General features: G+C 66.7%; 55 protein-coding genes, 2 tRNA genes and 1 pseudogene (1 of these 58 only partly in view). 29 read left to right on the forward strand and 29 right to left on the reverse strand.

Features of this window, described 5'->3' with window-relative positions; all coding sequences use genetic code 11:
• Window positions 1-12: 12 nt before the first annotated feature.
• From hxlB to H276_RS0118305, 5 genes are all read right to left on the reverse strand, one after another.
• Entirely contained in the window at window positions 13-606 is a 594-nt protein-coding gene (hxlB, locus tag H276_RS0118285; protein WP_019972735.1) for a 6-phospho-3-hexuloisomerase, read from the reverse strand.
• 205 nt (window positions 607-811) lie between these two features.
• Window positions 812-1,804, reverse strand: a complete 993-nt coding sequence (locus H276_RS0118290) for a Gfo/Idh/MocA family protein (RefSeq protein WP_019972736.1) — start codon at window positions 1,802-1,804, stop codon at window positions 812-814.
• A 164-nt stretch (window positions 1,805-1,968) separates the two neighbouring features.
• Window positions 1,969-3,504, reverse strand: a complete 1,536-nt coding sequence (gene lfrA, locus H276_RS0118295; RefSeq protein ID WP_019972737.1) for an efflux MFS transporter LfrA — start codon at window positions 3,502-3,504, stop codon at window positions 1,969-1,971.
• Window positions 3,505-3,555: 51 nt separating this feature from the next.
• Entirely contained in the window at window positions 3,556-4,131 is a 576-nt protein-coding gene (locus tag H276_RS0118300) for a TetR/AcrR family transcriptional regulator (protein ID WP_019972738.1), read from the reverse strand.
• Window positions 4,132-4,193: 62 nt separating this feature from the next.
• Entirely contained in the window at window positions 4,194-5,060 is an 867-nt protein-coding gene (locus H276_RS0118305) for an RDD family protein (protein WP_019972739.1), read from the reverse strand.
• 32 nt (window positions 5,061-5,092) lie between these two features.
• Here H276_RS0118305 and H276_RS0118310 point away from each other — a divergent pair, with 32 nt between their 5' ends.
• Window positions 5,093-6,085, forward strand: coding sequence for a stage II sporulation protein M (locus H276_RS0118310; RefSeq protein ID WP_019972740.1), 993 nt, complete (start codon window positions 5,093-5,095; stop codon window positions 6,083-6,085).
• Between the two features lie 79 nt (window positions 6,086-6,164).
• Here the strand turns inward: H276_RS0118310 and H276_RS0118315 are convergent, their stop codons facing one another.
• The 5 genes from H276_RS0118315 to H276_RS0118335 are packed head-to-tail and all read right to left on the reverse strand — an operon-like array spanning window position 6,165 to window position 11,340.
• Entirely contained in the window at window positions 6,165-7,487 is a 1,323-nt protein-coding gene (locus H276_RS0118315) for a DUF58 domain-containing protein (protein WP_019972741.1), read from the reverse strand.
• A complete protein-coding gene (locus tag H276_RS0118320) occupies window positions 7,487-8,452 on the reverse strand; it encodes a MoxR family ATPase (protein ID WP_019972742.1) in 966 nt (321 codons plus the stop codon). The genes H276_RS0118315 and H276_RS0118320 overlap by 1 nt, the downstream gene beginning before the upstream one ends.
• A complete protein-coding gene (locus tag H276_RS0118325; protein ID WP_019972743.1) occupies window positions 8,449-9,561 on the reverse strand; it encodes a DUF4350 domain-containing protein in 1,113 nt (370 codons plus the stop codon). Before H276_RS0118325 ends, H276_RS0118320 begins: the two co-directional genes overlap by 4 nt.
• The gene (locus tag H276_RS0118330) at window positions 9,558-10,211 is read right to left on the reverse strand and encodes a DUF4129 domain-containing protein (RefSeq protein WP_019972744.1); all 654 of its coding nucleotides are present in this window, start codon (window positions 10,209-10,211) and stop codon (window positions 9,558-9,560) included. Before H276_RS0118330 ends, H276_RS0118325 begins: the two co-directional genes overlap by 4 nt.
• Window position 10,212: 1 nt before the next feature.
• Window positions 10,213-11,340, reverse strand: coding sequence for a glycerophosphoryl diester phosphodiesterase membrane domain-containing protein (locus H276_RS0118335; protein WP_026357162.1), 1,128 nt, complete (start codon window positions 11,338-11,340; stop codon window positions 10,213-10,215).
• 69 nt (window positions 11,341-11,409) lie between these two features.
• Between H276_RS0118335 and H276_RS0118340 the strand changes: the two genes are divergently transcribed.
• A complete protein-coding gene (locus tag H276_RS0118340; RefSeq protein ID WP_026357163.1) occupies window positions 11,410-11,874 on the forward strand; it encodes a GatB/YqeY domain-containing protein in 465 nt (154 codons plus the stop codon).
• An 11-nt stretch (window positions 11,875-11,885) separates the two neighbouring features.
• Here H276_RS0118340 and H276_RS0118345 read toward each other — a convergent pair whose 3' ends face one another.
• The 3 genes from H276_RS0118345 to H276_RS25720 form a co-directional block, all read right to left on the reverse strand.
• Entirely contained in the window at window positions 11,886-12,383 is a 498-nt protein-coding gene (locus H276_RS0118345) for an SRPBCC family protein (RefSeq protein WP_019972747.1), read from the reverse strand.
• A gap of 93 nt (window positions 12,384-12,476) precedes the next feature.
• Window positions 12,477-13,787, reverse strand: a complete 1,311-nt coding sequence (locus tag H276_RS0118350; protein WP_019972748.1) for a hypothetical protein — start codon at window positions 13,785-13,787, stop codon at window positions 12,477-12,479.
• A gap of 284 nt (window positions 13,788-14,071) precedes the next feature.
• On the reverse strand, window positions 14,072-14,359 hold the full coding sequence (locus tag H276_RS25720) for a hypothetical protein (RefSeq protein WP_019972749.1): 288 nt from the start codon (window positions 14,357-14,359) through the stop codon (window positions 14,072-14,074).
• A 271-nt stretch (window positions 14,360-14,630) separates the two neighbouring features.
• Between H276_RS25720 and H276_RS24850 the strand changes: the two genes are divergently transcribed.
• On the forward strand, window positions 14,631-14,789 hold the full coding sequence (locus tag H276_RS24850; protein ID WP_019972750.1) for a hypothetical protein: 159 nt from the start codon (window positions 14,631-14,633) through the stop codon (window positions 14,787-14,789).
• 64 nt (window positions 14,790-14,853) lie between these two features.
• Here H276_RS24850 and H276_RS0118365 read toward each other — a convergent pair.
• The 4 genes from H276_RS0118365 to ponA2 all read right to left on the reverse strand — a co-directional run bounded on the left by H276_RS0118365 (window position 14,854) and on the right by ponA2 (window position 19,818).
• Window positions 14,854-14,927, reverse strand: a tRNA-Pro gene (locus tag H276_RS0118365).
• Between the two features lie 307 nt (window positions 14,928-15,234).
• Entirely contained in the window at window positions 15,235-16,326 is a 1,092-nt protein-coding gene (locus tag H276_RS0118370) for a PLP-dependent cysteine synthase family protein (RefSeq protein ID WP_019972751.1), read from the reverse strand.
• Window positions 16,323-17,279, reverse strand: a complete 957-nt coding sequence (locus H276_RS0118375) for a metallophosphoesterase (protein WP_019972752.1) — start codon at window positions 17,277-17,279, stop codon at window positions 16,323-16,325. Before H276_RS0118375 ends, H276_RS0118370 begins: the two co-directional genes overlap by 4 nt.
• A gap of 82 nt (window positions 17,280-17,361) precedes the next feature.
• Window positions 17,362-19,818: a transglycosylase/D,D-transpeptidase PonA2 gene (gene ponA2 / locus H276_RS0118380; protein WP_019972753.1), complete on the reverse strand. Its 2,457-nt coding sequence runs from the start codon at window positions 19,816-19,818 to the stop codon at window positions 17,362-17,364.
• Window positions 19,819-20,177: 359 nt separating this feature from the next.
• Here ponA2 and H276_RS0118385 point away from each other — a divergent pair, with 359 nt between their 5' ends.
• Window positions 20,178-20,477: a WhiB family transcriptional regulator gene (locus tag H276_RS0118385; RefSeq protein WP_165606267.1), complete on the forward strand. Its 300-nt coding sequence runs from the start codon at window positions 20,178-20,180 to the stop codon at window positions 20,475-20,477.
• 9 nt (window positions 20,478-20,486) lie between these two features.
• Here the strand turns inward: H276_RS0118385 and H276_RS0118390 are convergent, their stop codons facing one another.
• Both H276_RS0118390 and H276_RS0118395 read right to left on the reverse strand, forming a co-directional pair.
• Window positions 20,487-21,617 (reverse strand): ArsA family ATPase, encoded by a 1,131-nt coding sequence (locus tag H276_RS0118390; protein WP_019972754.1) that lies wholly within the window; start codon window positions 21,615-21,617, stop codon window positions 20,487-20,489.
• Between the two features lie 2 nt (window positions 21,618-21,619).
• Window positions 21,620-22,651: an ArsA family ATPase gene (locus tag H276_RS0118395; protein ID WP_196807952.1), complete on the reverse strand. Its 1,032-nt coding sequence runs from the start codon at window positions 22,649-22,651 to the stop codon at window positions 21,620-21,622.
• 142 nt (window positions 22,652-22,793) lie between these two features.
• On the opposite strand from H276_RS0118395, the gene H276_RS24855 reads away from it, so the two are divergent.
• The 3 genes from H276_RS24855 to H276_RS0118410 are packed head-to-tail and all read left to right on the forward strand — an operon-like array spanning window position 22,794 to window position 24,177.
• Window positions 22,794-22,955 carry a DUF4177 domain-containing protein gene (locus H276_RS24855; RefSeq protein ID WP_019972756.1) on the forward strand — a complete coding sequence of 54 codons (162 nt, stop codon included), beginning with the start codon at window positions 22,794-22,796 and terminating at the stop codon, window positions 22,953-22,955.
• Window positions 22,952-23,407 carry a RidA family protein gene (locus H276_RS0118405; protein ID WP_019972757.1) on the forward strand — a complete coding sequence of 152 codons (456 nt, stop codon included), beginning with the start codon at window positions 22,952-22,954 and terminating at the stop codon, window positions 23,405-23,407. Before H276_RS24855 ends, H276_RS0118405 begins: the two co-directional genes overlap by 4 nt.
• Entirely contained in the window at window positions 23,404-24,177 is a 774-nt protein-coding gene (locus tag H276_RS0118410) for an MBL fold metallo-hydrolase (protein ID WP_019972758.1), read from the forward strand. The genes H276_RS0118405 and H276_RS0118410 overlap by 4 nt, the downstream gene beginning before the upstream one ends.
• 26 nt (window positions 24,178-24,203) lie before the next feature.
• On the opposite strand, the gene crp is transcribed toward H276_RS0118410, so the two are convergent.
• Window positions 24,204-24,878 carry a cAMP-activated global transcriptional regulator CRP gene (gene crp, locus H276_RS0118415; protein WP_003883807.1) on the reverse strand — a complete coding sequence of 225 codons (675 nt, stop codon included), beginning with the start codon at window positions 24,876-24,878 and terminating at the stop codon, window positions 24,204-24,206.
• Between the two features lie 90 nt (window positions 24,879-24,968).
• Window positions 24,969-25,235, reverse strand: coding sequence for a hypothetical protein (locus tag H276_RS0118420; RefSeq protein ID WP_019972759.1), 267 nt, complete (start codon window positions 25,233-25,235; stop codon window positions 24,969-24,971).
• Window positions 25,236-25,425: 190 nt separating this feature from the next.
• Between H276_RS0118420 and nth the strand changes: the two genes are divergently transcribed.
• From nth to marP, 4 genes are read left to right on the forward strand one after another with little or no spacing between them, the layout of a single operon-like run.
• The gene (gene nth / locus H276_RS0118425) at window positions 25,426-26,106 is read left to right on the forward strand and encodes an endonuclease III (protein WP_019972760.1); all 681 of its coding nucleotides are present in this window, start codon (window positions 25,426-25,428) and stop codon (window positions 26,104-26,106) included.
• 8 nt (window positions 26,107-26,114) lie between these two features.
• Window positions 26,115-26,756 (forward strand): TlpA disulfide reductase family protein, encoded by a 642-nt coding sequence (locus H276_RS0118430; RefSeq protein WP_019972761.1) that lies wholly within the window; start codon window positions 26,115-26,117, stop codon window positions 26,754-26,756.
• 36 nt (window positions 26,757-26,792) lie between these two features.
• On the forward strand, window positions 26,793-27,569 hold the full coding sequence (locus H276_RS0118435) for a CoA pyrophosphatase (RefSeq protein ID WP_019972762.1): 777 nt from the start codon (window positions 26,793-26,795) through the stop codon (window positions 27,567-27,569).
• Window positions 27,570-27,580: 11 nt separating this feature from the next.
• Window positions 27,581-28,768 (forward strand): acid resistance serine protease MarP, encoded by a 1,188-nt coding sequence (gene marP, locus H276_RS0118440; protein WP_019972763.1) that lies wholly within the window; start codon window positions 27,581-27,583, stop codon window positions 28,766-28,768.
• Here marP and H276_RS0118445 read toward each other — a convergent pair whose 3' ends face one another.
• Window positions 28,769-29,776 carry an alpha/beta fold hydrolase gene (locus H276_RS0118445; RefSeq protein ID WP_019972764.1) on the reverse strand — a complete coding sequence of 336 codons (1,008 nt, stop codon included), beginning with the start codon at window positions 29,774-29,776 and terminating at the stop codon, window positions 28,769-28,771.
• The gene (locus H276_RS0118450) at window positions 29,776-30,297 is read right to left on the reverse strand and encodes a phage holin family protein (RefSeq protein ID WP_019972765.1); all 522 of its coding nucleotides are present in this window, start codon (window positions 30,295-30,297) and stop codon (window positions 29,776-29,778) included. Before H276_RS0118450 ends, H276_RS0118445 begins: the two co-directional genes overlap by 1 nt.
• Before the next feature lie 170 nt (window positions 30,298-30,467).
• On the opposite strand from H276_RS0118450, the gene H276_RS0118455 reads away from it, so the two are divergent.
• Complete coding sequence (locus H276_RS0118455; protein WP_026357164.1) at window positions 30,468-31,160, forward strand: S1 family peptidase; 693 nt, start codon at window positions 30,468-30,470, stop codon at window positions 31,158-31,160.
• A gap of 14 nt (window positions 31,161-31,174) precedes the next feature.
• Here the strand turns inward: H276_RS0118455 and acs are convergent, their stop codons facing one another.
• Window positions 31,175-33,136 (reverse strand): acetate--CoA ligase, encoded by a 1,962-nt coding sequence (gene acs / locus H276_RS0118460; RefSeq protein ID WP_019972767.1) that lies wholly within the window; start codon window positions 33,134-33,136, stop codon window positions 31,175-31,177.
• A gap of 118 nt (window positions 33,137-33,254) precedes the next feature.
• Between acs and H276_RS0118465 the strand changes: the two genes are divergently transcribed.
• The gene (locus H276_RS0118465) at window positions 33,255-34,019 is read left to right on the forward strand and encodes a hypothetical protein (RefSeq protein ID WP_019972768.1); all 765 of its coding nucleotides are present in this window, start codon (window positions 33,255-33,257) and stop codon (window positions 34,017-34,019) included.
• A gap of 424 nt (window positions 34,020-34,443) precedes the next feature.
• Here H276_RS0118465 and H276_RS0118470 read toward each other — a convergent pair whose 3' ends face one another.
• Window positions 34,444-35,313 carry an HAD-IB family hydrolase gene (locus tag H276_RS0118470; RefSeq protein ID WP_019972769.1) on the reverse strand — a complete coding sequence of 290 codons (870 nt, stop codon included), beginning with the start codon at window positions 35,311-35,313 and terminating at the stop codon, window positions 34,444-34,446.
• Between the two features lie 358 nt (window positions 35,314-35,671).
• Between H276_RS0118470 and ssd the strand changes: the two genes are divergently transcribed.
• The 10 genes and pseudogenes from ssd to H276_RS0118520 all read left to right on the forward strand — a co-directional run bounded on the left by ssd (window position 35,672) and on the right by H276_RS0118520 (window position 43,975).
• Complete coding sequence (ssd, locus tag H276_RS0118475) at window positions 35,672-36,742, forward strand: septum site-determining protein Ssd (protein ID WP_019972770.1); 1,071 nt, start codon at window positions 35,672-35,674, stop codon at window positions 36,740-36,742.
• Window positions 36,739-37,899 (forward strand): TadA family conjugal transfer-associated ATPase, encoded by a 1,161-nt coding sequence (locus H276_RS0118480; protein WP_019972771.1) that lies wholly within the window; start codon window positions 36,739-36,741, stop codon window positions 37,897-37,899. Before ssd ends, H276_RS0118480 begins: the two co-directional genes overlap by 4 nt.
• A complete protein-coding gene (locus tag H276_RS0118485) occupies window positions 37,896-38,666 on the forward strand; it encodes a type II secretion system F family protein (RefSeq protein WP_019972772.1) in 771 nt (256 codons plus the stop codon). Before H276_RS0118480 ends, H276_RS0118485 begins: the two co-directional genes overlap by 4 nt.
• Complete coding sequence (locus H276_RS0118490) at window positions 38,663-39,238, forward strand: type II secretion system F family protein (RefSeq protein WP_019972773.1); 576 nt, start codon at window positions 38,663-38,665, stop codon at window positions 39,236-39,238. Before H276_RS0118485 ends, H276_RS0118490 begins: the two co-directional genes overlap by 4 nt.
• 27 nt (window positions 39,239-39,265) lie before the next feature.
• Window positions 39,266-39,469, forward strand: coding sequence for a DUF4244 domain-containing protein (locus H276_RS0118495; RefSeq protein ID WP_018603563.1), 204 nt, complete (start codon window positions 39,266-39,268; stop codon window positions 39,467-39,469).
• Window positions 39,470-39,519: 50 nt separating this feature from the next.
• Window positions 39,520-39,792 (forward strand): TadE family type IV pilus minor pilin, encoded by a 273-nt coding sequence (locus H276_RS0118500; protein ID WP_019972774.1) that lies wholly within the window; start codon window positions 39,520-39,522, stop codon window positions 39,790-39,792.
• Window positions 39,793-39,802: 10 nt separating this feature from the next.
• Window positions 39,803-40,147, forward strand: a pseudogene (locus H276_RS0118505) (Rv3654c family TadE-like protein); the annotation flags it as partial.
• A gap of 5 nt (window positions 40,148-40,152) precedes the next feature.
• Window positions 40,153-41,229 carry an ABC transporter ATP-binding protein gene (locus H276_RS0118510; protein WP_036461338.1) on the forward strand — a complete coding sequence of 359 codons (1,077 nt, stop codon included), beginning with the start codon at window positions 40,153-40,155 and terminating at the stop codon, window positions 41,227-41,229.
• 89 nt (window positions 41,230-41,318) lie between these two features.
• Window positions 41,319-42,371, forward strand: coding sequence for an extracellular solute-binding protein (locus H276_RS0118515; RefSeq protein ID WP_019972777.1), 1,053 nt, complete (start codon window positions 41,319-41,321; stop codon window positions 42,369-42,371).
• Complete coding sequence (locus H276_RS0118520) at window positions 42,368-43,975, forward strand: iron ABC transporter permease (protein ID WP_019972778.1); 1,608 nt, start codon at window positions 42,368-42,370, stop codon at window positions 43,973-43,975. Before H276_RS0118515 ends, H276_RS0118520 begins: the two co-directional genes overlap by 4 nt.
• On the opposite strand, the gene H276_RS0118525 is transcribed toward H276_RS0118520, so the two are convergent.
• Both H276_RS0118525 and H276_RS23275 read right to left on the reverse strand, forming a co-directional pair.
• The gene (locus tag H276_RS0118525) at window positions 43,972-44,997 is read right to left on the reverse strand and encodes a PAS domain-containing protein (protein ID WP_026357166.1); all 1,026 of its coding nucleotides are present in this window, start codon (window positions 44,995-44,997) and stop codon (window positions 43,972-43,974) included. The two genes, H276_RS0118520 and H276_RS0118525, sit on opposite strands and share 4 nt — an antisense overlap.
• Window positions 44,998-45,296: 299 nt before the next feature.
• The gene (locus tag H276_RS23275) at window positions 45,297-47,690 is read right to left on the reverse strand and encodes a DEAD/DEAH box helicase (protein WP_051111477.1); all 2,394 of its coding nucleotides are present in this window, start codon (window positions 47,688-47,690) and stop codon (window positions 45,297-45,299) included.
• Window positions 47,691-47,989: 299 nt separating this feature from the next.
• On the opposite strand from H276_RS23275, the gene H276_RS0118535 reads away from it, so the two are divergent.
• From H276_RS0118535 to topA, 3 genes are all read left to right on the forward strand, one after another.
• Entirely contained in the window at window positions 47,990-48,193 is a 204-nt protein-coding gene (locus H276_RS0118535; RefSeq protein ID WP_006243848.1) for a cold-shock protein, read from the forward strand.
• 99 nt (window positions 48,194-48,292) lie between these two features.
• Window positions 48,293-48,886 carry a hypothetical protein gene (locus tag H276_RS0118540; protein WP_019972781.1) on the forward strand — a complete coding sequence of 198 codons (594 nt, stop codon included), beginning with the start codon at window positions 48,293-48,295 and terminating at the stop codon, window positions 48,884-48,886.
• Window positions 48,887-48,990: 104 nt separating this feature from the next.
• Window positions 48,991-51,828 (forward strand): type I DNA topoisomerase, encoded by a 2,838-nt coding sequence (gene topA / locus H276_RS0118545; protein WP_019972782.1) that lies wholly within the window; start codon window positions 48,991-48,993, stop codon window positions 51,826-51,828.
• 15 nt (window positions 51,829-51,843) lie between these two features.
• Here the strand turns inward: topA and H276_RS0118550 are convergent, their stop codons facing one another.
• Entirely contained in the window at window positions 51,844-53,499 is a 1,656-nt protein-coding gene (locus H276_RS0118550; protein WP_369758517.1) for an adenylate/guanylate cyclase domain-containing protein, read from the reverse strand.
• 48 nt (window positions 53,500-53,547) lie between these two features.
• Here H276_RS0118550 and H276_RS0118555 point away from each other — a divergent pair, with 48 nt between their 5' ends.
• Window positions 53,548-54,768 carry a DNA polymerase III subunit delta' gene (locus H276_RS0118555; RefSeq protein ID WP_019972784.1) on the forward strand — a complete coding sequence of 407 codons (1,221 nt, stop codon included), beginning with the start codon at window positions 53,548-53,550 and terminating at the stop codon, window positions 54,766-54,768.
• 86 nt (window positions 54,769-54,854) lie between these two features.
• A tRNA-Thr gene (locus tag H276_RS0118560) sits at window positions 54,855-54,930 on the forward strand.
• A gap of 98 nt (window positions 54,931-55,028) precedes the next feature.
• Here the strand turns inward: H276_RS0118560 and H276_RS0118565 are convergent.
• Window positions 55,029-56,780, reverse strand: coding sequence for a hypothetical protein (locus H276_RS0118565; protein ID WP_019972785.1), 1,752 nt, complete (start codon window positions 56,778-56,780; stop codon window positions 55,029-55,031).
• Window positions 56,781-56,804: 24 nt separating this feature from the next.
• On the opposite strand from H276_RS0118565, the gene H276_RS0118570 reads away from it, so the two are divergent.
• A protein-coding gene (locus H276_RS0118570) for an NAD-dependent epimerase/dehydratase family protein (protein WP_026357167.1) crosses the window boundary here: on the forward strand, window positions 56,805-57,180 show its 5' portion. Its footprint extends 584 nt past the window's final position; the window shows 376 of its 960 coding nt (coding positions 1-376); it begins with the start codon at window positions 56,805-56,807; the stop codon falls past the right edge of the window.

Raw genomic sequence — 57,180 nt, forward strand, 5'->3', positions numbered from 1 at the left:
GTCAGGGTTGGGTCATTCGAGGTTGGCGTGGCGCGTCCAGAGTTCCTCGGCCTCGATATCGGTGTGGTCCCACAGCGACTGGAACACGGCCTCGGTAACGACGAACAGCGCCTGCTCGAACAGCGACCCCGCGTACTGACGCGAAATGTGCGAGCCGTGATCGGTCTTCTGCGCGGCGGGAATGATCACCAACGCATCAGCGAGCTTACCCAGCGGCGAATCCGCATTGGTGGTCAGCGCGGCGACACGGGCCCCGGTCTTCTTGGCGGTCTCGGCCGACTTGACCACACCCGAGGTCGTTCCCGACCCGGAAGCCACGATAAGCAGGTCACCGGAACCGATCGCGGGGGTGGTGGTGTCGCCCGCAACGTGCACGTGCAGACCGAGGTGCATCAGCCGCATGGCGGCCATGCGCAGGACCAGCCCGCTACGACCCGCTCCAGCGAAGAACACCCGACCCGGCTGGGCGATATGGCGAGCCAGGATAGCCAGCTGCTCTGCATTGACTTTGGCCGTGGTATTCGTGATCTCGTCCACGACAAGGGACAGATTGTTCGCGATACTGTCCCGGTTTACTTCCGAGGCGACATGCGTGGTGCCGGACATGATGTTCTTCTCCTCCTCCAGAGGTGGGGCCTGACGTTCAATCGTCCTGTCATTTGCGGGTTGGAGGAACGCCAATTTGGGATGGTTTGATCTACCCGTTTGAGTAGGCTGCTACGTGGATCGTTCCGCACTTTACTGGAGGAACGAGCCCGGAGCGTTCGTTCTCCCCGCAAAAGTGACCACCGCTACGAGCGTGACTCCGCGGTCACACGAAAGCCGCGGGATCCTCGTCAAATCGAACGCCGAGTTGCGTCAGCGCATCTTCCAGTACCCGTTGCACAGTCAGCGTGTCATCGAGTGGCATGACCGCGCTCTCGGTGCGCCCAGCTTTGATCGCCTCGGTGACTTCGATGAGTTCGTGTGAAAACCCGTCTCCCAGCGCAGGAAGGTCGAACTGTTCCGATTCGTGGCCTTGTCGGTGCAGCACAAAAGAATTCGGGTGGTGAAAACGCGGCAGGATATCGATCCACCCCGTGGTACCGAATATCCGGGCGTGCCCGGGCATCGGGCTGTGCAACGAGCACATGAGTGTCGCGGTCCTACCCTCGTCGAAACCGAGCAGCATGGTCGCGTCGGCATCCACGCCCGACGGTTCGAGCGAACCCAATGCCGAAACGGACGTCGGGTTTCCGAGCACCATCTGAGCAAACGACACTACGTAGACACCCAGGTCAAGGAGGGCGCCACCGCCGAGTTCGTGGGCGAAGACCCGATCGGTGGGATCGAAGGATCGCGTCACGCCGAGATCGGCCTGCACCGACCGAACCGTGCCGATCGCACCGTCGGCAAGCAATTTGCGTGCGGCCACGACCGCAGGCTGGAAGCGGGTCCACATTGCCTCCATCGCGAACACATCATGCTTGCGCACCGCGTCCACCAATGATTCGGCCCCGGCGAGAGTGGCGGTGAAGGCCTTTTCCACCAGCAAGGCCTTGCCGGCGGATGCAGCAGCAAGCCCGATGGCGCGGTGGTGCGTATGCGGAGTCGCGATATACAGCACATCGACATCGGGGTCGGCGATCATGTCCCGGTACGAACCGTAGCTGCGTTCGATGCCGTGTTTGGTAGCAAATGCCTTTGCGCGATCAGCGGATCGAGATGCGACTGCGAGGACCGTCGCGTCCGGCACGTGGGCAAAGTCGCCCACCATCTTCTCCGCGATCCGACCCGGCCCGACAATTCCCCAACGTATCGACATTTGATATCCGTTCTGTGTCAAAGAGCTTGCCAAGGATTATGCGCGATGGTCGGGTACGCCGCGGAACGGCATGGGTCGCGCAGCCATGCGCGGCCTGGACCGTGACAGGTCTGCGATGTACGCCGGCGGGGTCGCACTGTTCCGGCTGAACCGGGCGGCCTACGTTATCGCTGATCCGTGGCCGTACTGCGGAACGACCACGCCACGATCGCCGCGGCGGCCAGTGACAGTGCCATCGCGATCAGCGCCGTCGGTGCGATGCCGGAGTCGAATGCCGTACGGGCCGAATCCAACAGGCGCGCCCCGGTTTCCGCTGGGAGTTCCGTGGCGACCGACACGGCGCCGCCGATGCTCTCGCCGGCTGCACCGGCCTGCTCCGGCGTCAGCCCGGTCGGAATCTCGACGTTGGTGCGGTAGAACGCACTGAAGATGGTCCCGAGCGTCGCGGTGCCGACCACGGCACCGAGCTCATAGGCGGTCTCCGAGACCGCCGACGCGGCACCGGCTTTCGCGGCGGGAACCGAGGCGACGATGGTGTCGTTGGACACCGTCTGCGAGACACCGACGCCGAGTTCCAGCACGACGAACGACACGATGACCGCGACCTCCGTCAGATCGTGGCGGAACAGCATGATCATTGCGAATCCGGCCGCGACGAACGCCAAACCGCTCACCATCAGCGTCTGGGTGGAAAAGCGTTTGGCCGCCTTGACCACGGCGATGCCGGCGATCATCGACACCAGAGCACCCGGCAGGGTGACCAGACCGGCCGCCAGCGGCGACAGACCGAGCACCAGCTGCAGATGCTGAGAGACGAAGAACACGAATCCGATCAAGCCCACGATAGACAGGAAGTTCGCCAGTATCGACGAGCTGAACGGGCCGTAGGAGAACAGGCTCATATCGAGCATCGGTGTGGCGCTGCGGTTCTGCCGGCGCACGAACAACACGCCCGAGGCGATGCCGACGGCGAAGGCAATCCCGACCATCACCGACAAGCCGTCGTGTGCAACGGTTTTGACGGCCCAGACGAACGGCAGCATCGCGGTGAACGACAGCGTCACGCTCAGCAGGTCGACGGGCCCCGGACGCGGGTCACGGGATTCGGGCACCAGGCGCGGGCCGAGCACCAGCAGCGGCAGCAGGAGCGGCACGGCCACCAGGAACACCGAACCCCAGTGGAAGTGCTGCAGCAGAGCGCCACCGACGATCGGACCCAGCGTGGTGCCGGCCGTGAAGCAGGACGCCCAGATGGCGATGGCGAGCCGGCGGGGACCGGCCTCGGTGAAGATGTTTCGGATCAGCGACAGCGTCGCGGGCATCAGCATCGCGCCGAACACGCCGAGCCCGGCGCGGGCGGCGACGAGGTACGCCGCACTCGGAGCAAATGCGGCCGCGACCGACATGACGGTGAAGCCGCTGGCGCCGATCAGCAGGATGCGGCGCCGGCCGATCCGGTCACCGAAGCTGCCCATGGCGACCAGCAGCGCGGCGAGCACCAGTGAATAGACGTCCACGATCCACAGCTGCACCGATGCCGCGGGCCGGAAATCCTCGGCGATCATCGGCAGCGCGAAAGCCAGCACGGTGTTGTCGATGGCAATGAGCAGCACCGGCAGCATCAGGACGGCCAGCGCGAGCCAGGCGCGTCTGGGGGTGGTAGCTGTCTGCGACGGCGTGGCGTCGAGGCAGGCGGACATGGGGAACTCCTGTGGCCGAGAAAGAGGGAAAGCGTTGTGGTGTAGTGATATTCAGCTGCGCGGCAGGTGAACGGTGCCGGCGGTGAGGCTGTTCATGATGGCGTCGACGATCTGGTGGCGCGGGGTGCTGTCCTGCTTGATGGCCTCGTAGCCGGCCAGCAGCAGCGCCCAGAACACCCGTCGGGCCCATCCAGGGGGATATTCGGGCCGCTGCGCCGACGCTCGCTCGAGCACCTCGGTGATCGCTTCGTCGCCGGTGTCCAGGTGGGCCGCCAGTTCGCGATCGGCCTGAATGGTCGGTTCGCTGTAGATGTAGAGCACGATGGGGCCGAGGTCGAGCTGGCTCTCCACCACCCGGCGCAGTGCCGCTTCGGGCGGTCCGTTGGTGGGCTCGGCGAGCTCGATCGCGGCGCTGCTGAGTGCGTGCACGTGATAGGCGACCGCGCGAAGCAGGTCAGAGCGTTCCGGGTAGTAGCGGTGCAACGTGCTGCGCCCGACGTTCGCGGCCGCGGCGATTTCGGCCATGCTGGCGGCCGGGTGGTCGGCCAGCATGGCCATCGCGGCATCCAGGATCGCCCTGCGGGTGCGCTCACGCACTCCGCTGTGGGTGGCCACCTGGGTGTTCATGCATCAAAATGTAGCATAATTGATCCAAAATGAGACATGTGTGTCCCATCACCCGCTGAGCCTCAGTTCGGCGGGGCGAATCCACCGGACTGGGGCGGCGGTGGCGGTGTTGCCGGTGGCGGCGCGTACTGCGGCGGCTGCGGGGGTGGATATGAGGCCAGCATGGGGGGAACGAGGCGAACGACCTCGCGGCGGTGCCGTTCGGCGAGGACCGCGGCCAGCACGTACTGCGGCGGTACGCCGGGCGGCGGGGGCGGCGAGATCCGGGTCGCGATCTCGTGTAGCACCCGGTGCGCCATCTCCTCGCGGATACGCGGATCCAGTTGATGCGCCCGCGACAGGAATTGCCGGGCCAGCTCGATCTGCTCGGTGCCGAGCCCGGACAACTGCAGTGACGACGCCCACCATGCCAGCATCGGCGGCATGGCCGGGGGCGGTGTCAGCTTGGGACCGCGCTCGCTGATCACCAGCGTGCCCGCGAAGATGTCGCCGATCCGCTTACCTTTGGGGGAGAGCAGGCTGCAGATCACCGCCGGACCGCCGGTGAACATGAAGATTTCGATGACGCCGGACAGCCCGCGAAACAGGGCTTGGCGGAAGCGTTCCGGGCTGCCGTCCTCGGAGACCACCCGCAGACCCATTGCCATTTTGCCCAGCGAGCGGCCGCGCGTCGTGGTCTCCATGATCACCGGATAGCCGACCAGTGCCAGCACCGTGAAGATGATCAGGATCGCCGCCGACAGCGCGTCGTCGAGTTGGCTGAGGGTAATCGCCCACAGCATCACGCCCACGAGGTAGCCGGCAAGGATCACCAGAATGTCGATGACCGAGGCCAGGGCGCGCACCGGCAGCTGTGCGATCTGGATATCGAGGATCACCGCATCCCCGGTCACCACCGGTCCGCGCTGGAGGGCCGGTTGGTAGGACATAGCGTCCCAACCTACCGATTACCATCGGCCGGGTGGATGTCGATGCGTTCGTGCTGGCCCATCGCGCCACGTGGGACCGCCTCGAGCAGTTGGTCAAACGGCGCAGGCGGCTGACCGGCGCAGAGGTCGACGAGCTGGTGGATCTGTACCAGCGGGTGTCCACTCACCTGTCGATGGTCCGATCGGCGTCGAGTGACTCGGTTTTGGTCGGCAGGCTGTCTGGGCTGGTGGCCCAGGCCCGCTCCGTGGTGACCGGTGCGCACGCTCCGCTGTGGCGGGAGTTCGTGCGGTTCTGGACGGTGTCGTTTCCGGTGGTGGCCTACCGCGCCTGGCGCTGGTGGCTCGGCACGGCGGTGGCGTTCATGCTGGTGGTGTTCGGCCTGGCCTTCTGGGTCGGCGGCAATCCCGAGGTGTACACGGCCATCGGAACCCCAAGCGACATCGACCAATTGATCAATCACGATTTCGCGTCGTACTACAGCGACAATCCGGCCGGCTCGTTCGCCTTGCAGGTGTGGGTGAACAACTCCTGGGTGGCCGCGCAGTGCATCGGGTTCGCGATCCTGCTCGGGCTGCCCATCCCGTACCTGTTGTTCCAGAACGCCGCGAACCTGGGCGTGATCGCCGGGCTGATGTTCGCCGCCGGCAAGAGCAATCTGTTCTTGGGTCTGATCCTGCCGCACGGGCTGCTCGAGCTCACCGCGGTGTTTCTGGCGGGTGCGGTGGGAATGCGGTTGGGCTGGACGGTGATCGCACCCGGCGATCGGCCGCGCGGACAGGTGCTTGCCGAGCAGGGTCGGGCTGTGGTGGCCGTCGCAGTAGGGTTGGCGGCGGTGCTACTGGTCTCCGGCCTGGTCGAAGCGATGGTGACGCCCTCGCCGCTACCGACCGCGGTGCGTATCGGGATCGGTGTCGCCGTGGAGATCGCGTTCTTGACCTATGTCATCTACTTCGGCCGCAAGGCTGTGCGGGCCGGCGAGACCGGCGATATCGACGACGCCCCCGACGTGGTGCCGGTCGGCTGACTTTCCTCCCGCGAGCAGACACGGAGGTCCCCGACACGCCGCGTATGCGGGACCCACATGTCTGCTCGCGCAATGAAAACTAGAGCTTTCCCGCCGCCTTCATCGCCAGATAGTGGTCGGCCAGCGTCGGCGCGAGCTCTTCGGGCGCGGCATCGACCACGTCAACTCCATTGCGCCGCAACCAGGTTGCGATGGTCTGACGATCGTTGCGGGCCCGCTCGGCCGCTGCGGCGTCGTACACCTGCGCGGCGTCGTCACGACCGGCGGCCAACCGCTCGACCCGAGGATCGGCCACCGCGGCCAGCAGCACCTGATGCTTCGTGGAGAGCTGCGGCAGTACCGTCATGAGCCCCTCGTCGAGCGCCGAGGCGTTGAGGTCGGTCAGCAGCACCACCAGCGCGCGCTGACGCACCCGCCGGGTCACCGCGGCCACCATGGCCGAGGCGTCGGACTCGACCAGTGCCGGTTGCAGCGGAGCCATCGCCTCCACCAATTGGGCCAGCAGCCCCGTGCGCGACGCGTTGAACACTCCGGCGCGGGTAACCCGGTCGAAGGCAAGGAAATCCACGTGATCGCCGGCCCGCGAGGCCAGTGCGGCCAGCAGCAGCGCGGCATCCATCGACCAGTCGAGCCGGGGCCAGCCGCTCGGATCACCCGCAGTGGGATCCACCCCGACACGGCCCGCCGACGTGCGCCCGGTGTCGAGCACGATCACCACCCGGCGGTCGCGTTCCGGCCGCCAGGTACGCACCACCACGTCGGAGCGCCGCGCGGTGGCCCGCCAGTCGATCGAGCGGACATCGTCGCCGACGACATACTCACGCAGGGAATCGAATTCGGTGCCCTGACCACGGATCAACACCGGTATGGCGCCGTCCAGTTCACGGAGCCGGGCCAGCCGTGACGGCAGATGCTTGCGGGACAGGAACGGCGGCAGGATGCGCACCTGACCGGCTACCGGCAGTGTGCGTTGACGGCCGGCCAGCCCCAGCGGGCCGATCGAACGCACCACAACGAACTCCGATCGTTGATCCCCGCGCCGCACCGGACGCAACCGGGTGCTCAGCTGAACCTGTTGTCCGGCAGGGAGGTCCAGCGGATGCAAGCGTGGTTCGGCGCCCGCACTGGGTGCCCACGCGTCACGCAGACGTCCGCGCAGCCGATGACGCCCCGTATTGTGCACCGTCAACACCGCGTCCACGCACTGACCCAACCGCGCGGTGCTGTCCCCGCCGCGTTGCATCCTCACCGCAGCCGGACTGCCGGCCAGCACTACATCGAGTGCCACCGCGATCACCAGCAGCACCAGGAGTACTGCGAAAACCGTTGCCGGCCACGGTGTCAACGCGATCGGCACAGCCGCGATCAGTGCGACCACACCGGCCCGGCGGGTGAGGATCATCAGCGCGGTACCGGGACGGCCGCGAGGATGCCGTCGAGCACACCGTCGGGTGTCGCACCTTCCAGTTCGGCTTCGGGGCGCAACGCGATCCGGTGCCGCAGTGTGGGACGAGCCATGGCCTTGACGTCGTCGGGGGTGACGTAGTTGCGACCGGACAGCCACGCCCAAGAACGTGCTGTGGCCAGCAGTGCGGTACCGCCGCGCGGGGACACACCCAGTGCCAGGGCCGGTGAATTCCTTGTGGCACCGACGATGTCGACGATGTAACCGAGCACCTCATCGGCCACTCGCACCTGGCGCACAGCCTCGCGACCCGCGGCCAGCTCGGCGGCGCCCGCCACCGGTCGCACAGCGGACAGGTCGCGGGGATCGAAGCCGTGAGCATGACGCCCCAGGATGGCGATCTCCTGATCCCGCGGTGGCAGCGGCACATTGAGCTTGAGCAAGAACCGGTCGAGCTGCGCCTCCGGCAGCTGGTAGGTGCCCTCGTACTCGATGGGGTTTTGCGTGGCCGCCACGATGAACGGATCAGGCAGCGGCCGGGGGCGCCCGTCGATGCTGACCTGACGTTCCTCCATCGCCTCCAGCAGTGCCGCTTGGGTTTTCGGCGGAGTTCGGTTGATCTCGTCGGCCAGCAGCAGATGGGTGAACACCGGCCCGGCGCGGAACTCGAACTCGGCGGTGCGTGCGTCGTACACCAACGAGCCGGTGACATCGCCGGGCATCAGATCCGGGGTGAACTGCACGCGTTTGAACTCCAACTGCAGCGCGGCGGCCAAGGTGCGCACCAGCAGGGTCTTGGCCACGCCGGGCACGCCTTCGAGCAGGATGTGGCCACGGCACAGCAGGGCGATGACAAGGCCGCTGACTACAGCTTCTTGCCCCACGACAGCTTTGGAGATCTCATTTCGCAAGGACAGCAGGGCATTTCGCGCCGCATCGGAATCAAGGGCGGGGTGAGTCACGACTGCGCGACCTGCCTTTCGATGTCGTCGAGTTGATGGGCCAGATGTACGAGATCGGAATCGGTGTCAGGGGGTGGGCCGAACAGCGTGTGGCCGACCACGCCGGTGTCGCCACCTGCGCGCGCGGCGATCGCGGCGGCCACCGTCTGGGGTGCGGCGCCGGTCGTCAGGCCGAGTCGTGGCAGCAGTCGCATGATGGTCGCGGACCGCAGAGCCTCGGCGGCGCGGTCGCGAGCCCGCCGGCTGCGGTACAGGCGACCGCGTCCCTCGACCGTCTCAGATGCCCGCACCACTACCGGTAGCGATTCGGCGACCAGAGGGCCGAGGCGCCGCGCGCTTGCCATCGCGAGAAGTGCTACCACCAAGCCCAGCTGCAACACTACCCACCGCACTTGCGTGGGTAGCAGGGCAGAAATCCCTTTACCGCCCGTGGATTCACCTTCGGGGTGCTGAGGCGCGTACCAGATCACCCGGGACCGGGCGCCGGCCAGATTCATCGCGAGTGCGGCGTTGCCGGCCTTGAGCAAGCCGCCGTTGGCCATGAAGTCCCCGGTGCCCACGACCGTGACGGTTCGACCGCCGTCCTGGTAGCGGACCACCGCGCCCTGATAGCAACTGGTCACCTGGGCGTCGTCGACCGGCTGGAACGTGTTGGTCAGGCCGAGTTCGACATCGCCCGAGCGGGTGGCCTCGACCAGATCGCAATCGGGGTCGCCACCGCCGAACGAACTGGCCTTGCCCTGCTTGATTTTCGGGGCCAGCGCCTCCCTGGTCTTGCTGACGGGTGCAATGAGCAGCAGATCTCCCGGGGCTTGCGCCAATTGATGCAGTTGGTCTTCGTCCGACAGATACAAGGTCTGCGCCGCCACCACGAGGGTGTCGGGCGCGGCAGCCCGCTGCACGTCGCCGATCGTATCGGCGGTGATCACCTCGACACCGTGCTGGCGCAGCAGCGCGACCAGAGCGTGTGCGCCGTCGGGCCCGGTTGCCTCGGGGTCCAGCCGGCCACCTGGTCGCGGCGCTGTCAGGTAGGTGCTGACCGCGGCCACCACCACGACGGCCATGACAGCCAACAGCACCCAGCGCGCCGTACGCCAATGCAGCGTCATCGCACCGGGGTCCAGCCAGCAGGGGTCGGGGCCGCTGTGGCGGCGGCCACAGGCACACGACCGTGGTCGTGCAACCGGCCGTCGAGATCGGCGATCTTCCGGTAGGCAGCCTCACTTCCGGGTTGTTCACCGTAGGTGATGTCATTGAATATGATTGCTGCGCCGAATAATTCGTCCGATAGGTCGCCCAGTGCGGCTGAGGCGTCCCGGGCCAGCTCGGTGGCCGTGCGCCCGGGCACTGGGTCGAGAATCCCCGTTTCCTCCAGATGACGGGCCACCGCACGCAATCGATTCCGGATGGCGCCTGCCCAATTACCTTGCGCTGCATACTGCTCGGCCGTGCGGCGGTGTTCGGCCGCGCTGAGCACCCGACTGCCGAACAAGGCGTACTGCTCGCTACGGGTGGTGCGCATGGTGCGCCGTGCTGTCCGCACCGCAACCACGACGGCCAGCACCACCAGGATCGCCAGCACCGCGATGGTGAACCAGCCGCCCGGGACCTTCGAACCCTGCATCGCAAGGCGGTACAACAGCTCGGTCAGCCAGTCGAGGAACTGCTGGGTGGGTGAGGATCTCGGGTAGATCGGCTTGCTGAGCTCGTTTTGCGCAGCGTCGTGCGCGGCGTCACGGTCGATGTCGATGGTGCTCAACTCAGCGAGGCCGAATCAGCCAGAGTTGGTCCGTGGATTCCGCAGGACCGACCGCGCCGGTCTGCAGCACCAGGTCGAAGGCCTCGGCGCGGATGCGCCGGTCGGTGTAGAGCAGGACCACGACACCGGCGTTGAAGGGTGCGGTGATGATCTGCCCGATGACGCCGCCGATCGCCGAGACGACGAGACCGGGTATCGAGATGCCGCCGGGTCCGGTACTCAGCAGCGCGCCCACGACGCCGAACGGCACGCTGACCGCGACCGCGATCAGGTTGGCCACGATCGCGGCCAGCAGCCAGATGCCGAGTACGCGCCAGAAATCGGGCTTCACCAGAGCGAACGACCGTGCGATGGCGGCGAACACACTCTGGTGCTCCAGCACGATCAGCGGCGGGGCGAACAGCAGCACGGTGATCGCGTAGATGAGGCCGACGATCGCCGCGAGCACCAGTGGGGCGCCGACGGCAAACGCCACGACGCCACCGCCCACCCCGGCGGCCATGACGATGACGAGGGCGATGATCGCGCCGACCAGTCCGAATGCCAACGCCTCCAAGGCGGTCAGGCCGATCAGCGCCCAGAATCTGCCGCGCAGCCGTTGCCAGGCCTGCCCGATGGTGATGGTGCCGCCGAAAACCGCGCGCCCCACCACCACGGTGAGCATGCCGCTGAGCAGCACACCGGCCAGCGCCGTGACGATGATGCCGGCGAAGCTCCCCGCCGAGACCAGCGCCAGTGCGCCCGCGGACGGTGTATCGCCCTGCAGGGTCGAGTCGAAAGTGCTGAAGGTGGTCAGCGGCCCGATCTGCAGCAGCAACGAGATGATTTGGGCCACTACGACGACGATGGTCGTCAGACCGAGCGTCGCCTTGGGGTTGGCCCGGATGTAGTTCACCGCGCCGTTGAAGATGTCCGAAAGACTCAGCGGCCGTAACGGAATAACGCCCGGCTTGAACGCCATCGGGTAGCCCGGCGGCGGCCCGTAAGGCGGGTACCCGGGCGGGGGGCCGTACCCAGGCGGTGGCGGGCCGTAACCCGGTGGCGGCGGGCCGTAACCCAGTGGTGGGCCGTAGCCCGGCGGGCCCGGCGGCGGCGGGTACGGCGAGTACCCGCCGGCGTCGTTGGTCATCTCTCCATCCTGTCGAGGACCGACAAAATTGACAACGTGCCCCGCTGCCCGGCGGCGTAGGTTGTGGCCATGGCCGAACTCAAGGATCGATTGCGCGCGGATCTGACTGCAGCGATGAAAGCGCAGGACAAGTTGCGTACTGCGACGCTGCGAATGGTGCTTGCCGCGATCCAGACTGAAGAGGTCGCCGGCAAGCAGGTGCGCGAGCTCTCCGATGCCGAGGTGATCGCCGTGCTGTCGCGCGAATCCAAGAAGCGCGGCGAATCGGCCGAGATCTACACGCAGAACGGGCGTGGTGAGTTGGCGGCCAATGAGCATGCCGAGGGCAGGGTGATCGACGAGTACCTGCCGACGCCGCTGACCGACTCCGAGTTGGCCGATGTTGCCGATTCCGCCATCGCCCAGGTGGCCGAAGACATCGGCGAGCGCCCGAGCATGCGCCAGATGGGGCAGGTGATGAAGATCGCGACGGCGATCGCCGATGGCAAGGCTGATGGCGCGCGGTTGTCCGCGGCCGTCAAGTCCCGCTTGTAGTTGGGGGTCTCTCACACCTGTCTGGCGAAGTAGCGTTCACCGTCGGAAACCAGCCGGCCGAACGTCGCCTTGATCGCCGGGGCCAGCGCCTTGAACGGCAGCGTGAACGCCGGCTTCGGTTCGATCGCCACGATCCAGGTGAACTGTGTCTGCCCGTCACCGGCGGGCTCGATCAGGTAATCCTCGGCGAACCGCTGCAGGGTCGGAATGTTGGCGTGGTCGACGGCGAACGAGTACCGCCGGCCCTCTTCCCACCGGAAGAACGCCTCGTGCACCTTCACCACACCTGGCGCGAGCACCACCTCGCGGGAGCTGCCGACCCCGAACGGTCGCGGCGAGAGCCAGGTGACCCGGGTGACCGACGGTCCCCAGGCGGCCAGCGACTCGTCGGAGGTCAGCGATTCCCACACCTGTTGCGGCGGTGCGGCAAACCGTTTGACGTAGCGAAAGATGTGCGGCGCCGTGGTGAAGAAATCAGGGTCGACGGATTTCAGCGTGAACCGGGGCATACCAATGAGCATGCCAGCAGCGCGGTCTGCTCGACCGTTGAAAACAGCAAGGGCCCCGACCGGATTGCCTGGTCAGGGCCCTTGCTTGTCAGCCTAGTCGGCGTCGGCGGATTCGGCTTTCGCGTGCTTGGACTCTGTAGCCTTCTTCAGCGAGTCATGCAACGTTTTGGTCGCCGAACTAACCGGATTGTTGGTCTGCGCGCGGTGCTTGCCGACCTTCTGCGCATCGACCGATTTCGTCGACTGCGCGTTCGTCGTGCGAGCCGTCGTGCTCTGACCGCTCTGTGCGGCTGCCCCACCGAAGCGGTTGTTGTTGATTGCGACGCCGGGACCGGACTGCGTGGGGGTCCGATCGTCGGCAAAGACCGAACCGGCGAACGCCAGCGGGCCGGGACCCGCTGCCACGGTGTTCCCGGTGCCGAAGACATTGAACCCGGCGTTGAAGTTGCCGGGTGTGGAATCACTCGCACCGGCCCTGATGACGTTCCCGCCTCCCCCTACGTTCAGGGCGGCGTTCACATTGCTGCTGGGTCCACCCGCAGACAGCTCGTTGGCTCCGCCGAGCACGTTGAGAGCCAGGTTCCGGTTGCTCCCCGGTCCCCCGGACGACAGCTCATTGCCATTGCCGACAATGTTCCTCGCGCCGTTGAAGGACCCGCCTGTCGCCGTGATGGCGTTGTCGCTACCCAAAAAGTTGAGGGCCACATCCGACAAGCCGACCTGGGTGGTGATGTCGTTGTTATCGCCGAACAGGTTTCGAGCGAGATTGCCGGAGCCGCCCTGTACCGTCACGGTGTTGTCGCTGCCGAAGATGTTCCTGGTCGTGTTCGCATTACCGGCTTGTATTGTCAAGTTGTTGTTGTCGCCGAAGGCGTTCCGAGCCCAGTTCGCCACACCGCCGTTCACCGTGACGACATTGTTGTCGCCGAACACATTTCGCGCCCAGTTCACATATCCGGCCTGGGTGGTGACGACGTTGCCGTCACCGAGGATGTTGGTGGCGGTATTGAACAGGCTGCCTGTTGTCGAGACGGTGTTGTTGTCGCCACCGATGTTTGTGGCCCAGTTCGAGATGGCGCCCTCGGCCACAACGGAGTTGTTGCTGCCAAAGGCGCTGATGGCCAAGTTTAAGATCGACCCCGCGCCGGTAGCGGCCGTGTTGTTCATCCCCAGGGCGAATGCCCCGCCAACGGACCCTTCGGCGTGCGCCGACGCGCCGTCGCCGATGGCGACGGCCCAACTCAACAGATTGCTCGTGCAGTCGGCGCTGTTGCCGATGCCGAAGAATGACGCACAGGTCGCATTCGCGATGGGAACTGCCCCTAGCCCGGCGGATGCGAACAACCCGCTTGCGACGGCTCCGGCGGCAATCGTGCGTGTTTTCACCGTGCTGTATGCATTCATTCTTATTCCTACCCATGATGAGACTGTCAGAGCGTCACGCTAGCGCGCAGTTGCCAAGACCGGCGCTAGTTGGCCGAAAACAACGACGAGAATTGCTGTATCCCACGCGGTGGCTTGCCCTCAATTGCCCACGCCGTGCGATACGGAATTGGTCCGTACTGGGCCTGAGATCGCGAATCGTACACCCCCGCACGCCGTTAGCGATCTGCGCCTGGTCGCCGATAGGTGTCCATTTCCCGGCTTGGCCAGCGGCAGCGGCCGCTGAATATAGCGCAAGGCGGCGATCAGCGGGCGCTGTGGCGACGAATGTCTTGGGTTTGCCCCAGCGGCTCCTTGACTCGATGAGCTAGTCGGTCGACGAGAAGATGAGCGATCCAGTACACGACGAACAGCAACAGGCCGGGCGCCACCAGGGCCACACCACCGAAAACAGGCCGGTCCAGAGTAAACCGGGTATTGGAGGCATCGAGGATTCGCTGACTGCGATCCGGCGCCAAGACCGTGCTAGTGCCGACCACGGTAACGGAATGCGCTGGCGTGCAAGGTATGTCGACGAATCTGGCAATGAGCATGCGAAGGATTTTGCCCGCAAGGTCGACGCGACGAAGTGGCTAGACAGCATTACATTATGTCGCGCCTGGTGCGGGAACGGTCACGGTCGGCGAGATGCATACGCAGTGGTTGAAAACACAAGCACAAGTGAAGGATTCAACGAACGCCGCCCCGATCCTCGGCGTCGTCGGTGCACTCCTGGATCACCACACTGATGGAGGGCGGCTCGGAGGCTCCAACGATCGAGGCATATCTCACGCACCAGCAGATAGGCGTCTGCGGTACGCAGAGATGGCTGCGTTGCGGGTGAGGGATTTCGACATGCTTCGCCGCCGGGTGAACCACGAACGGCGGTCAGTGCCGTTCCTGAAGTTCCTCGTCGTCGAGCTGGCTACTCGGATGGAAGGCAAGGGCCCCGACGATCTGGAAACTATTGCGGACAGAGGGTGAACCAGCCTCGTAATATAACAAGGCCCTGACCAGGTAATCCCAGGTCAGGGCCTTGCTTGCACTGTCGGGGTGGCGGGATTCGAACCCACGACCTCTTCGTCCCGAACGAAGCGCGCTACCAAGCTGCGCCACACCCCGCGTGAAGCCACGACAGCGTATCGCACCGGGGCGGTCGAAAGCCAAACGGTCACCGTCGTCGAGTTCGACACCAGGGTCGTTGCCCGGCTGCGATCACGACCCTGGTGTCGAACTCGACGCTCACGCTCCGCCGAGGCATACCTCACGATCCGTCGCGGGATGAATTCGGCGTATCGGTGGCGTTGTGCACACTGAACCCGCCGGCACGACTGGAGACCACCATGACCACCCTGGGCGCCACCTTTTACCTGGGCTTTTTCGCACTTGCAGCGTTGTGGCTGTTCGTGACGGCCGACGGCGCAGGTGATCAGGACCAGGAGCCCGAGCGTTCGAACTCGGCCAGCAGCGCTGCGGGCCCGGACGGATCCAGTCCGTGGGCGCTGAGCCAGTCGTCGTTGAAGTAGGTGTCGGCGTAGCGGTCGCCGCTGTCGGCCAGCAGTGTCACCACCGACCCGCTCTTTCCGTGTTTGACCATCTCGGCGAGCAACCCGAACGCTCCCCACATGTTGGTTCCCGTGGACGGCCCTACTCGTCGCCCCAGCACGGCGCTGACATGGCGGCACGCTGCGACCGATGCGGCGTCGGGCACTGAAATCATGCGGTCCACGACGTCGGGTAGGAACGACGGCTCCACCCGCGGTCTGCCGATCCCTTCGATGCGCGACGAGGCACCTGTGACGATGTCACTGCCCTGCGCATAGGACGGGAAGAACGCGGAGTTCTCGGGATCGACGACGCAGAGCCGGGTCGCGTGGCGTCGGTATCGGATGAACCGGCCGATCGTTGCGCTGGTGCCGCCGGTGCCGGCCCCCACCACGATCCACTCCGGGATCGGGTGGGCTTCCAGCTCCATCTGCTCGAAGATCGACATGGCGATGTTGTTGTTGCCGCGCCAGTCGGTGGCCCGCTCGGCGTTGGTGAACTGGTCGAGGTAGTGCCCGCCGGTCTCGGCCGCGAGCCGTTGCGCCTCTGCGTATACCTGGGATGATTCGGCGACGAAATGACAACGGCCGCCTTGTGATTCGATGAGTGCGATTTTCGACGCGCTGGTGGAGGATGTCATCACCGCGATGAACGGCAAGCCCAGCAGCGCCGCGAAATATGCCTCAGAGACCGCCGTCGAGCCCGACGACGCCTCGATCACCGTGGTGTTCTCGCTGATCCACCCGTTGCACAGGCCGTACAGGAACAGCGACCGGGCCAGCCGGTGCTTGAGGCTGCCGGTGATGTGAGTCGACTCGTCCTTGAGATACAACGCCACGTCGACGCTGTCGCTCCATGCCGTCGGCAACGGGTACCGCACCAGATGGGTGTCGGCGCTGCGGCGGGCGTCGGCCTCGATCAGCTGGACCGCATTGTCCACCCACTCGCGCGGCTGGCTGCGGGACGCCGTGGTCACCGTGCAGAGACGGTCGGCGAGGACGTGCCGGCACGACTGCCGACATGACCACCGCCGGTGGGCGCTGCGACCAGAGTCAGCAGCGTCGCCTCCGGGCGGCAGCAGAACCGCAGCGGGGCGTACGGGGAGGTGCCGATGCCCGCCGACACGTGCAGCGCCATATTGGCCCCCCAACGGGAAGCGCCCTTGGCCCGTGACCGGTCCAGATCGCAATTGGTGACGAGCGCGCCGTAGAACGGAAGGCACAATTGGCCACCGTGGGTGTGGCCGGCGAGCACCAGCTGGTAGCCGTCGGCGGCGAACCGGTCCAGCACGCGTGGTTCGGGGGAGTGGGTCAGCCCGAGCGTGAGGTTCGCGGCCGTGTTGGCCGGTCCGGCGATGGTGTCGTACCGATCCCGCTTGAGGTGCGGATCGTCGACGCCGGCGATCGAGATGTGCAGCCCGGCGACCTCGATATCGCGACGGGTGTGGGTGAGATCCAGCCAGCCCCGCTCGGTGAAGGCCGCCCGCAGGTCCTGCCACGGCAGCGGATCGCCGTGCGCCCGGTGCTGGGGCTTGATCACGTAGTTGAGCGGGTTCTTCAACCGCGGTGCGAAGTAGTCGTTGCTGCCGAACACGAACAGCCCCGGCACCGAAAGCAACTCGCTCAGCGACTGGACGACGGCGGGCACCGCCTTGGTGTGCGCCAGATTGTCGCCGGTGTTGACCACCAGGTCGGGCTCGAGGCGGGCCAGGTCGCGCAGCCAGGCCTGCTTACGGTGTTGACCAGGGCGCATGTGCAGATCAGACAGGTGTAGCACCCGCAGTGGTGATGAGCCCGGCGCCAGCACCGGCATGGTCGCTTCCCGCAGGACGAATGCGTTCCGTTCGATGACGGACGCATACCCGATCCCGGCCACCAACGAGCCCGTGGCGACGGCGGCTGTCTTCTTGACTACCGAGGCTGCTGACATGGTGGCAGCCTACTGCCCGATACTGTGCGCCCACCGCTTCTTGGCCGGTCACAGTCGGCAACTGCACGTCACGATCTGACCGTTACGGCGGCGGCGGTGGTGGCGGCGGACCGAGCACCGGGACGGTGATCGGTGGCAGTCCGGGGATCTCCACGACCGTCTGGCCGAGGTCGGGCGGCGGGCCGCCGGGCATCGGCGGCGCTACCGGTGGAGGCGGTGGCGGCGGTGGTGGTGGCGGGACGCCGTTGCTGATCTGGATCGTGATGATCGAGCCGGGAATGGTCTGCCCACTGGGAGTCGTGCCGACGACCGTGCCGTACTTGGCGGTGCTGTTGACCGAGTTGGTGCCGTCGGCGACCTGGAAACCGGCCTCCTTGAGCCGTTGTCGGGCCGAGTTCTCGTCCATCCCGTTGACAACGGGTACCTGCGAACCGGGCCCGCCGTCGACGTACCGCGGATCGGTGGGCGGTAACGCGATCGGACCGAAGTTGTTGGCGATGGGCTTCATCGCGGTGAACCATGTGCGGGCCGGCTCGTTACCGCCGAACAGGTTGCCGGACCCGCACTGGCGCAGCGGGAACGAGCACAACTCGCTGGGTGTGGACGAGTCGTCGTAGATGTAATTGGCCGCGGCGTACTGGTTGGTGAAACCGAGGAACGCCGACGATCGGTTGTCCTCGGTGGTGCCGGTCTTGCCGGACATCGGCAGATCCCACCCGACCGAGCCCGCCGAGCCCGCCGAGGTACCTGCGCCGCTGTCGTCCTTGCTCATCGCGTTGGCCAGGGTGTTCGCCAGGCCTTCGGGCACCACCTGATCGCAGGTCTCGGTCGTCACCGAAACCTCCTGGCCGTGGCGGTCGACGACTTTGTCGATCGGGTTGGGCGGGCACCACATGCCACCGGAGGCCAGCGTGGCGGCCACATTGGACAGCTCCAGCGCGTTGACCTCGAGTGGACCGAGGGTGAACGAGCCGATGTTCTGCCGCTTGACGAAGTCGGCGAGACTCTCGTTGCTGTCGGGATCGTAGTCGCGTGCGGTGCCGGGCATGGCGTAGGACCGCAAGCCCAGCTTTACCGCCATGTCGACCGCTCGCGGCACTCCGACCTGCGATATGAGCTTGGCGAACGCGGTGTTGGGCGAGGTGGCCAGCGCTTCGGTGACGCTCATGGAGCCCCGGTAGTTGCCCGCGTTCTTCACGCACCAGGTTTCCTTCGGGCAGCCCGGAGTGTCGCTGCTGCCCAGTCCCTTGGCTTGGAAATACCCCGGTACCGGCAGGGTGGTGTTGATGCCCATCCCCATGTCCATGGCTGCCGCCGTGGTGAAGATCTTGAAGATTGAGCCCGCACCGTTGCCGGCGAGAGAGAACGGTTGTGGCTGCATGGTTTCGCCGGCGTCGGTGTTCAGGCCATAGGTGCGGTTGCTGGCCATCGCCACCACCGGGTGCGAGGTCTTGCCCGGCTTGATCACACTCATCACGCTGGCGATGCCGTCGATGCTGGGGCTGGCGATACTGTCGATCGCGGACTTGACCGACACCTGTACATCGGGATCCAAGGTGGTCTTGATCAGATAACCGCCCTTGGCGACCTGCTCTTTGCTGAGGCCCGCCCGGGCCAGGTACTCCAGCGCGTAATCGCAGAAAAACGCCCGGTCGCCTGCGGCGATGCAACCGCGGGGGAGTTGGTTGGGCTGCGGCAGGATGCCCAGCGGCTGCTCCTTGGCGGCCCGCAGCGCCTCGGCCTCCTGGGGGATGTTGTCGATCATCGTGTCCAGCACCAGGTTCCGACGGGCCAGCGCACCGTCGGGGTTGGTGTAGGGGTTGAGCGTGCTGGTGGACTGCACCATGCCGGCCAGCAGTGCGGCCTGCTGCCAGTTCAGTTCGGAGGCGTTGACGCCGAAATAGGTCTGCGCGGCGTCCTGGACGCCGTATGACCCATTGCCGAATGACACAAGATTGAGGTAGCGGGTGAGGATCTCGGGCTTGGTGAACGTCTTGTCCAGCGTCAGCGCCATCCGGATCTCGCGCAGCTTGCGGGCCGGGGTGGTCTCGATGGCGGCACGGCGCTCGGCGTCGGTCTGGGCGACCACCAGTAGTTGGTAGTTCTTCACATACTGCTGCTCAAGTGTGGAACCACCGCGAGTATCGGCGTTGCCGGACAGATAGCCGGAGAGACCGGTCAGTGTGCCCTGCCAGTCCACGCCGTTGTGTTCGGCAAACCGTTTGTCCTCGATGGAGACGATCGCCAACTTCATGGTGTTGGCGATCTGGTCGCTGGGCACCTCGAACCGGCGCTGCGAGTAGAGCCACGCGATGGTGTTGCCCTTGGCGTCGACCATCGTCGACACCTGCGGCACGTCGCCCTCCACCAGTGCGGCGGAGCCGTTGGCAACAACGTCGGAGGCCCGGTTGGACATCAGCCCGAATCCGCCGACGACAGGGAACATGAAGGCGGCCACCAGGACGCTGGCCAGCAGGCAGCACCAGGCGAGCTTGATGACCGTGACCGTGGTCGGCGGTCGCGTCGGCTGGTCCGGCATGGGTATAGAGTAACGACGCTTCCGTGGGGGTTCACCAGCGAGCAGGCCAACGGCGTTACCACGATCTCGCTGGGGAAAGGGCGGAAACGGCGGGAAGCCTCGTCAGACTGCACGGCCGTCCCAAAAAAGTGCCTCGCAAACTGTTGCGTTAATACCCTCTGACCACCTAGCTTGGACACACAGTGCGACCCAGGTAACACACACTGGCGCAATGTGGCGTAGATCGCATCAGCGTTCTACACCGGAGGGCTCACCGTTGGCCATGACGGTCGAGGGTTGGAACGAAGGGATCGCTGGTGTCAGATTCAGGGGCTGTCACGCGCAAGACGACTACGGCCACGCCCAACCCTGCTCATAGTTTGGCACACGGAGCCGAAGCTGAGGCTCGGATCGCATGGGTGTCGCAGGCGCGTTGCAGACAGGCTGATCCTGACGAACTGTTCGTCCGTGGTGCGGCGCAGCGCAAAGCCGCGGTGATCTGCCGGCACTGTCCGGTGATCCTGGAATGCGGAGCCGACGCGCTGGACAACCGGGTCGAGTTCGGGGTTTGGGGCGGTATGACCGAGCGGCAGCGCCGTGCCCTGCTCAAGCAGCACCCCGAAGTAGTTTCCTGGGCCGACTTCTTCGCCGCCCAGCGCAAACATCGCAGCGCCGTTTAGCGCAGCCCTCTAAGCGGGCTCTGCAACGCCGGTGATCTGATCGGCGATCGCCCGCAATGCTTCCAGATCCGACACGTCGAACGGCAGTGACGGCACCCCGACGATGGCGACGTGCGGATTGGCTCCGGTGAATCGGGACAACAGTCGCACTTCACGTTTCGCGGTATGAGCGCGGTCGGCGTGGATACGCAGCACCGCGACAGTCAACGATTCAGGATCGGCTGCCGCCAAGTCGTCGGCGGCCTCTTCGGCCTTGTCGGCGTGCAGATCGCACAGCGTGGGGTGGGTCCGGTTGAGAATCAATCCCGCCAGCGGCATGTTCTCCCCGGCGAGGCGGTCGACGAAGAAGGATGCCTCACGCAGGGCATCGGGTTCCGCGGCCGACACCACGACGAACTGGGTGCCTCGACGTTTGAGCAATTCGTAGGTACGGTCCGCCTTTTCACGGAACCCACCGAAGGTGGCATCCAGTGACTGGACGAAACCTGCAGCGTCGGAAAGCATTTGAGAACCCAGCACGGTCGACAAGGCCTTCATGGCCAGGCCCATCGCGCCGGTGACCAGCCGCCCGATACCCCGGCCGGGTGCCAGCAGCATCCGCCAAAGCCGGCTGTCCATGAAGCTGCCCAGTCGTTTCGGTGCGTCGAGGAAGTCCAGCGCATTGCGCGACGGCGGGGTATCGACGACCACGAGATCCCATTTGTCCTCGGCCAGCAGCTGACCGAGCTTCTCCATGGCCATGTACTCCTGCGTGCCGGCCAACGACGTTGCCACGGTTTGGTAGAACTGGTTCTCCAGAATGGAATCCGCACGACCCGGCCCCGAATACTGGATCACCATCTCGTCGAACGTGCGACGCATGTCGAGCATCATCGCGTGCAGTTCACCGGTGACCTCGGGGGCCAGCGGGACCCGTTGCGGCATGTTGCCGAGATCTTTGATGCCCAGTGCCTGCGCCAGTCGCTTGGCCGGGTCGATGGTGAGCACCACGACGGTGCGGCCGTACTCTGCGGCACGCAGCGCCATCGCGGCGGCGGTGGTGGTCTTGCCGACACCGCCTGCGCCGCAACACACTACGACGCGATTGGAAGTGTCGGCCAGGATGGCGCTCATGTCGAGGGCGGCTGGTTTGGCGCTCATGATTATCGGACCCCCTGGTGGGCAAGTGCTTCGGCAAGCTCGTAGAGGCTGCCCAGGTCGATGCCGTCGGACAACGTGGGCAGCTCCAGACGCGGAACGTCGAGCGCGTCGAGTTGCTCGGCGCTCTCCGCGCGGGCCGCGAGCCGCGTGGCGTGCTGGATGGTCTCGGTGAGCAGACCGGCGAAATCGCTGTCGGACAACGTGATCCCGGCCTTGGCCAGGCCGGCGCGGACGGTATCGGCGTCGATGTCACCCTCGGCCGCCTTGGCCAAGTCGTGAGCAGACAGGTAGGCGGGGATGGTGCGGTTGACGATGACGCTGCCGATCGGCAGGCCCAGCTCGTCGAGCTCCTCGATGGCCTCGAGCGTCTCCTGGATGGGTAGTGCCTCCAACAGGGTCACCAGATGGATTGCGGTCTGTTCGGAGTGCAGCAGCTTGACCACACCGTCGGCCTGCGAGTGCACCGGGCCGCCCTTGGCCAGGTCCGAGACGGCCTTGGTGACGTCGAGGAATCGCGAGATGCGGCCGGTGGGTGGGGAATCCACGACGACCGCGTCATAGGCGATGCGCTTGGCCTTCTGGCTCCGGTCGGTCCGCGTCACAATCTCTTTGATCTTGCCGGTGAGCAGCACGTCGCGCAGGCCGGGCGCAATCGTGGTGGCGAACTCGATGGCACCGATGCGGCGCATCGCCCGGCCGGCCAGGCCGAGGTTGTAGAACATGTCGAGGTACTCCAGAAACGCGGCCTCGATGTCGATCGCGAGTGCGTTGACCTGGCCACCGCCTTCGGCGGTAGCGATCTTGACCTCCTCGTACGGCAGTGGCGGGACGTCGAACAGCTGCGCGATGCCCTGCCGTTCCTCGACCTCCACCAGCAGCACTCGGCGCCCGCCGGCCGCCAGGGCCAGGGCCAGGGCCGCAGCGATGGTGGATTTCCCGGTGCCGCCCTTGCCTGACACGAAATGCAGACGGGCCTTGGTCAGCCGCGACGGCCAGCCGACGTGCTTGGCCGCGCTTTCTGTGGTTGCCACCAATGCATGCTAACTGGGTTATTTTGCTGCACGCGGTGTGCGCGGTTTATTCGTGCGCGGTTGTTTTGGTGCTCCTCACGTGCGCGGCCGTTCTTGGTGCTCCTCACGTGCGCAAGCCAAAGGACGCGCCCGATAAGCTCAGGTCATGAGCGAACCAACCCGGTGGGAGTACGCAACCGTGCCGTTGCTGACGCACGCCACAAAACAGATTCTCGACCAGTGGGGTCACGATGGCTGGGAGCTGGTTGCAGTGTTGCCCGGCCCGACCGGTGAACAGCATGTCGCCTACCTGAAGAGGCCGAAGTGACCATCTCGCAGCGACTGACCGAGCTGGGTATCGAGCTGCCCCAGGTGGTGGCGCCGCTGGCCGCCTATGTGCCGGCGATCCGGACCGGGAATCTGGTGTACACCGCCGGACAGCTGCCCATCCGGGACGGCGAGCTGGCGGCGACCGGCAAGGTCGGCGCGGAGGTGAGTCCCGAGGAGGCAAATGCGCTGGCCCGGCTCTGCGGGCTCAACGCGCTGGCTGCGGTGCACGCACTGGTCGGCATCGACTCTGTCGTCAAGGTCGTCAAGGTGGTCGGCTTCGTCGCGTCGGCTCCCGGCTTCGGCGGTCAGCCCGGCGTCGTCAACGGTGCCTCCGAGCTGTTCGGTGACGTGTTCGGTGCGGCCGGAGCGCACGCCCGCTCTGCGGTTGGTGTGTCGGATTTGCCGCGCAATGCCCCGGTGGAAGTCGAGATCATCGTCGAAATCGCGTGACCGGGCACCCGGCGTACGGGCTGTTGAGGCCCGTGACCCCGTCGGCCTCGGTGCTGCTGTGCAACAACCCGGGTCTGATGACTCTTGAGGGCACCAACACCTGGGTCTTGCGTGCGCCGGGCAGTGCCGAGATGGTCATCGTCGACCCCGGCCCGGACGACGACGAGCACATTGCGCGCATCGCCGAGCTCGGCCGGATTCCACTGGTGCTGATCAGCCACAAGCATGACGATCACACGGGTGCCATCGACAAGCTCGTCGAAATTACCGGGGCCACGGTTCGATCCGTGGGCAGCGGGTTCCTACGCGGCCTCGGTGGCCCGCTGTCCGAGGGTGAAGTGATCGAGGCGGCCGGGCTGCGGATCGGCGTCATGGCCACGCCCGGGCATACCGCTGACTCGCTGAGCTTCGTGCTCGACGATGCCGTGCTGACCGCAGACACCGTGCTGGGCCGAGGCACCACCGTCATCGACACCGAGGACGGCAGCCTCCGTGACTATCTGGAGTCGCTGCGCCGCCTGCAGGGGCTGGGTGCGCGCACGGTGCTGCCCGGCCACGGTCCGGAACTGGGCGACCTCGCAGCCGTGACCCAGATGTATCTGTCCCATCGCGAGGACCGGCTCAATCAGGTGCGGGGTGCGCTGAGGAAACTCGGTGACGAAGCGACCGCGCGCCAGATCGTCGAGCACGTGTACACCGATGTCGACAAAAAACTGTGGCCTGCAGCCGAATGGTCGGTGCAGGCCCAGTTGGACTATCTACGCGCTTAGCGGGCTCGCTGTGCTGCTGCCTCGCGCTAGCGCGCTCGGCGGGCCAGGCGCTCGCTGTCGGAGATCAGTACGCTCTTGCCTTCCAGGCGGATCCAGCCGCGGTGGGCGAAGTCGGCCAGTGCTTTGTTGACTGTCTCGCGCGAAGCGCCGACCAGCTGGGCGATCTCTTCCTGTGTCAGATCGTGGGTCACCCGCAGTGCGCCACCCTCCTGGGTGCCGAATCGCTGGGCGAGCTGCAGCAGCTGCTTGGCGACGCGTCCGGGCACGTCGGTGAAGATCAGGTCGGCCAAGTTGTTGTTGGTACGCCGGAGACGACGGGCGAGCACGCGCAGCAGTTGCTCGGCAATCTCGGGCCGGTCGGCGATCCAGGCGCGCAGCGCATCGCGATCCATCGACACCGCACGCACCTCGGTGATGGTGGTGGCGCTGGATGTCCGGGGGCCCGGGTCGAAGATCGACAGCTCACCGAACATGTCCGAAGGACCCATAATGGTCAGCAGGTTCTCCCGGCCGTCGGGTGAACGGCGGCCGATCTTCACCTTCCCGGAGATGATGATGTACAGCCGATCGCCGGGCTCGCCCTCGGCGAACACGGTATGTCCGCGCGGGAAGTCGACAGGCTGCAGCTGCTTGGTCAGCGCCGATACGGCAGTGGGTTCGACCCCCTGGAAGATTCCGGCCCTGGCCAGGATCTCGTCCACGTTGTTCCTCTTAAGGTGTTTGGTGGTGTTGACCCTCTATTGACAATTCATGATCAGTCTAGAGGTACGCGGTTTCGCGACTAGCCCACGCTACACACGATTGGCATGCCGAGACGGGTGAAATCCGGGATTCGTGGCGTGCTGGCTGTACACCCGTGTCGGCAAACGGTCACCGTCGCGGCTGGTGGCCAACGACTCGATGGCCAGCTGACCCTGCTGGAGCCGTCGCTGCAGACCGTTGATCGCATCGCGTTGACCGGTCGGACGCTCGGTGGTGAGCCAGTTCTCGAGCCGACCCAGCCCGATCGCGGCCAGCATCAGCGCGGCGGGGATGAGCGCCACCAGCAACCACGACACAAGGGTGTAGTAAACACGGCGTAGGTCTCAGCGAGGTCACGAAATGCCACCAGGTCCGCTGCCTGGTGTGTCGGCCGGTGTCAGTACCCTGGCAAGGGTGAGCGCGGGTGCCGTCCGAGCAGGGAAAACAACCCGTCCCAAGAAATGGGACACCGAGACGCACCTTGGCCTGGTTCGTCGCGCAAGACGCATGAATCGTGAACTGGCCCAAGCCTTTCCGCACGTGTACTGCGAGCTCGACTTCACCAACCCACTCGAGCTGGCCGTCGCCACCATCTTGTCGGCGCAGAGCACCGACAAGCGCGTCAACCTCACCACCCCGGCGTTGTTCCTCAAGTACCGCACAGCGCTGGACTACGCGCAGGCCGACCGTGCCGAGATGGAGGAACTGATCCGGCCGACCGGTTTCTACCGGAACAAGACCACCTCGCTCATCAGGTTGGGCCAGGAGCTGGTTGCCCGGTTCGACGGCGAGGTGCCGGCCACCATGGAAGAGCTGGTGACCCTGCCGGGTATCGGTCGCAAGACCGCCAACGTCATCCTGGGCAACGCCTTCGACATCCCGGGTATCACCGTTGACACCCACTTCGGTCGGCTGGTGCGACGGTGGCGCTGGACTGCCGAGGAAGACCCGGTCAAGGTCGAGTTCGCGGTCGGCGAGCTGATCGAACGCAGCGAGTGGACGCTGCTCAGCCACCGCGTGATCTTTCACGGCCGTCGGGTCTGTCACGCGCGCAAACCAGCGTGCGGGGTGTGTGTGCTGGCCAAGGATTGCCCGTCGTTCGGCACCGGCCCCACCGATCCGCTCATCGCTGCTGCGCTGGTCAAAGGGCCGGAGACCGAACATCTGCTGGCACTGGCCGGGCTCTGAGGCCGGTCATGCGAGTCTCGACCCGGTGGACCATCGCGGTGCTTGTGGTCCTGGTGGCGTTGGGGACGGCGTTCTGGATGCAGATGCGTGACGTCCCGGCCACCGGTGTGGCACCGGCAACCGCTCGCGATCACCGCGACGCGGACACCCCGCAGGCCCTGGCGGGTCCGCGCGCTCAAGCAGCCTTGCCGCCGTGCCCGGCTCCCGGACCGGGGTCGGGGCCGCAGGCGCTGGCCGGCATCACGCTGCAGTGCGCCGGTGACGGCGCGCCGGTCGACGTGGCTCGCGCGCTCGCCGGCCGCACCGTGGTGCTGAACCTGTGGGCGTACTGGTGCGGGCCGTGCGCCGACGAACTGCCCGCGATGGCCGAGTATCAGCGTCGTTCCGGGGACGATGTCCTGGTCGTCACGGTGCATCAGGACGAGAACGAGGCGGCCGGGCTGCTGCGGCTTGCCGACCTCGGTGTGCGGCTGCCGACCCTGCAGGACGGCCGTCGGCGCATCGCCGCCGCGCTGCGGGTACCCAACGTGATGCCTGCGACGGTGGTGCTGCGCGCGGACGGTAGCGTGGCCGGAATCCTGCCCCGGTCCTTCGCCAGCCCCGACGAGATCGCCGCGGCGGTCTCGGAGAAACTGGGTCCGCGAAATTAGGGCGAAGCTGCCGCGCGAGCAGATAGGAGCAGCGGGTTGACTTCCAGGCTCGACGAGCTGAATCCGGATGCCGCACCCGCGTGGCTGCGGCCCCTGGTGGACAACCTCGGCGGGGTGCCCGAGGCATATCGCCGGCGGGTGCCGCCGGACGTGTTGGCAAGCATCGTCGAGTTGGACAAACAGGCCGTCACGGCCGGTGTCCGGCGTGATGCCGCGGTGCTGGTGTTGTTCTCCGGGCCGGCCGACGTCTCGGCGCCCCAGCTTCCCGGTGACGCCGATCTGTTGGTCACGGTTCGTGCCTCGACGCTGCGTCACCACGCCGGGCAGGCCGCTTTCCCCGGCGGCGCCACCGATCCCGTTGATGCCGGGCCGGTGTCTACCGCGTTCCGCGAAGCGTGGGAGGAAACCGGTATCGACACCGGACGGCTGCGTCCGCTGGCCACCCTGGAGCGCATGTTCATCCCGCCTTCGGGATTTCACGTCGTTCCGGTGCTGGCCTACTCACCGGATCCCGGTCCGGTGGCCGTCGTCGATCCCTCCGAGACCGCGGTGGTCGCTCGGGTGCCGGTGCGCGCGTTCGTCAATCCGGAGAATCGGCTCATGGTCTGTCGGGAATCCGACACCCGGCGGTTCGCCGGCCCGGCGTTCCTGCTCAACGAGATGCTGGTGTGGGGCTTCACCGGGCAGGTCATCTCGGCCATCCTCGATGTCGCAGGCTGGGCGAAGCCGTGGAACACCGGCGACGTACGGGAACTCGACGAGGCAATGGCGCTCGTCGGGCATCCGAACAGCTACGGTGAAGCGCAACGTTGAACTGGAAGTAGATGACACCTTCGCTTTGGCTTGACCTCGCCATCATCGGCATCGCATTCATCGCCGCCATCTCCGGGTGGCGTTCCGGTGCGCTCGGCTCACTGCTGTCCTTCGTGGGCGTGGTGCTCGGCGCGGTGGCCGGCCTCCTGTTGGCCCCGCACATCGTCAGCCACCTCGACGGGGCGCGGACCAAGCTGTTCGCGTCCCTGTTCCTGATCTTGGCGCTCGTGGTGATCGGCGAGATCGCCGGTGTGGTGCTTGGTCGCGCGGTGCGCAGCGCGCTCCGTAATCCGCTGCTCCGGGTGTTCGACTCGGCGATCGGCGTAGCCCTGCAACTGGTTGCCGTGCTGGTCGCGGCCTATTTGCTGGCCACCCCGCTGACCTCGTCGGACCAGCCGAACCTGGCTGCGGCGGTTAAGGGTTCGCGGGTGCTGACCGAGGTGGACAGTGTCGCTCCGTCATGGTTGAAGTCGGTGCCGACGCGACTCTCCAGCCTGCTGGACACCTCGGGATTCGATGTGTTGCAGCCATTCGGCCGCACCCCCATCGTCAACGTCGACGCCCCTGACGCGAGCCTGGCCAACGACGCGGTCGTCGCAGCCACCCGGCCGAGCGTCGTCAAGATCAAGGGCGTCGCACCGAGCTGCCAGAAGGTGCTGGAGGGCAGCGGATTTGTGGTGGCGCCCAACCGGGTGATGTCCAATGCGCACGTGGTGGCCGGGGCGGACAGCGTGACCGTCGAGGCCGACGGCAAATCCTACGACGCGAGCGTCGTGTCCTACGACCCCGACGCCGACATCTCCATCCTGGACGTGCCCAACCTGCCGGCCGCCCCTCTGAGCTTCGCCGAAGAGGCGGCCCCGCAGGGCACCGACGCGGTGGTGATGGGTTATCCGGGCGGCGGCGACTTTCTGGCCACTCCCGCGCGGGTCCGCGAGATCATCGAGCTCAAGGGTCCTGACATCTACCGGACCACCACCGTGACCCGTGAGGTCTACACGGTGCGGGGCACGGTGCGGCAGGGCAATTCGGGTGGACCGATGATCAACCGGGCCGGCAAGGTGCTGGGCGTGGTGTTCGGCGCGGCCGTCGACGACGCCGACACCGGGTTCGTTCTGACCGCGAAGGAAGTCGAGCAACAGTTGACCAAGATCGGCAATACCCAGCGGGTGACCACCGGGACCTGCATCAACCCGTGATCAGCGGTCGCCGAGCTGTGTGAGGAAGCTGCGCAGCTCCTCGTTGACCGTGTCCGGGTCCTCTTCGTGACCGAAATGCCCGATGTCGGCGAGTGACACGTAACGGCCGTGCGGAGCGTAGTGCTGGGTTCGGTAGACCGGATCGGCCAGCACGTACGGATCGGCGTCACCCCGCACGTGCAGCACGGGCACGTTGATCGGGCGCTTCATCGACCGCATGAACCGCCGGCCTTCACCGCGCAACTGGCTGCGCACCGCCCAGCGCTGGTACTCCAGCGCCGAATGAGCTGCGCCCGGAATCTGAATGGCCCGCCGCAGGTGTTGTACGGTCTCGGAGAAGTCTTGGCTGGCTTGCCATTTGGCGCCCGCCCGGCTGCGTACCAGACGCTCGAGTCCCGCGCCGTCGTGACGGGTCAACGCGTGTTCGGGCAACATCGGCACCTGGTAGCGCATGAGTGAGGGCAGCAGGGCCCGTCCCTGGTCGCGGCGGGTCAGGGCCGACGCGCGCAGCGCCACCGGATGCGGCGAGCTGACGAGGGCGATGGCGCGCACCACCCGCGGGTGCAGCACCGCCGTTGCCCAACACACCAGGCCACCGTCGGCGTGGCCCATCAGCGTCGCGGTCTTGTGACCCAGCGCGCGCACCAGGCCGGCGGTGTCACCGGCCAGGGTCCAGCCGTCGTAGCCGCGCGGTGGCTTGTCGCTGTCGCCGTAGCCGCGCAGGTCGACCGCGACGACGCGGGCGTTGGGTAGTCCGGTGAGCTGATGCCGCCAGGACCACCAGAACGAGCCGAACCCGTGCAGCAGGATCACCAGGGGCCGGTCAGCGTCCGCGGTGTCCGAATTGCCGTCGTTCCCACGGTCGGGCTGCGAGCTCTCGCCCTCGTGTCCATGGTCGGGCTGCGAGCTCTCGCCCTCCACCACATGGAATCGAATGCCGTTGGCGTGCACCTGCAGGTGCCGCCATGGCCCGTCGATCCGGGTGATCGACGGGTCGGGCGGGGGCACTACCAGCCCGATGGGTCGGTCGGGGTCGGTTTGGCCTGTGCCGCCTCGGCCGTGGCCAGCGCTGCGGGCTTGTCGTGCCCGGGTGTCAGTGCCTCACGGGTCTCTTTCACCGATTCGATGGTCTGCCGCGGTCCGCGAATGCGTCGCACCTTGAGGAAGCCGAACAGTGCCAGTGCCACGGTGGTCAGCACCATGATCCCGAACACGATCAGGAACGCCGCCCAGCGGTACAGCCAGGTGTCGAGCAGTTCCGCCACGAAGAAGAAGAAAAAGAAGGTCGAGTAGAACAGCACGACCAGCGCGGCGATGAAGAAGATGCTGCCGGTCAGGCCTTTCTTCACGTCGCGGGTGATCTCGGCCTTTGCCAGTGCCACCTCGGCGCGAACCAGTGTCGAGACCTGAGCGGTCGCATCTTTGACCAGATCGCCGATAGACGGGTCGGGCTTGGGCGCATGTGGATCTACCAGCGGGATCGAAGTTACCGTTGCCGGAATGCCGGTCCTGCGGTCGCCGATGGTCACAGAAGCTTCCTCCCCGGGTCCGACGCCTGGTCGCCGTGATGTCGATGTCGTCGCGGTTCATGTTGCCATGCGGTGGCTCGGATAACGATGCCGGCCGACGTGTCTGGGCCCAAGCTAGGATGCGGGTAACCCTTGGGGTGCGCGGGTCGGGCCCGTCGATCGGAGGACACTTGGCGAGCAGACACCGCCGGAAGTTTGTTGTCGGGACATTGATCCTCGCGCTGGTCGCGTTGCTCACACCGGGCGTTGCACACGCCGATCCGGTGGTGCTCGGCGGAGGTTCGGGCATCGTGATCGATGGCGACACGTTTTGCACGCTCACCACCATCGGGCATGACAATGCCGGCAGGCTGATCGGCTTCACCTCGGCACACTGCGGCGGTCCGGGTGCAACAGTTGCGGCCGAGGACGCGACCGGCGCCGGACAGCTCGGCACCATGGTCGCCGGCAACGAGATGCTCGACTACGCGGTGATCCAGTTCGACCCGCAGAAGGTCACGCCGACCAACAACGTGAGCGGTTTCCAGATCGACGGCCTCGGCCCGGATCCGGTGTTCGGCCAGATCGCCTGCAAACTGGGCCGCACGACTGGCTATTCGTGCGGCGTCACGTGGGGGCCAGGGCAGGACCCGGGGACCATCGTCAACCAGGTGTGCGGTCAGCCCGGCGATTCCGGCGCGCCCGTCACGGTGGACAACAAGCTGGTGGGCATGCTGCACGGCGCCTACACCGACGATCTGCCGACCTGCGTGGTCAAGTTCGTGCCGCTGCACACGCCCGCGGTGACGATGTCGTTCAACACGCAGCTCGCCGACATCGCCGCCAAGAACCGGCCCGGCACCGGTTTCGTGCCCGTCTCCTGATCCCCGGGTCGGCGTTACTTGCTGGCGCGGATGGCCTCGAACACGCTGGGGTCGAGCAACGTCGAGGTGTCGCCGAGCTCGCGGCCCTCGGCGACGTCGCGCAGCAGGCGGCGCATGATCTTGCCGCTGCGGGTCTTCGGGAGCTCGGGCACCACGTGGATCTCGCGTGGCTTGGCGATCGGTGAGATCTCCGTGGCCACCTGGACGCGTAGCTCCTCGATCATGTTCGCGGCGCCGCCATGGGCGCTTTCCTTGAGGATGACGAAGGCGCAGATGGCTTGGCCGGTGGTCTCGTCAGACGCGCCGACGACGGCGGCCTCGGCGACACCGGAATGCCCGACGAGCGCCGATTCCACTTCTGCGGTCGAGATGCGGTGGCCCGAGATGTTCATGACGTCGTCGATGCGGCCGAGCACCCAGATGTTGCCGTCAGAGTCGTAGCGCGCGCCGTCACCGGCGAAATACCAGCCCTGCTCGGCAAACCGCGACCAGTAGGTCTCCTTGAACCGCTCCGGATCACCCCAGATGCCGCGCAGCATGGCCGGCCACGGCTGATCCAGCACCAGGTATCCCGTGACGTGCTCGGCTTCGTCGGCGCCGGGCACCAGCTCGTTGCCGTTGTCGTCGACGATCTTGGCCGCGATACCCGGCAGCGGGGTCATCGCCGAACCGGGCTTGGCGGCCGTCACGCCCGGTAGCGGGGAGATCATGATCGATCCGGTCTCGGTCTGCCACCACGTGTCCACGATCGGGGTGCGGTTGCCTCCGATGAACTCCCGGTACCAGCGCCACGCCTCGGGATTGATGGGCTCGCCGACCGAACCCAACAGCCGCAGGCTGGTCAGGTCGTGGCTCTCGGGCAGCACGCGACCCCACTTCATGAACGTGCGGATCAGCGTCGGTGCCGTGTAATAGATTGTGACACCGTACTTTTCGATGATCTCGAAATGTCGGTGCATGGTGGGTGACGCAGGGGTGCCCTCGTAGACCACCTGCGTGGCACCGTTGGCCAGCGGGCCGTAGACGATGTAGGTGTGCCCGGTAACCCAGCCGATATCGGCTGTGCACCAGTACACGTCAGTTTCGGGCTTGATGTCGAAGACGTAGTAGTGGGTGTAGGCGGCCTGGGTCACGAACCCGCCCGAGGTGTGCACGATGCCCTTGGGTTTGCCGGTGGTACCCGACGTGTACAGCAGGAACAGCGGCTGCTCGGCGTCGAACGCTTCCGGGGTGTGCTCAGGCGATGCGTTGTCCACCGTCTCGTGCCACCACAGGTCCCGGTTCGGGTGCCAGTCGACGTCAATCCCGGTGCGCCGCACCACGAGAACGTTCTGCACCGACGGTTGGTCGGCGACCGCCTCGTCGACCGCGGACTTCAACGCCGCGGCCGCCCCGCGGCGGTACTGCCCATCGGTGGTGATGACGAGCTTGACTTGCGCATCTTCGACGCGGGCCCGCAATGCGCTGGCGGAGAACCCGGCGAAGACGACGCTGTGCATGACACCCAGCCGCGCACATGCCAGCATCGCGACGATGGCCTCCGGAACCATGGGCATATAGATGGCGACCCGGTCACCGGCGGTCAGCCCGAGATCGGTCAGTGCGTTGGCCGCACGGCACACCTCGTCCTTGAGTTGGGCGTAGGTGACGTCGCGCGCATCGTCGATCGGTTCGCCGACCCAGTGGATCGCGACCCGATCGCCGTTGCCGGCTTCGACGTGCCGGTCGACACAGTTGTAGGCGACGTTGAGCTTGCCGCCGACGAACCACTTCGCGAACGGAGCCTCCGACCAGTCCAGTACCTCGGTGAACGGGGTCTGCCAGGACAGCCGGTTGGCCTGATCAGCCCAGAACGCGAGCCGGTCCTGCTCGGCCGCGGCATACAAGTCGCCCGTCGCATTGGCGTTGGCCGCGAAGTCGGCGGGCGGGGGATAGGCTGACGGAGCTTCGGCATGCGTCACTGACGGGTTCGACATAGGTGTGAGCCTAGTCACCAAACGTTGCATGGGCGTTGGAGACTCACATCGCCGTCGGTTGGGCGGCGTCCCTGCTGCGCCAAACCGACGGAATAGCGGTCGGCTAGCGTATGTGGGCGTGAGCCAACGCGGGGAACCGAGCAATGCCGATCCGCTCGCGCCCTTGGCTGAGCTGCCTGGCGTGGCCGAGGCATGCGACGAGGCCAGGGCGGCGCTGGGACGGGCGCACCGGCATCGATTCAACCTGCGGGGCTGGCCGCAGACTGCCGGTGAAGCCGCGATGCGGGCGGCTCGGGCCTCGGCCGTACTCGACGGTGGATCCATCCAGTTGGCGGCCGACGGTCAACCCGATCCGGTGACCGCCGGCGCGATCCGGGTGGCTGAGGCGCTGGAGGGCGGGGCGACGACGCTGGTCGGGGTGTGGCAACGCGCGCCGTTGCAGGCACTGGCCCGCCTGCATGCGCTGGCCGCCGCGGATCTCACAGACGAAGAACACCTCGGCCGGCCGCGGGCGGACTCCGCCGTCGCGCACCGGTTGGAGCTGCTCGCCGAAATCCTGACCGGTGGCTCGCGGGTGCCCGCGCCCATTCTCGCGGCCGTCGCCCACGGCGAACTGTTGACCTTAGAGCCGTTCGGCACCGCCGACGGAGTGGTGGCCCGCGGATTGTCACGACTGGTGACGATCGCCAGCGGCTTGGACCCGCACGGCCTCGGCGTGCCCGAGGTGCACTGGATGAAGAAGTCGGGCGATTACCGCGCTGCCGCACGGGGATTCGCGTCGGGAACTCCCGACGGGCTGACCGCATGGCTGCTGCTGAGTTCTGAAGCTCTACACGCCGGCGCGCGGGAGGCGTTGCAGATCGCCCAGTCTGCCGCGGGTTGAGGGCTTCTCAACAATCCCTCCGGCAATGTAAAGCGGGCGGCGTTCCGAACTGTGTTCGGCGCGCCGCCCGCTAGCACGGATTCCGGTTACCAAGCGTGCAATATAGGTCGCGTGGGTGGCCTCGGCGTTCTTGCGATGCGCTGCGAATGCAACCTCACCCAAGAGGCCGTCGTATTCGTCCGCTTCTCGCAATCACGCAGGCCCGCAACACTTTTGCCTATTCCGCGGCGTGTGCTCCGCGTGGGTGCCGGGACCCGTGCTAGGGAGCCTGGTTCAGGAGATTTAGCCTTCTCTTCTGGCTATACCTTGGCTTCTCCAAGCTTCCGTGGTTCCTTTGTACTACGTGACCACAGTCACAGCAAGGCCCAAATTGAGCGAGTTTCCTGATCGTTACGACGAGACGTCGGTTATCACCTGCGCTAGCTCAAAAAGCGAAGCGCCGCAACAGTGAATACGTCAGCGCGCCGGCCGCCAGCGCACTCATTCCGACCGCCGCGGTGGTGGCCACTGCGGCGGTCGACGGGGCGGGAATTCGGTCGCGTAGCGACACCGGCTTGGTGAACGTCAGCACCGGCCAACCACGTCCGGCGGCCTCCTTGCGCAAGGCTCGGTCAGGGTTGACCGCGGTGGGGTGGCCGACAGACTCGAGCATCGGGATGTCGGTCACCGAGTCGGAGTACGCGTAGCAGTGGTCGAGCGCATAGTCCTCGCGCGCCGCGAGGGCTCGGATCGCCTCGACCTTGCCCTCGCCGTAGCAGTAGAACGCGATCTCGCCGGTGTAGCGACCATCCTCGACGACCATCCGGGTGGCCATCGCGTGGGTGGCGCCCAGTGCTCGCGCGATCGGCGCGACGATCTCCTCGCCGGAGGCCGACACCACGACGACGTCGCGCCCGCAGAGCTTGTGGTCGGCGATCAGCTCGGCGGCTTCGGCGAAAACCAACGGGTCGACGATGTCGTGCAGCGTCTCCCCGACGATCGACTTGACCTGTTCGACGTCCCAGCCCGTGCACATGTTGGTGACGTACGAGCGCATGCGGTCCATCTGGTCGTGGTCGGCACCCGACATCAGAAAGAGGAATTGGGCGTAGGTCGATTTGAGGACGGCACGACGGTTCAACAGGCCCTGATCGAAGAAAGGTTTGCTGAAAGCGAGCGTGCTGGACTTGGCGATCACCGTCTTGTCGAGGTCGAAGAAGGCCGCTGTGCGCACCGGGCGACCGTCGGTCGACCCGGCTTGCGATGCGATCGACTCCCCAACAGTCGGATCGGGTGCACTCACACGCGCCAGCATAGAGCCGGTGTCCGAAACCCTCCGGCCAAGCCGACAAACCTGCCGTTCACGACACCTGTCGAGCCGAACCCTCGCATAGGCTGAGAGTTGTTAACTCGCGGCCGGATCTCTTGCGCGTTTTGGCAGTTCCGTGTGTATAGTGAGCATTACTCGGCTTATGCCGAGGTGTATCAGCCCGACCCCCCGGGGCTGATACACGACGACCTCCGCCTCCTCCCCCCCTGGCGGGGGTCGTCTCTTTTTGGCGGAAGAATTCCTGCTTTTTGCGGCAGCGGGTGACTTATCCCCAATCCCTTGTTGATCCACATTTTGCGGTTCGGTGCTGGCGGCTCCACGCCGACGGCCACAGGGTTGAGCCATGGCCAATTCTCCGAACGCGGTGCTCGCGCTGATCGGCGATCCGGTGCTGCGCGACGATGCCGCTCGAGTTGCCGCGGCTGCAGGGGTTTCGCTCGTTCACGTCGCCGAACCGTCCAGTCGCAAGGCGTGGATGGCGGCTGCGGCCGTGGTGCTGGATGTCGGCGCCGCGGCGCGCTGTGCGCAGCGGACCCTGCCGCGGCGCGACCGGGTGACGCTGGTCAGCCCCGGCCAACCGCAGCCAGCAGACTGGCAGGCGGCGATCTCGGTTGGTGCGCAACAAGTGCTGACACTGCCGGCACAGGATGCCGAATTGGTGGCCGTGCTGTCGGCCGCTGCGGTGGCCGATGACGGCAACCGTGGGCCGGTGGTGGCCGTCATCGGAGCCCGTGGCGGTGCGGGTGCCTCGGTCTTCGCCGCGGCACTGGCGCAGACGGTCGCAGACTCTGGCCGCGCATTGCTGGTCGACGCCGATCCGTGGAGTGGGGGCATCGATCTGGTGATGGGCACCGAAGACGTACCGGGGCTGCGGTGGCCGGACCTGGCCCTGCAGAGCGGCCGGCTGAGTTTCCCGGCGCTGTGTGACGCCCTGCCGCACCGGAATCGTGTCAGCGTATTGTCAAGTGGCCGAACGGGTGTCGACGTCAAATCCGGTCCGCTCGCGGCGGTGATCGACGCCGGCTGCCGCGGTGGTGCGACCGTGGTGTGCGACGTACCGCGACGCTGCACGGCCGCGGTGGAGACCGCGCTGGACGCAGCCGATCTTGTCGTGCTCGTGACGCCTGCCGATGTGCGGTCCTGTGCCGCGGCAGCCGCGGCGCGTCCATGGCTGCTGGCGTGCAATCCGAATGCTGGTGTGGTGGTGCGTGGTCCGGCGCCGGGTGGGTTGCGATCGGCGGAGGTGGCTCGCATCGTGGGGCTGCCGTTGTTGGCCGCCATGCGACCGCAACCCGGCATCACCGAGCTCCTCGAACGGGGCGGCCTGCGGATGCGCCGGCGTGCGCCGTTGACCTCAGCGTCCCGTCGGGTGTTGACCGTGCTGGCTTCGCATCCGGCGGGCGCGGTGGCATGACCGCATCGCTGATCGAACGGGTACGTGAGCGGTTGGCGACCGAGGCCGCACCGCTGACTCCCGGTGTGGTGGCCGCGGCAATCCGGGCCGAATCCGGTGGTCTGCTCGGTGATACCGAGGTGTTGAGCAGCCTGCGGGTGCTACAGACCGAACTGGCCGGTGCGGGCGTGCTCGAACCACTACTGGCGGCCGACGGCACCACCGATGTGCTCGTGACCGCCCCGGACGCGGTGTGGGTAGATGATGGTAACGGATTGCGCCGCAGCGTGATCCGATTCGCCGACGAGGCCGCGGTACGTAGGCTGGCACAACGGTTGGCTCTGTTGGCCGGGCGCCGCCTCGACGAGGCGCAGCCGTGGGTCGACGGTCAGCTCAGCGGTCCGGGCGGAATCACGGTGCGGTTACATGCGGTACTACCGCCGGTGTCGGCCGGCGGCACCTGCCTGTCCCTGCGAGTATTGCGGCCGGCCACTCAAGATCTCGACGCGCTCACCGCGTCCGGCGCGATCGCGGCAGACGGTGCAGAGTTGTTGCGCGGGATCGTCGGTGCCCGCTTGGCCTTTCTCATCTCGGGCGGAACCGGTTGCGGGAAAACGACATTGCTTTCGGCCCTGCTCGGTGCGGTGGCCACTGAGGAAAGGATCGTCTGTGTCGAGGACGCCGCCGAACTCGCGCCATCGCACCCCCACCTCGTGAAGCTTGTGGCCCGCGGTGCCAATGTCGAAGGGGTCGGTGAGATCACGGTGCGCGATCTGGTGCGGCAGGCGCTGCGGATGCGGCCGGACCGGATCGTTGTCGGCGAGGTGCGCGGCGCCGAGGTCGTCGATCTGCTCGGTGCCCTCAACACCGGCCACGACGGTGGTGCGGGCACCGTGCACGCAAACAATCCCGCCGAGGTGCCCGCCCGGATGGAGGCGCTCGGCGCGCTCGGCGGCCTGGGGCCGGCCGCGCTGCGCAGCCAGCTGGCCGCCGCGGTGCAAGTCCTGCTCCACGTCGGGCGGGATCGTGGCGGGCGGCGTCGGCTGCGCGAGATCGCGGTGCTGCAACGTCGCGTCGATGGCACTTTCGATGTGCTCACCGCATGGCATGCCGACACCGGATTCGGTACCGGTGCACACCTTTTGAACCGGATGCTCACCGAGCGGGGTGTGTCGTGACCACCGCTGCGTTGGCCCTTGCGGTGGCGTTGTTGGTGTGGCCTGCGGCGCCTCGGCGGCTGTGTGAGCTGCCACGTCCACCGCGGCGGCGGTCGTGGGCATTGGTGGTCCCGGCGCTGTTGGTGCTCGCCTGGCTGGTTCCGATCCCGGTTGCGGTGTCGGCGGGAACGATCGTCGGAACCGTGGCGCTACGGCGTCATCGACGTACGAAGCGGGACCTTCGGGTGGACGAGTCCGTTGCCCTGCAGTCAGCGCTGGAGGTGCTCGTCGGCGAGCTCCGTGTCGGAGTGCATCCGGTGGGTGCATTCACTGTTGCGGCAGAAGAGGTTTCAGGTCGGGTGGCCGATGGTATGCGCGCCGTCGCGGCGCGGGCCCGGCTGGGTGCCGACGTCGCGGCCGGGCTCGATGATGTCGCCGCGGGGTCGTCGCTGCCGACGCACTGGCAACGGCTCGCGGCGTGTTGGCGGCTTGCCGAAACACACGGTCTGGCCGTCGCCACGCTGATGCAGACCGCCGGTCAGGACATCGTCGAACGGGAGCGCTTTGCGGCGCGCGTCACCGCGGCGTTGGCCGGTGCACGTACCACCGCGGCCATGCTGGCCGGGCTGCCGGTGATCGGTATCGCGCTCGGGCAGTTGATCGGAGCGCAGCCCATTGCATTCCTGCTGGCCCCCGGAGTGGGCGGATGGCTGCTTGTCGGCGGTGTGCTGCTGGCATGCGCCGGCTTGTCGTGGTCAGATCGGATCGTGGCTGGAGTGCTTAAATGACTTGGGCGGCAGTATTTCTGGCGGTTGCCCTGCTGGTGTCGACGGATCGTTCCGCGCAGCGGCTAAGGACTCAACCGGCGGGTGCCGCGCCGCAAACGTCGCAGCGCCCACCTGCTGACGATCCGTTGGCCGCGGCATCGACGTTCGAGTTGTTCGCTGCCTGTCTGGCTGCGGGAATGGCCGTATCGGGCGCGGCCGCGGCCGTCGCGCCGTCGGCGCCAGCGCCCTTGGCGGGGTTGCTCACCCGATCCGCCGATCTGCTCGCGTTGGGGGCCGACCCGGCGACGGCCTGGCCGAATGACGCTGGGCTGCACGATCGCAACGCCGAAGCCCTGCTGCGGCTCGCCCGTAGGTCGGCCTCCTCGGGGGCGGCGTTGGCCCGTGGGGTCGCCGAGTTGGCCGACCAGTCGCGGCATGAAGCCGCTGCGGCCGCCGAGGCTGCGGCCGAACGGGCCGGCGTGCTGATCGCCGGGCCGCTGGGGCTGTGCTATCTGCCGGCCTTTGTGTGCCTGGGGATCATTCCCGTGGTGGTGGGTCTTGCAGGAGACGTTCTGAATTCGGGTTTGTGGTGACATCGGTACATAACGGGAGGAAAGATCATGGCGGGAAACGTGATTGCGCGCATCCGGATGCAGCTGACCTTGTTGGCGGTAGACGAGTCCGGCATGTCGACAGTCGAATATGCCATCGGGACCGTAGCCGCGGCGGCGTTCGGCGCGATCCTGTACACGGTGGTCACCGGGGATTCGATCGTGACGGCGCTGACCAACATCATCAGCCGCGCGCTCAGTACCAAGGTCTAGGTGATCGCGGTGCCGTCACCGTCGAGGCGGCTTTTGCGACGGCCGCGCTCGTGGTGGTCCTTTCCCTGTGTCTGGCCGGGCTCAGCGCCGTGTCGATGCAGGTGCGTTGTGTCGACGCGGCGCGGGAGGCCGCCCGGCTTGCGGCCCGTGGCGATGACCGGTCGGCCGGCGAGGTGGCGCAGCGAATTGCACCGCGACAAGCAGTGGTGCAGCTGCGCCGCGAGGGAGCTCTGGTGGTGGCCCGGGTCAGCGTGTCAGCCACACTGCCGGGGCTCACCGTTTCGGCCGAGGCCGCCGCGGCGACCGAGCCCGGGGTGCGGTGAGGCTGGTTCGGCCAGTGTGCTGGCCGCCGCGATGATCGGTGTGCTCGTCACGTTCGCGGTCGCCGGTGCATGTCTCGGTGCGGCGGTGACCGCACGGCACCGGGCCCAGGCCGCAGCGGATCTCGGCGCGCTCGCCGCGGCGGGGGCGCTGGCCGCCGGTCCGCAGGCGGCGTGTGCAAAGGCGGACACGGTCGCGTCGGCGATGCGCACCACGGTGGCGCGGTGCCGCGTCGATGACCTCGATGTGGTGCTCACGGTGCACGCAGAGGTCCGGCTCGGCCGCTGGGGCATCGGCCCGGCGAGCGCAGCTGCCCGTGCGGGCCCCGCAGCCGATGGATCGCTGCCGCTACCGTGAGGCGTGTGCTGAGGGTATGCGGACTCCGCAAGGTTTTCGGGGCGGGTGCTGCTGGGACGGTGGCGCTCGACGAAATCGAGTTGGCGGTGCCGACCGGCGCTTTCGCGAGCGTGCTCGGGCCGTCGGGCTCGGGCAAGACCACGCTGCTGCGATGTATCGCCGGTTTCGAGCGGCCCGACGCGGGCACGATCACGCTGGCAGGCCGCGAGCTGGTCACGTCGACCATCCACCTGCGGCCGTACGCCAGGGCCGTGGGGATCGTCCCGCAGGAAGGGGCGCTGTTCCCGCATCTGTCCGTAGCCGACAACATCGCCTTCGGCCTGAACGGACTGTCCCGGTGGGCACGTCGAGCCCGCGTTGAGCAGCTGCTTGAGATGGTCGGGCTGCCCGCGTTGGGGGAGCGCCGGCCCGATCAACTTTCCGGTGGCCAACAACAGCGGGTCGCGCTGGCACGGGCACTGGCACCTGAACCGGAGTTGGTGCTCCTCGACGAGCCGTTCTCGGCGCTCGATGCACAGTTGCGGGTCGAGCTCCGTGAGGAGGTCCGCGACCTGCTTCGCGCGACCGGGGCGACGACATTGCTTGTGACGCACGATCAGGCCGAGGCCCTGTCCCTGTCGGACCACCTGGTCGTGATGCGGGATGGCCGCGTGGTCGCCGCAGGAGAACCCCGCACGGTCTACGACCATCCGGTGGACACGGAACTCGGCGGTTTCCTGGGGGAGGCGGTCGTGGTTCCCGGCCGGATCAACCGCGATGCAGACGGCGTCCATGCGACGTGCGCACTCGGCCGGCTGCCGGTCTCCTCCTGGGGAGGCGACGACGATGTGTGCGATGTGCTGGTGCGTCCCGAGCAGATCGGACTGCGGGCGCGTACCGGTGCCGGCGCGTCCACTGCGGTGATCGGCACCGTCCGTTCGACGTTGTACTTCGGTCACGACGCGTTGCTGCGCGTCACTGTGCCCGGGGTTTCGCAACCGGTGCCCGTGCGGGTGCCGGGACGGCAGAGCTACCGCGTCGGTGACACGGCCGAACTCGACGTCACGGGCCCGGTGAGTGCGTATCCTCCGGCGGCATACTGAGGTTCGCCTACCCTAAACCTGTTAGGTTGGGGTCGTTCGGTGTTTGCCGAGCGTTCGACGATCTTCGCCGCAGAAGGGATCGCGCTGCCATGACCTTCCGACGCCTCCCACGCGCGGGTGCCGTGCTGGCCTCGTTCGTGCTGACCGTGACCCTCGCCGCCTGTGGTGGCGGGTCGTCCGGCGGATCGCAGAATCCGGGTGATGTCACCCTGACGGTCTACAGCGATCAGCACGCTGACCTCGTGAAGGGATTGACCGAGGAATACACCAAGCAGACCGGCGTCAAGTTCAACGTTCAGAACGATGCTTCCTTCGGCCAGATCCAGGCCGAGGGCGCTGCCACCAAAGCAGACGTGTTCCTCTCCGAGGATCCGGCGCCTGTGGCCGAACTCGGCGCGGCCGGACTCCTGAACCCCGTCGAACCCGCGACTCTCGGTCAAGTGCGACCCGGCCTGAGTTCGGGCAAGGGACTGTGGGTCGCCTACGCAGCACGCGCCCGGGTGCTCTACTACAACCCCCGCGAGATCAGCGTCGATCAGCTGCCCAAGACGCTGAACGACATCATTGCGCCGCAGTACAAGGGGAAGTTCGCCTGGGCCCCGTCGGGGGCGTTCGTGGCGACCACCCAGTACCTCATCTCCACCAATGGTGAACCCGCCACGCGGACCTTCCTCGAAGGCATCAAGGCCAACGGCGTCAACGAGCACAAGAACGGCAACGTCCGTGACACCGTCGAGGCCGGTAAACACGCCATGGGACTGTCGAATCACTACTACTGGTGGGTCCTGGCGAACGAGAAGGGCGGCCCGGACAAGCTGACCTCGAAGATCTACCACTTCCCCGAGGTGGATCCGGGCAACCTCATCCTGTCTTCCGGTGCGGGCGTGCTGAAGTCGAGCAAGAACGCCGAGGCGGCCCAGAAATTCCTGGCCTGGTTGACCTCGAAGGACGGGGGACAGCACCTCATCGCCACCGCGCCTGCAGACGTATCCGAGGCCCAATACCCAGTAGCGCCAGGCGTTTCCAGTTCTATCGCCGGTGATCTCAGTGAGATTCAGTCACCGCCTTTCGATATGGACCAGCTGGCGAACTCGTCGCAGGCCGAGGACCTGCTTAAGCAACTCGGTATGTCCAGCGGATGATTTCCGGTCGGTATCGGGCCCGTCCGACGGCGGCTGCGCTGTGCGCGGCCGCCGTCGGTGTCATCTCGCTCGTACCCGTCGGCTATCTGTTTCTCACCGGAATCTCGTTGGCGGACATCGCCGAACAATTCCGTTATCCGGCGACGGCCGCTGCGCTGTGGCAGACGATCGGCCTGACGCTGTTGATCTGCGCGTTGACCGCCGTGCTCGGGGTCGTGTGTGCGTTGCTCGTGGTTCGCACGACCCTGCCGTATCCCCGGTTCTTCACCGTGGTGTTCGCGATGCCGCTGGCAGTGCCGGGATTCGTCGCCGCCTATGCCGCGTATTCCACCGAACTCACCTACGCCCCGAGGTTGGGGTTCGTGACCAGCCTCGGCGGTGCGGCCCTGGTGATCGCCCTGACGTTGTATCCGTATGTGTTCCTGCCCGCCGTCATTGCGTTGCGCAACATCGACCCGGCGTTGGAAGAGGTTGTCGCAAGCCTGCGGCGGCGTCGAAGCGCCGTACTGGTCGGGGTCATCCTGCCGGGGCTGCGCCCGGCGCTCGCCGTGGGTCTGTTGATCGTCGCCCTACACGTGCTGGCCGAGTACGGCGCCATGGTCCAGCTCGGCCGCAGCACCCTGACCACCAAGATCATGGCCGAGATGATCGACTATGCCGACTATCGGTCGGCACGCTCGCTGTCGCTGGTCCTGATGGCATTGGCAGCGGCCGTGCTGCTGTTCACTCAGGTCCTCAACGGGCGCAACCGGAGTGGTGACGTCGCGCGCGGGGTCGCGCGACCCCCGCAGCGCATTTCCCTCGGATGGTTACGCGTGCCCGCAGTGCTGTTCGGTCTTGCTGTGCTGTTGGCCGCGGTGGCGCCCACGGTGTACATGACGCTGCGCGGCCTGACGGTTTCCGGCCGGACGGTCGGCGTGGACTGGGGAGTGGTCGGCACCGCGGTGGGTACCACGCTGGGCTACGCCGTCGCCGCCGCATTGGTGGCGACCGTGATCGCTCTTCCGGTCAGCTGGTCGGTGGTGCGCAGGCCCGGCCTGGCTGCCACGTTGAGCGAGCGCGCGGTCTGGCTCGCGCATGCCATCCCGAGTGCCATCCTGGCGTTGGCACTGGTGTACCTGACCATCCGGCTCGTTCCGGCCGTCTACAAAACTCCGGTGGTGCTGATCGCCGCATACGTGGTGCTGTTCGTGCCGCTGGCCGTCGCCAATCAGCGCGTCGGACTCGACGCCGCGCGCCGCACCTACGACGACGTTGCGGCGTCCCTCGGTGCCACCCCCGGCCGGGCGTTCGTGCGTGTCACGCTGCCACTGGCCATGCCCGGGTTCAGCGCGGGGGCACTCTTGGTCGCGTTGGACGCCAGCAAGGAACTCACCACGACGCTGATCCTGATCCCGTTCAATGCCCACACCCTCTCGACTGAGCTGTGGGCCACCACAAACGGCGAATCACTGGACTTCAGCGCTGCCGCCCCGTACGCGGGCATGTTGGTACTGCTCGGTATCCCACCGGTCTACTTTCTCGTCCGGAACACGTTGCGCCACACCAATACGACGCCGAACACGCACATCCTCGAAACTCGGTTGCTCGAAACCGCTTCTTAGCCAATCTCGTCCAGGTCGGCGGCGGCGAGCTCGGATTCGGTCGGTAGTCGCAGTGCCACGAGGCCGGCGAAGGTGCCCGGTTCGAGCTCGATTCGGTTGATGGTCAAGTGGATCGGAATCCAGCCGCCATCGGGCCTGCGCATCCGCAGCACCGCGGAGGCCATGCCGCCGACGAATTCGGTTGCCATCGTGGCCATGTGGCGGGCATCGGCGGGGTGTACCAGCGAGGTCCCGCCGTCGGGGCTGCGCCAATCGATGAAAGGTGTCGGTTCATCGAGCCACTTCAACAACTTCCAGTTCTTGAGGTCGATCAGGGCCCTGTGCACGCCGGGACGGGCGAGCCCGGCGAGGATGCGTTGCGCCAGGTGATCGGCGGCGACCACCTGGCCGTCACGTTCACTGCGCCAGTTCATCGCGCGGCAGATCAAGTGCTCTGTGCCGTCGTCCTCGGATTCGTACGCCACGCGAGCCACAAACCCGACGGCGCTCGGCTCGCCCCGGAAATCGGTGACATCCCACGTGGTGCAGAGAGTGTTGCCGGGCTCCGGTTTTATTGTCATCGACAACACTTTCGTCTCGCTGGCGTTGAGATCCCTGGTGGGCAGGTCGTCGGCAAACGCCCGGCCGTGGGTCGCCTCGGTATCGGGATTCATCCCGCCGTTGCGGATGGATTCCGCGGTATCGGTGGCGACGCCAGTCGTCAGGTCCCATTTCAGCGGGCCGGGGATGGGTCGTTCAGGTGGCTCGACATCGACTGGACCGACCCAGACGTGCACGCCGTGAATCCGTCCGTCGGACATCCGCACCACCTCGGTGCGGATCACGCGATCGTTCTTCGAGGTCATGGTGCTGAGGCCTTGACCTGTACGCACGGTCTCCCCGATCGCGCTCTGGATCGCTGTCAGGTTGGGGTTGCGGCGCAGGAACACACTGATCGGAACGAGGTTCTTCGTCTGAGAACCTCTGGCGACCACGGCGGGTTCGCTGCCCAGTGTCTCCACGAGCAGCCAGTCGTGGGTCATGGCGGGCATTTTACCGATGGGTGGTTTCCGCATCGCTGTCGCCACAGCAACGATGAAATCTGTTGCGATCAGCCCGAGGCGCCGTCATATATGACCTGTGAACAGGCAGTCAGGTTGCAAACATGAGTGGATTCAAGTAGTTTGCCACTGCACCCGAGCCCGGGATTGAGAACGGATCGTGTTGTCCGACCGTTCGTTGCAAAGTCTGTGTGTTTCGGCGTGCCCGCCCGGGTAACGAGTTGTCGATCCGTGCAGTCGACTGTCGAGGGGTCGGTCGTCGTCGCGGTTCGGGAGCACGTTCAGGCACTACTCAGCGCGCCGAGCACCAGGCGAAGTACCCGCACCGCGCCCGCTTTGTCGAGTGGATCGTTACCGTTGCCGCACTTCGGTGATTGGACGCACGACGGACAACCGTGCGGGCACTCACATGCCTCGATCGCCGCGGCCGTCGCGCCCCACCAGGCGCTCAACTGGCGGAAGCCGCGGTCGGCGAATCCCGCCCCGCCCGGGTAGCCGTCGTAGACGAAGATCGCGGGCAGTCCGGCGACACCGGCCGGACCGACCGGCGTTGACACTCCACCGATATCGCCGCGGTCGCAACTGGCCACCAGCGGTAGTAGGCCGATCGCGGCATGTTCGGCGGCATGAAGTGCCCCCGGCGTCGTCAACGCATCAATACCGTTGTGTTCCAATGCATCCGGTGTGATCGTGCACATCACTGCCATGGTTTCCAAGGTGCTGATAGGCATGTCGAGTTCGACGAAATCGATCACCTCGCCGTCGAGCCCCCGACGCAGATAGCCAACCACGCTGTTGCTCACCGATACCGGCACGAGCCCCACCGTCACCGGCCCGTATGTGCTGCGTTCGCCCGGGCCGGTGAGGGCAATGTCGGTGATCTCCCGGGCGTAGGTACGGTAATCGGGGTCGGCGGCGTGCACGAATGCGATGCCGTCTTCGAAATCCAGCGAGTCGACCAGATAGCTGTCACCCTGGTGCAGATACACCGCGCCGGGATGTATCGACGAGGCCGCCTGACCGGCTCCGGTGCTGCCCAGCATCCGGCCGGTGTCGGCTTCCAGGATGGCGATCTGCCCGCCGATGGAGCCGCGGATGTCCACCGCGGGATGCGGATCGGCGCCGGGAGTGGGGAAGTAGCTGCCCGCCCGCCGGCGCAGCAAGCCGTCGTCGACGAGCGCCGCAGCGACCGGTTCGGCGTCCCATCTGCGCACCTCGGCATCGGTCAACGGGAGTTCGACTGCGGCGCACAGCAGTTGGGGCCCGAGCACATATGGGTTGGTCGGGTCGATGACGACCCGCTCGATCGGCCTGTCCAACAGCGTGCCCGGATGGTGCACCAGGTAGGTGTCCAGCGGGTCGTCGCGCGCGATCAACACGATCAGTGCGCCCTGCCCGCGCCGCCCCGACCGGCCGGCTTGCTGCCAGAACGACGTGACCGTGCCGGGAAAGCCGGCCAGCACCACCGCGTCCAGGCCTGCGATGTCGATCCCGAGCTCGAGCGCATTGGTGGTGGCCACCCCGCGCAGCCGTCCGTCGGCCAACGCGCGTTCCAGCTCTCGCCGGTCCTCGGCGAGATAACCGGCCCGGTAGGACGCGACCCGCTCGGCCAGCTCCGGCGCGGTTTCTGCCAAACGGGCCCTGGCGCCCAGTGCGGTGAGCTCGGCGCCTCGGCGTGACCGTACGAAAGTGAGGGTGCGGGCGCCCTCCTCGACCAGATCGGCCATCACCCGGGCGGCCTCGGCGCCGGCCGAGCGCCGCACCGGCGCGCCGTTCTCGCCCACCAGATCGGGCAGCAGCGCCGGTTCCCACAGGGCGATGGTGCGCGCGCCCTGAGGAGATGCGTCGTCGGTCACGGCCGCGACGGTTTGGCCGATGAGCTCGGCGGCGGTGTCGGCTGGTGCGGAGGTGGTGGCGCTGGCGAAGATCACCGTCGGCGTGGCATCGCTGGGCGAGTACCGCTCGCACAGCCGCAGCAGCCGGCGCAGCACCATCGCCACATTCGATCCGAAAATACCGCGGTAGTAGTGGCATTCGTCGACGACCACAAACTTCAGATTGCGCAGGAACACCGCCCAGCGGGCATGGTTGCGCAACAGTGACAGGTGGATCATGTCGGGGTTGGAGAAGATCCACCGCGACCGCTCGCGGGCGAAGCGGCGCACCTCGGTGGGGCTGTCGCCGTCGTAGGACACCGGCGCGACATCCCGCAGTGCGGTGATGCTTTCGGTCAGGGTGTGGGCCGTGCGCAGTTGGTCGTGGCCGAGCGCCTTGGTCGGGGACAGGTACAGCACCCGGGCCCGTGGATCTGTGGCCAAGGTGGACAGGATCGGCAGCTGGTACGCCAGCGACTTGCCTGACGCGGTGCCGGTCGAGATGACCACATGCCGGCCGTCGTGAGCCAGTTGGGCCGCGGCGAGCTGGTGCGCCCATGGCGCGGTGATACCGCGATCACGGAGCGCCCGCACCACATCTGGATCCGCCCATGGCGGCCACTCGGCCGGGCGCCCCGGACGCGGGGGTAAGTCGGCGACGTGACGCAATGGGTGCTCGTCGGCGGGTGTGCCCTCGACCGCGCAGGCAAGGAGTTCACGGCCAAACCCCGATTGCTCCTCGCGTCCCCTACTTGACTGCTCCTCGCGTCCGCGGCCGAAATCCGCCCCCCGATCCGACACCCCGTGACCTCCTGAAACGCGCTCCGGGACGCGTCGCCCGGCGTTGTAAACGAATTGTTCACCACACAGTGCACGTCGAGACTGTCGCACCAGCGGAGAACGTGATTGACTGATCACGGTCGCAGCTTCTGTGTTTGTTACTCGCACTCGCAGGATCGTCGTTGCGATCGCGGTTCCTGCGAGGGTTGTAGGTCGGGTCAGTTCCGACGACACACGCGTTGGTATGGCGGTCGGAACGGGCCCGGTACGCCGGAAGTCGGTGGACCGCACCCGGTAAGAAGAGAAGGAAAGAACGAAAGATGCCACAGGGAACTGTGAAGTGGTTCAACGCGGAGAAGGGCTTCGGCTTCATCGCCCCCGAGGACGGCTCTGCCGACGTGTTTGTCCACTACACGGAAATCCAGGGTAGCGGCTTCCGCACCCTGGAGGAGAACCAGAAGGTTGAGTTCGAGGTCGGCCAGAGCCCCAAGGGGCCGCAGGCCACGGGTGTTCGGGCCGTCTGAGCCAACCCAAACCTGATAGGACGCCCCCGCGACAAGTCCCACACCGGACACCCGCGGGGGTGTTCTGCTTTTCAAGGTCTGCTGGCTTACTGTCGATTTGTGAGCCAGCTGTCCTTCTTCTCGGCTGAGTCGGTACCGCCTACGGTCACCGATCTCACCGGGTTGCTTGCGGGCCCGGGACAGATCGTGCTGGTGAACGTCGACGGTCAGCAGGCGGCCCGCATCTCGGTCGTGGTGGACGAGTCGTGGCGGGCCAGCGGGCTGGCCGAGATGATGCGTCAGGCCGGTCTCGCACCGGAGATCGCGCGTACGGACGAGAACACCCCGCTGGTGCGCACCGCAGTGGACCCACAGCTGCTGCCGATCGCCCAAGAGTGGACCAGAGGCGCGGTCAAGACGGTTCCGGTGACCTGGCTGCCCGGCGCGCGTGAGCTGCGCGCATGGGTGCTCGCGGCAGGGATGCCCGAAGCCGACGACCGCTATCTGCTGGGCCTGGATCCACATGCGCCCGATACCCATGCGCCGCTGGCAGCGGCCATGATGCGGGTGGGCATCGCCCCCACGCTGATCGGGACCCGGGGCTCGCACCCGGCGTTGCGGATCAGCGGGCGGCGAAGACTATCGCGCCTGGTAGAGAACGTCGGGGAACCGCCGCAGGAGGCTGGTGCGTTAGCGCACTGGCCGCGTATTTAATGGTTGTCCACAGGGCAGTCAGTTTGCGTAGGCTCGCGCAGAATGCGAAATTGTCAGTTGGCCTGCACGTCGGGGCCGTTGACAGAAGTGGAGCGTAGGCACAGTTGGCTGGCGATGACCCTAAGAGGGCCAGTAGCGGTAGAACCGGAAAGATCCGGCGACTCGTCATTGTCGAGTCGCCGACAAAAGCACGCAAAATAGCCGGTTACCTGGGCTCCAACTATGTTGTTGAGTCCTCGCGCGGCCATATTCGGGACCTGCCGCGCAACGCCGCAGACGTTCCGGCGAAGTACAAATCCGAGCCGTGGGCCCGCCTCGGGGTCAATGTCGACGACAACTTCGAGCCGCTCTACATCGTCAGCCCGGACAAGAAGACCACGGTCGCCGAGCTCAAAGGCCTGCTCAAGGACGTCGACGAGCTCTATCTGGCGACGGACGGTGACCGCGAGGGCGAGGCGATCGCCTGGCACCTGCTGGAGACGCTGAAGCCGCGCGTCCCGGTCCGCCGGATGGTGTTCCACGAGATCACCGAGCCCGCCATCCGCGCCGCCGCCGAGAACCCGCGCGACCTGGACATCTCCCTGGTCGACGCGCAGGAAACCCGCCGCATCCTCGACCGGCTGTACGGCTACGAGGTCAGCCCGGTGCTGTGGAAGAAGGTCGCGCCGAAGCTCTCGGCGGGCCGCGTGCAGTCCGTGGCGACCCGCATCATCGTCAACCGCGAGCGTGAGCGCATGGCGTTCCGCAGCGCCGGCTACTGGGATGTCACGGCCGAGCTGGACGCGAGCGTTTCGGATCCCGAGGCGGCACCTCCCCGGTTCGCCGCCAAGCTCAACACCGTCGACGGCCGCCGCGTGGCCACCGGCCGGGATTTCGACTCGCTCGGCCAGGTCCGCAAGCCCGACGAGGTGCTCGTCCTCGACGAGGCCGCCGCGTCTGCTCTGGCGGTCGCCCTGCGTGGTGCTCAGCTCGCGGTCAGCTCGGTCGAGCAGAAGCCGTACACCCGGCGCCCGTACGCCCCGTTCATGACCTCGACGCTGCAGCAGGAGGCCGGGCGCAAGCTGCGGTTCTCCTCGGAGCGCTGCATGAGCATCGCGCAGCGGCTGTACGAGAACGGCTACATCACCTATATGCGTACCGACTCGACGACGCTGTCGGAATCAGCCATCAATGCTGCGCGCAACCAGGCCCGGCAGCTCTACGGCGACGAATACGTGCACCCGACGCCGCGGCAGTACACCCGCAAGGTCAAGAACGCGCAGGAGGCCCACGAGGCCATCCGGCCGGCCGGTGATGTGTTCGCCACACCCGGCCAGCTGCACGCGCAGCTCGATGCCGACGAATTCCGGCTCTATGAGCTGATCTGGCAGCGGACCGTCGCGTCGCAGATGGCCGACGCCCGCGGCACGACGCTGTCGCTGCGGATCGCAGGGACAGCCCGCACCGCCGTCGAAGAGCAGGTGGTGTTCAACGCCAGCGGCCGCACCATCACCTTCCCGGGCTTCCTCAAGGCCTACGTGGAGAGCATCGACGAGCTCGCCGGCGGCGAGTCCGACGACGCCGAGAGCCGCTTGCCCAACCTGACCCAGGGCCAGCGCGTCGACGCCGCCGATCTGAGCGCCGACGGCCACACCACGTCACCGCCGGCGCGCTTCACCGAAGCCTCGCTGATCAAGGTGCTCGAAGAGCTCGGCATCGGTCGGCCGTCGACATACAGCTCGATCATCAAGACCATCCAGGACCGCGGCTACGTGCAGAAGAAGGGCAGTGCCCTGGTGCCGTCGTGGGTGGCGTTCGCCGTCGTCGGCCTGCTCGAGCAGCACTTCGGCCGGCTGGTGGACTACGACTTCACCGCGGCCATGGAGGACGAGCTCGACGAGATCGCCAACGGCCAGGAGCGACGTACCAACTGGCTCAACAACTTCTACTTCGGCGGCGAGCACGGTGTCGAGGGCTCGGTGGCTCGCGCCGGTGGGCTCAAGAAGCTGGTAGGCGTCAACCTCGAGGGCATCGACGCTCGGGAAGTCAACTCCATCAAGCTCTTTGACGATTCCGAAGGTCGAGCCATCAATGTCCGGGTGGGCCGCAACGGGGCGTACCTGGAGCGCATGGTCATCGATCCGGACAATCCCGGGGAACTCAAGCCGCAGCGCGCCAACCTCAAGGACGAGCTGACGCCCGACGAGCTGACCCTGGAATTGGCCGAAAAGCTCTTCGCCACACCGCAAGAGGGCCGCGTGCTGGGTGTCGACCCGGTGACCGGGCACGAGATCGTGGCCAAGGACGGCCGGTTCGGTCCGTACGTCACCGAGATCCTGCCCGAGCCCGAGGAACCTGACGATGGCGCCGCCGGCGCGACCGCGAAGAGAGGCAAAAAACCGACCGGACCCAAGCCGCGCACCGGGTCGCTGCTGCGGTCGATGGACCTGGAGACGGTGACCCTCGAGGACGCGCTGAAGCTTTTGTCGCTGCCGCGCGTGGTGGGTGTGGACCCGGCGAACAACGAGGAGATCACCGCACAGAACGGCCGTTACGGGCCGTACCTCAAGCGCGGCACAGATTCTCGCTCGCTGGCCAACGAGGAGCAGATGTTCACCATCACCCTCGACGAGGCGCTGAAAATCTATGCCGAGCCCAAACGTCGTGGCCGCCAGGCTGCGTCGACCCCGCCGCTGCGAGAGCTGGGTAACGACCCGGCATCCGGCAAGCCGATGGTGATCAAGGATGGCCGCTTCGGCCCGTACGTCACCGATGGCGAGACCAACGCGAGCCTGCGCAAGGGTGACGACGTCGCCTCCATCACCGACGAGCGGGCTTCCGAGCTACTGGCCGACCGCCGGGCCCGCGGGCCGGTGAAGAAGGCCGCCGCCAAGAAGGCGCCGGCTAAGAAGGTCCCCGCCAAGAAAGCGCCGGCGAAGAAGGCTGCGGCCAAGAAGGCTTGAACAAGAGCCGCGTGCTCACGCCCCGGATTCGGGAGAATTCTCCGACACGAGTTGGCGTTCGGCGTCGAGATCCGCGGCCGTCACCAGGTTCACCGGTCGAGCCAGCTGGGTGGGTACGGTGCGGCCGCGTAGTTCGACGATCTCGCCGACGTCCCAGCACAGCGCCTCGGCGTCGAGCGCACCGCTGACCGCGATGGCCGAGGCCAGCACGTGGCCCTCCTCCAGCTTGGCGAGCTCGGTCAGGCGGGCAGCCTCGTTGACCGGGTCGCCGATCACGGTGTATTCGAACCGGGCCTGAGCGCCGATGTGGCCGGCGATCGCACGGCCGGCCGAAACCCCGATCCCGAACTCGGCTCCGGTACCCAGCACGCTGAGCAGTTCATCGTGCAGTTCACGGGAGGCCGCCAGCGCGGCGCCGCATGCGTCGGGATGCTCGATCGGCGCACCGAAGATGGCCAGGGCGGCGTCGCCCTGAAACTTGTTGACGAACCCGCCGTGCCGATTGACGGTGTCGACCACGACTCGGAAGAACTCGTTGAGCAGGTTGACCACCTCGGAGGCGGGAATGGTCGATGCCAGATGCGTCGACCCCACCAGGTCGATGAACAGCACGGCCACGTCGCGTTCCTGGCCGCCCAACTCTGTGCCACGTTCGAGGGCCCGGCGGGCCACGTCCTCGCCGACGTAGCGGCCGAACAGGTCACGCAGCCGTTGCCGCTCGGCCAGATCCCGCACCATGTCGTTGAACCCGGCCTGCAGCAGGCCCAGCTCACTGGCGTCGTAGATCTGCATGTGCGCGTTGTAATTGCCGCGCTGCACCTCGCCGAGCGCCCACCGCAGTTGGCGTAGCGGGTCGGCGATCGACATGGCCACCAGCACGGTGCCGGCGAGCCCGATGACCAGTGCGGCGACGGCCAGCAACAGCAGCGGGGTGGTCAGCTGGTCGGCCGTCGTGGTCAGGATCGAGAACTTGCTGGCCACCAGGGCCAGCACGATCGAGAGCAGCGGCACCCCGGTGGACAGCACCCAGGTCAGCACCTGGCGCAAGATGACGCCGGGGGCGTGGAAGTTCTCCGGTACACCGCCGCGCAGCGCGGCGACGGCAACGGGACGCAGCACGCGTTCGGACTGCAGATAGCCGATGATGGCGGTCGCGGTGGCGCCCAGCGCGGTGGCGACCGCGACCACCGGCGCAGCCCGGCTGGCCACCGGCCAGCTGGCCGCGATAAACACGACCGAACCGAGGCACCAATTGGTGACGCTGATCAGTGTCCGGTAGAACGGCATCCGCAGCGCCCGGGCGCGGGCCAGCTCCGTGATGGCGGGGTCGCTGTCGACCAACAGGGTGTCGCTGCGCTGCCAGCGGATGACCGGCAGCAGCAGCCGTAGGCTCAGGTAGGCGCCGACGGTGAACGCGATGAAGAGGTAGCCCAGGAACACTGCCAGGTTGGCGGCGGGCAGGTCCTGCAGCTGGACGCGGTCCTCGGATGGTAGGGCGAATCGCAGAAAGCCGAGAACGAACAGCGCGCCGATGATGTCGGACTGCAGCATGCCCAGCGTGAATACCGGCCACGGGGTGCGCGCCACCCATCGGACGAATGCGGTGATTCGCCCGATCGGTTCTGGCCCGGCAGTCACCCGTTCACCGTATCGGTCCCGGAGGATGTTCAGCGCTGCTGTACACCGGTTGTGTCGGCCTGACCACTACTGTTGACGGTGATGAGCGGGGTGTTTTCGCGGCTGGTCGGCCAGCACGCGGTCGAACAGGAGCTGGTGGCGGCCGCTGCTGCAGCGCGGGGCGATGCTTATAGTGATTCAGGGCACAATGCGGTCAGCGTGGGATCTATGACACATGCCTGGCTGATCACCGGCCCGCCGGGCTCGGGTCGGTCAGTGGCGGCGTTGTGTTTTGCAGCCGCACTGCAGTGCACGTCGGACGGGATACCCGGGTGCGGCCAGTGCCGTGCGTGCACGACGACGATGGCCGGCACACACGCCGATGTGCGGCGCATCGTCCCCGAGGGGCTGTCCATCGCGGTCAAGGAGATGCGTGAGATCGTCCAGATCGCCTCACGGCGTCCTGGCACCGGGCGCTGGCAGATCGTGGTGATCGAAGATGCTGATCGGCTCACCGAGGGGGCGGCGAATGCCTTGCTCAAGGTGGTGGAGGAGCCGCCGTCGTCGACGGTGTTCCTGCTGTGCGCGCCGTCGGTGGATCCCGAGGACATCGCGATCACGCTGCGCTCACGCTGCCGGCACGTGGCGTTGACGACGCCGGGGGTGGACGCCATCGCCGACGTGCTGATCACCGGTGACGGCCTGCCCGCCGAGGATGCCCGCTGGGCGGCTTCGGTCAGCGGTGGGCACGTCGGGCGGGCCCGGCGGCTCGCCACCGACTCCGAGGCCAGGGAGCGCCGGATGCGTGCACTGAGCCTGGCCCGTGACGCCGCCACGCCGTCGCGGGCCTATGCGGCCGCCGAGGAGATGGTGGCCGTCGCCGAGGCCGAGGCGTTGGCGTTGACGGCTGGTCGCAACGAGACGGAGACCGATGAGCTGAAGACCGCGCTGGGTGCCGGCGGTACCGGCAAGGGCACCGCGGGCACGCTGCGTGGTGCCGCCGGAGCGCTCAAGGAGCTGGAGAAGCGCCAGAAATCCCGGCAGACCCGCGCGTCGCGCGACGCCCTGGACCGGGCCCTGATCGACCTTGCGACGTATTTCCGCGACGCGCTGCTGGTGTCCTCGGGAGCAACCGGTGTGACGGCCAACCACCCGGACATGGCTGAGAAGGTCGCGGCGATGGCCGCGCACGCATCACCGGACAAACTGTTGCGCTGTATCGAGGCGGTGCTGGAATGCCGTGAGGCCCTGGCTGTCAACGTCAAGCCGAAGTTCGCCGTAGATGCCATGGTCGCCACTGTCGGGCAGGCGCTGCGTGGGTGAGTTGGGTCTGGGCAGGACGCTGCCGTAGACTCATGCCGCCCGTGTGATGATGGCTCTTTGCGCAAGCGCTCATCGCGACGGGCAGCGCCACCTTAGCTCAGTCGGTAGAGCGATTCACTCGTAATGAATAGGTCAGGAGTTCGATTCTCCTAGGTGGCTCCACCTCTCCTTCGTCGCGCTCGTAACGCTACGGCGGAGATCGGCGCCGAACCCCGCCACAGCGTTACGTGCGTGGAAGCGAACCGGCAATGTCGTAGCACCTACCTCGGCGCCAGGAATCCGACCGGCCCGGGGGAGATGCAGACCGACAGCGCGGCGGTGTTGGCCCGCACGAGAATTGCGTCGCCGGCACCGGGCAGCCGGACGAACACCCGGTTGAGCCCCGGATGCACGGGCACTTTGGTTTCGGGTCCTTCGGGCAGGGACATGATCAGTGAGCCATCGCTGTTGGCCAGGTAGTTGATTTCGGCGGTCCAATCCGCGGGCAGCAGTGGGCCGTCCAGCGGCATGCGCACGGGGGCGTCGGGCTGGACCAGGAAGCCGCAGTGCGGCGCGGGTCCTTCGGCGATGCTGCGCACCCAGGTCACGACGGCCGGCAGGAGCTCTCCCGCGCGGTCGAACATGCGGGGTTCGGTTGTCGCCGAAGCGAATTCGGGGCGCGCGCGGACGAGCGCGAACATGTGGCTGGCGAGGTTCTCCGGATAGGCCACCCGTTGCAGGATCAGCGGGTCGACCTCCTGGTCCAGCTGCGGCGCCGAGGACGCCATCGCCAGCCCGGCCTGCGCATTGGCCAGGTAGGCCGGCACCGGGCTGTCGCGCCACACCCGCAGGAACGTCGCGGTCGAATACAGGCTGCTGCCCACGAATGCGATGGCGACGCTGGCGCATACGACTGTCCTGGCTCGTGAGGCGTCGAGCGCAGGCGTCACCCGGTTCGGCGCACAGAACCCCACCGCCCCCAACAGAGCCAGCACCACCACGAGATCGGGCAGGTAACGCAGAGTCTGCGCGAGCTCAAGCGCGGTGAACCGCGACGACCGCATCAGATAGATGGGTATCTGACAGGCAACCGCATAGCCCAAGGCCACCGCCAGGACGGGCCAGATCCGCTGCTTGCGAACCAACACCGTGGCCACCGCCGCGGCAAGCACCACCCAACCCAGCGCCATGACGGCAACCGGCGGGGTCGCCCACGGCGACGCCGGCGCCCAGCGCTGCCAGGCCCAAGGCCCGCCGGCCAGGCCCGGCACGATGCCGTGGGTAAACGAGCGGCTCAGCAGATCCCAGGTCATGCCGAGGTCGAAACTCCAGCGCTTCTGATTGACGACGACGAGGTACACGCCGATCCACGCGACCGTGAGCGCCAGGCACGTCGTCCACAACCGAAGACCGCGCAGCCAGACATCCCGGAGCCCGAACGTCGACGTCACGTGTCCCAGCAGGGCGACGATGGCGAAGGCGACGAACGGGATCACCGCGGCCTTCTCGAAGAACAGCAGGCTGCCGAGGTAGACCAGCGCGCCGATCACGGCGTGCCGCCCGGCGCCTGTGCGCACCAGCAGGACCGCTTCACCACACACCCAGGCCAGCGCCGCCAGCATCGGCAGCGAGTTCAGCGCGGCGGCCCACCAGGCGAACCCGGGCACGCCCAGCGGGGTGAAGAGTGCGAATGTGAGCGGCACGAGCAGCACCGGCCGCCAGCCGAGGATCGCCCACAGCGCCCTCAGCAGTGCAAGTGATGCGAGCAATTGCAGCACCACCAGACTCACCGCGGGCCCAACCCAGTTCAGCGGCGCCAGCCGGGTGATCACACCGGAGACCAGGAACGCGCCGGGCATGACGTGGCCGTCGTGATCGTCGAAGAGATACCCCGCGGACAGCAGGTTCTGGGTGCCGGCGCGGCCGACGAGGATGAGGTCATCCCAGTAGAAATAGCCACCGAATGCGAGCACGCCACGGACCATGAGCTGCACCACGATCAGTGCGGCGGCGGTGCGGGCGACCCAATTCACTGTTGCCGACTGTACGGTGTCATCGTGCGAACACTGGTGACGGGCGGGGCAGGTTTTATCGGATCGACGCTGGTGGATCGACTGCTGGCCGACGGGCACAGCGTCGTCGGTCTGGACGATCTGAGCACCGGGCGGATGGCCAACCTGCGAGATGCTGAGAACAACGCGAACTTCGAGTTCGTCGAGGCCGACATCGTCGACGCCGACCTCGCGGGCCTGCTGGCCGATGTCAAGCCCGAGGTGGTGTTCCACCTGGCGGCCCAGATCTCGGTGAGCCGCTCGGTGGACGATCCGCAGCTCGACGCCACGGTCAACGTCGTCGGCACTGTCCGCCTGGCCGAGGCGGCCCGGCGGGCCGGCGTCCGCAAGGTGGTGCACACCTCGTCGGGCGGTTCGGTCT

It is taken from the genome of Mycobacterium sp. 141 (genome assembly GCF_000382405.1).
GTDB lineage: Bacteria > Actinomycetota > Actinomycetes > Mycobacteriales > Mycobacteriaceae > Mycobacterium.

Coding starts and splice junctions, on each gene's coding strand:
- H276_RS0118470 (WP_019972769.1), bottom strand. CDS start 35,313: ATGCTGGCGCGTGTGAGTGCACCCGATCCGACTGTTGGGGAGTCGATC.
- H276_RS0118375 (WP_019972752.1), bottom strand. CDS start 17,279: ATGTCAGCAGCCTCGGTAGTCAAGAAGACAGCCGCCGTCGCCACGGGC.
- H276_RS0118335 (WP_026357162.1), bottom strand. CDS start 11,340: ATGACCAACGACGCCGGCGGGTACTCGCCGTACCCGCCGCCGCCGGGC.
- H276_RS0118520 (WP_019972778.1), top strand. CDS start 42,368: ATGATTTCCGGTCGGTATCGGGCCCGTCCGACGGCGGCTGCGCTGTGC.
- ponA2 (WP_019972753.1), bottom strand. CDS start 19,818: ATGCCGGACCAGCCGACGCGACCGCCGACCACGGTCACGGTCATCAAG.
- H276_RS0118350 (WP_019972748.1), bottom strand. CDS start 13,787: ATGAATGCATACAGCACGGTGAAAACACGCACGATTGCCGCCGGAGCC.
- lfrA (WP_019972737.1), bottom strand. CDS start 3,504: ATGTCCGCCTGCCTCGACGCCACGCCGTCGCAGACAGCTACCACCCCC.
- H276_RS0118300 (WP_019972738.1), bottom strand. CDS start 4,131: ATGAACACCCAGGTGGCCACCCACAGCGGAGTGCGTGAGCGCACCCGC.
- H276_RS24850 (WP_019972750.1), top strand. CDS start 14,631: ATGGCTGCGTTGCGGGTGAGGGATTTCGACATGCTTCGCCGCCGGGTG.
- H276_RS24855 (WP_019972756.1), top strand. CDS start 22,794: ATGAGCGAACCAACCCGGTGGGAGTACGCAACCGTGCCGTTGCTGACG.
- H276_RS0118525 (WP_026357166.1), bottom strand. CDS start 44,997: ATGACCCACGACTGGCTGCTCGTGGAGACACTGGGCAGCGAACCCGCC.
- H276_RS0118515 (WP_019972777.1), top strand. CDS start 41,319: ATGACCTTCCGACGCCTCCCACGCGCGGGTGCCGTGCTGGCCTCGTTC.
- H276_RS25720 (WP_019972749.1), bottom strand. CDS start 14,359: ATGCTCATTGCCAGATTCGTCGACATACCTTGCACGCCAGCGCATTCC.
- H276_RS0118315 (WP_019972741.1), bottom strand. CDS start 7,487: ATGATCCTCACCCGCCGGGCCGGTGTGGTCGCACTGATCGCGGCTGTG.
- H276_RS0118290 (WP_019972736.1), bottom strand. CDS start 1,804: ATGTCGATACGTTGGGGAATTGTCGGGCCGGGTCGGATCGCGGAGAAG.
- H276_RS0118495 (WP_018603563.1), top strand. CDS start 39,266: ATGGCGGGAAACGTGATTGCGCGCATCCGGATGCAGCTGACCTTGTTG.
- marP (WP_019972763.1), top strand. CDS start 27,581: ATGACACCTTCGCTTTGGCTTGACCTCGCCATCATCGGCATCGCATTC.
- H276_RS0118325 (WP_019972743.1), bottom strand. CDS start 9,561: ATGACGCTGCATTGGCGTACGGCGCGCTGGGTGCTGTTGGCTGTCATG.
- H276_RS0118345 (WP_019972747.1), bottom strand. CDS start 12,383: ATGCCCCGGTTCACGCTGAAATCCGTCGACCCTGATTTCTTCACCACG.
- H276_RS0118555 (WP_019972784.1), top strand. CDS start 53,548: ATGAGCGGGGTGTTTTCGCGGCTGGTCGGCCAGCACGCGGTCGAACAG.
- H276_RS0118340 (WP_026357163.1), top strand. CDS start 11,410: ATGGCCGAACTCAAGGATCGATTGCGCGCGGATCTGACTGCAGCGATG.
- H276_RS0118490 (WP_019972773.1), top strand. CDS start 38,663: ATGACTTGGGCGGCAGTATTTCTGGCGGTTGCCCTGCTGGTGTCGACG.
- ssd (WP_019972770.1), top strand. CDS start 35,672: ATGGCCAATTCTCCGAACGCGGTGCTCGCGCTGATCGGCGATCCGGTG.
- H276_RS0118390 (WP_019972754.1), bottom strand. CDS start 21,617: ATGAGCGCCAAACCAGCCGCCCTCGACATGAGCGCCATCCTGGCCGAC.
- H276_RS0118305 (WP_019972739.1), bottom strand. CDS start 5,060: ATGTCCTACCAACCGGCCCTCCAGCGCGGACCGGTGGTGACCGGGGAT.
- hxlB (WP_019972735.1), bottom strand. CDS start 606: ATGTCCGGCACCACGCATGTCGCCTCGGAAGTAAACCGGGACAGTATC.
- H276_RS0118480 (WP_019972771.1), top strand. CDS start 36,739: ATGACCGCATCGCTGATCGAACGGGTACGTGAGCGGTTGGCGACCGAG.
- nth (WP_019972760.1), top strand. CDS start 25,426: ATGAATCGTGAACTGGCCCAAGCCTTTCCGCACGTGTACTGCGAGCTC.
- H276_RS0118535 (WP_006243848.1), top strand. CDS start 47,990: ATGCCACAGGGAACTGTGAAGTGGTTCAACGCGGAGAAGGGCTTCGGC.
- acs (WP_019972767.1), bottom strand. CDS start 33,136: ATGTCGAACCCGTCAGTGACGCATGCCGAAGCTCCGTCAGCCTATCCC.
- H276_RS0118430 (WP_019972761.1), top strand. CDS start 26,115: ATGCGAGTCTCGACCCGGTGGACCATCGCGGTGCTTGTGGTCCTGGTG.